Consider the following 46,568-nt stretch of genomic DNA (forward strand, 5'->3'; position numbering starts at 1 on the left):
AGAATCATATTTTGTTCCAGATGAAATTGTTGAAGCAACTTTAAAACTGGATGAATTAGCCAAAATTTTAAGAAAGAAAAGAATGCAGAATGGCGCTATTTCTTTTGATAAAGTAGAAGTGAAATTTAATCTGGATGCAGAAGGAGAACCGGAAGGTGTTTACTTCAAAATTTCAAAAGATGCCAATCATCTTATTGAAGAATTTATGCTTTTAGCCAACAGAAAAGTCGCAGAATATATCGGAAAACAAAAGAAAACCTTTGTGTATCGTATTCACGACGAACCAAATGAAGATAAACTGATCGCCATGCAGCAGGTTATTTCTAAATTTGGCTACAAAATTGACTTTAGAAACAAAGGTGATATTTCGAAATCATTAAATGCTTTGATGGAAGAAGTAAACGGTAAAAAAGAGCAAAACTTAATTGATACTCTTGCCATTAGAAGCATGAGTAAAGCCAAATATTCGACAGATAATATTGGCCATTACGGTTTAGCTTTTGATTATTACAGCCATTTTACATCGCCAATTCGTCGTTACCCTGATGTTATGGTACACCGTTTATTGCAGTATTACCTGGATGGAGGCACTTCTGTAGACGAAGAAACCTATGAAACAAAATCACTGCATTGTTCTAACATGGAAAATTTAGCTACTAATGCTGAACGCGATAGTATCAAATACATGCAGGTTAAATACATGCAGGATCATCAGGATGAAGAATTCCTTGGTGTAATTTCAGGTGTTACCGAATGGGGAATTTATGTTGAAATTGTTTCGAACAAATGCGAAGGAATGGTAAGAATCAGAGAAATAAAAGATGATTATTATACTTTCGATGAAAAACAATATGCATTGGTTGGAGCTACTTCGGATAGTATATTGCAATTAGGTGATGAAATTTACGTTAAGGTAAAAAATGCCGATTTAGTTAAAAAACAACTGGATTTCCATTTTTTGCGAAGAGCTGAATAAGTTGTTAAATTTAAAAATTAAAGAAATGAAAAAATTAATTATAGGAGCTGTCATTTTACTTGTACAAATGTCTTTTGGTCAGGTTACTAAAGAATTGGGAGATTTTGATACTGTTAAAGTTTACGATAAATTAAATGTAAAATTAGTTCAGTCATCTGAAAATAAGATTGTTATAAAAGGAGCAAGGGAAGCAGAATTAGAAGCTGTTAATAAGAATGGTATTTTAAAAATTAGAATGCCATTTCCAAAACTTTTGTCAGGTAATGATTTAGAAGTTACCTTGTATTACAAACATATTGAACTAATTGATGTTAATGAAGGTGCAAATGTTACAAGCTCAGAGGCAATAAAAGCAACAAGTTTTAAGGTAAGTGCTCAGGAAGGTGGAAAAATTAATGTAGATTTGGATGTTGAAAAACTAAATGTAAGTTCTGTTTCCGGTGGAGAAATTACCTTAACCGGAAAAGCTACTAATCAGGATGCGAAACTAGGAGCTGGTGGTTATTTATTAGCGAGTAAATTAAGTACTGCTCAGACCAAAGTAAGCGTTTCTGCCGGAGGAAAAGCAGATGTTAATGCTTCTACGCTTGTTGATGCAAAAGTGAGCGCAGGTGGCTCTATTTACATTTATGGAAAACCAAAACAAATTAATCAAAAAACAGTTTTTGGAGGAAAAATAGAAGAAGTAAAATAATATTGAATGATAAATGATATTCTGGCTGGACTGCCATGGGGACTTGTTTTGAGCTTTATGGTAGGTCCGGTATTTTTTGTTTTATTAGAAACTAGTATTACCAAAGGTTTTAGATCAGCAATTGTCTTTGATTTAGGAGTGGTATTAGGTGATATTTTTTTTATAGCTATTGCCTATTTAGGAAGTTACAGACTCATTTCAAGTTTAAAAGATAAACCTGCTCTTTTTATTTTTGGCGGTATAATCATGCTGTCTTACGGTATTATTTCTTTTGTAAAACTGAAAAAAGGAGAAAAAATAAATGATGAAGAAATAGATCGTGATATTATTAAAAGAAACTATGGCAGCTTGTTTGTAAAAGGTTTTTTACTGAACGTTATTAACATTGGAGTCCTTGGCTTTTGGCTTGCTGTTATTATTTCTGTCGGACCAAAACTAGAAATGCAAAACTCAAGAATGATTACTTTTTTTACTTCTGTAATTATAACTTATTTATTAGTTGACTGTCTTAAAATTGTATTAGCCAAACAATTAAAATCTAAAATGACTCCAACTAATATCTTAAAAATTAAAAAAGGTATCAGTGTTGTTTTAATGATTTTCGGAGTAGCTTTAATGATTCAGGGATGGTTTCCAAAAGAAAAAGAAATGGTTAAAAATGCTTTTGAAAGAATAGAAAAGTAGTTTTAATAACTCAATTATATATTTAAAACCTCTGATTTTCAGAGGTTTTTTATGTTTATAACTATAAATGACTTCAAGTCATAAAAAAAGATACAAAATTATCTCTTTTTGAAACAACGTTCGGATTCGAACTAATATTTTAATTAATTTTTACTAAAAATTAAACATAAAAAAACCTCTAAATTGCTTTAGAGGTTTTAGAGGCATCGTCCGGATTCGAACCGGAGTAGGAGCTTTTGCAGAGCCCAGCCTAGCCGCTCGGCCACGACGCCATTGCTTGAACGGATGGCAAAAGTAACTAAAATCTTTAAAATTCAAAAGTTTCGAATAAACTATTTTGAAAAAATGCAGTTTTTGCTGAAAGAATTACTTTCTGATTTCCGTCATTTTTATGGTAACTGATTCAACATCACCACCAATAGGAGGATTAATTTTAGAAACTGAAACTGTCGTTTTTTCTACTGTTTCAATCTCATTTAATATGCGAATGTTGATTCTTTTGGCTACATGTTCTAATAAATGCGAACGAATTGCCATTTCTTCAGTGACAATTTTGTTTAAATGTATGTAATCAACGGTATCTGCTAAATGATCTGTTTGTGCGGACTGCTGTAAATTGGTTTTAATTTTTAAATCAACAGTGTAATCTGAACCAATTTTTCCTTCTTCAATCATACATCCATGATAGGAAAAAGTACGGATGTTTTTTAGTTTTATAATGCCCATTTTTATGTTGTTTCACGTTTAAAGTTTCAGGTTTTACGCCACTTAAATAACTTTAGACCTGAAACCTGAAACCTTTTTTTTATCTTTGCTAAAATTACTATAAATAATGGCATCAGAAGATAAATCACTCAATTTTATTGAACAAATCATAGAAGAAGATCTTAAATCAGGTCTTTCAAATTCTAAATTACGTTTTCGTTTTCCACCGGAGCCAAACGGTTATTTGCATATTGGACATGCAAGTTCAATTGCATTAAATTTTGGTTTAGGTATTGATTATCAGTCACCTGTAAATTTACGTTTTGACGATACAAACCCAGAAAAAGAAGAGCAGGAATTTGTCGATGCTATTAAAAAAGATGTTGAATGGTTAGGTTATACCTGGGCAGAAGAATGTTATGCTTCTGATTATTTTCAGCAACTATACGATTGGGCTGTTTTATTAATTAAAAAGGATAAAGCTTATGTTGACAGTCAGACTTCTGAAGAAATGGCTGCTCAAAAAGGAACTCCTACAACTGTAGGAACTGACAGCCCGTACAGAAATCGTTCGGTTGAAGAGAATTTAGATCTTTTTGAAAGAATGAAAAATGGGGAATTTGAAGCCGGTACACATATTCTTCGTGCTAAAATTGACATGAAATCTACTAATATGCTGATGCGTGATCCTATCATTTACAGGATTTTACATAAACATCATCATAGAACAGGAAATACCTGGAAAATTTATCCAATGTACGATTGGGCACACGGACAAAGTGATTATTTGGAATCTATTTCACATTCATTCTGTACACTTGAATTTTTACCACATCGTGAATTGTACGATTGGTTTTTAGACCAGATTATAGATGAAAACAGAATACGTCCTAAACAAAGAGAATTTGCAAGACGTAACTTATCTCATACTGTTGTTAGTAAAAGAAAATTGCAGCAACTGGTTAAAGAAAAGCATGTTAACGGCTGGGATGATCCAAGAATGTCAACTATTTCAGGATTAAGAAGAAGAGGTTATACAGCAGCTTCTTTGCGTAATTTTGCTAACACAATTGGTATTGCAAAACGTGATAATTTAATCAATGTTTCAGTTTTAGAATTCTGTATTCGTGAAGATCTGAACAAAATTGCACCTCGTGTAATGGCTGTTTTAGATCCTGTAAAACTGGTAATTACAAATTATCCTGAAGGAAAAGAGGAGTGGCTGGAAGCCGAAAATAATCAGGAAGATGAAAATGCAGGTTTCAGAAAAGTACCTTTTTCGCGTGAATTATACATCGAGAGAGAAGACTTCTTAGAAGAAGCTCCTGCTAAATATTTCCGTTTGACTTTAGGTAAAGAAGTACGTCTTAAAAATGCATATATTATTAAAGGAGAGTCAGTTGTAAAAGATTCTGAAGGAAATATTACCGAAATTCATGTGACTTATGATACTGATTCTTTAAGCGGAAGTGGAACAGAAGCAAGCCAGAGGAAAGTGTCGGGAACCTTACATTGGGTTTCTATTAAACATGCTTTGGAAGCAGAAGTTCGTTTGTACGATCGTTTGTTTACAGATGAAGCTCCGGACAGTTACAAAGACAAAAATTTCTTAGATTTTGTGAATCCAAATTCATTAGAAATTGTAAAAGGTTTTGTTGAACCAAGTTTGTCTACAGCTCAAAATGAAGATAAATTTCAGTTTCAGCGTTTAGGTTATTTTACTGTTGATAAAGATTCAACTGCTTCAAAATTAGTATTTAATAAAACGGTTGGATTAAAAGATGCCTGGGAAGAAAAAGGTAAAAAAGAAGAAAACAGCATCAATAATTCTTTAAAAGAAATCAATAAATATTTTAAAGTTGAAACAAAACAAGAAAGAATTGCAATTCGAAATGCAATAGGGGAGAGCATTGCAAGTATTTCCAGTTTTTCTTTATTACAGAATTCATTAAAGAAAAATATAAACAATAATAAGGCTTCACTATTGTTTTCTCAGCTTATTTTAATGTATTCAAACTGGAAATCTGTTGATTTTGATGAAGAAGATATTAAGAAATTATATTCGATGTCTTTAAAAAGTGAATCTTCTTTTGTTCGATCAAGAGCACTTTTAAATTTAAGGGATTTTGAAAATGAAAATTTTAAAAATCAATTTTCTGAAGAAATTTCAAAATTAAATTCAAATCCTCCAAAAAATGCAACGGAAAGAGAAATTGAAATTCTTTCTGAATTAGTAAAGTAATAAAATCAATATTATTTATTAAAAGCGCTTATATAAGCGCTTTTTTTTATTATTTGTTTTTTCTATTTAATCTATTAAAATTATAATTTTAATAGATTAAAAATAACCTTCATAAACTGATTTTAAGACGTTTTTTAATTACTTCCGATTCATTTATCATCTTTTAATAAATCTTTTAATAGTAAGCTTTATTTTAATTTTAGATTCTATTTTGAGTTCATTTAAGGCTTATCAACACTGTATTGTTGATAAAGTTGAAAATGAAAACCAATTTTCATTTTTTATTCAGAAAAACAAATTCAAAATCTATTTTTATATTTTATTTATTTATAATTAAAAATTAAACGTTTTTATTTATTATTTATAAAAACTATTGATTAATTAAAATATATAGTTTATTTGGATTAAAAATGACCTTCATAAATTAATTTTAAGAGATCTTTTGATTTCTTTTATCACATTAATCATCTTTTGAATTATTGTTGATTTAACGGTCTAATTTTAATTTTTACTATTAATTTTGTCAGTTTAACGGGTTGTTAACATTCAATTGTTTATAAAGGTGGTATTTTTATTCAAAGTTTAAAATATTCAATTTTTCAATTTAGAAAATACTATATTTATTTAATCATTTTAAATTTTAATATTATGTCAAACAATTCAAATACGATTGCAGCAATTTTAGCTGGAGCAGCAGTAGGAGCAGCGATAGGAATTTTGTTAGCTCCCGATAAAGGCTCAAATACAAGAGCAAAAATTAAAGAAAATCTGGGAGATACTGCAAACAATTTAAAAGATTCTTTTGAAGCTAGTTCAGAAGTTTTGCGTGAAAAATTTGCAAGTGCAACAGAAAATTTTGATACAACATTTGATGAAATTCTCTCAAATGTAAGTCATAAAGCTGATGATGTGATTACATTCTTAGAAAAAAAATTAGCCGATTTAAAATCACAAAATGCTAAATATCAAACTAAAAAAGAGGCTTAATGCCTCTTTTTTAGTTTGATATTTATTGTTGCGGATCGTTTTGAATATCATCCTGATAACCAGATTGAGGCTGAATTGGTTTTGTTTTTTCTACTTTTTTATGTGTCTTTTTCATCATTTCACCAACCTGATTAGATGCTGTAAATGAGGCCACCATATTATTTAGCATATCACTTCCGGCTTGTGGGGAATTTGGAAGTAGGATTAAATTAGAATTTGCATCTGCACCAATCGCTTGTAATGTATCATAATGTTGTGTCACAACAATTAGGGCAGAAGCTTCCTGAGAATTGATACCTACATTATTCAAAACTTCAACACTTTCTACTAAACCTCTTGCAATTTCACGACGCTGATCTGCAATACCCTGACCTTGTAAACGCTTACTTTCGGCTTCGGCTTTTGCTTTTGCAACAATTCTGATTCTTGAACTTTCTGCTTCAAATTCTGCTGCAGTCTTTTCTCTATCAGCAGCGTTGATTCTGTTCATGGCATTTTTTACTTGGATATCCGGATCAATATCAGTAACTAAGGTATTAATGATATCATATCCGTAAGTTGACATTGCTTCGTTTAATTCGCGTTTTACAGCAACGGCAATATCATCTTTTCTTTCAAAAACATCATCTAATTTTAGTTTAGGAACTTCGGCACGAACAACATCAAATACATAAGAAGTAATCTGATCGTGTGGATATTCCAGTTTATAAAATGCTTCATACACTTTTTCCTGGATAACTTTAAACTGAACTGAAACTTTCATTTTAATAAAAACGTTGTCTCTGGTTTTGGTTTCAATGATAACATCTAACTGCTGAATTTTAAGATTTACACGTCCTGCAATTCTGTCAACAACAGGAATTTTAAGTTGTAAACCGGAATTTCTAACACTCAAAAATTTACCAAATCTTTCTATAATTACAGACGATTGTTGTTTGACAGTAAAAAAAGAAGACATGAATACGAAGAATGCCAGTACTAAAAAGATAATTAATGGTGTAGTCATAATGATATTGATTTAAGTTTTATGGATGTGTAAATTACAAAAAAATTAATATTTAAATTTTATATACTTAGCTGATTTTTTTTGTTAAAATTTATTTTACTTTTGGCTCATTAATAAAAACAAAATAAATATTTATGAAAAAAATACTACTTAGTATTGCCTTGTTTTCTTATGTTCTTTTATCAGCTCAAACTGTTATTGTAGATGAAAAATTTGAAGATAAAAATGAACCTGTAGATTTTCAATATCTTCCTAATTCTAAAAAAATTGTTGTTTATAAAGGTTTTGGAATTGGTATGACACTTTCTTATATAACAACCAGAGCTTTAAGCTTTGATACAAGTGGAAATAAAACGGTTTTGTTTGAAAATGAAAAACTTATAAGTCCGACATTTTCTGTAACAAATAATACTTTTAAAGCTTATGATGCTACTAATATATTCAAGCCTAGTTATAAATTCTTTCAAGATAATAATATTCTGATTGTAAAAAACGATGCTCTTAAAGATTTAAATACTTCTTACTTTGGCCGGTATGATTATAATAATGTGCTTTGTTCAGTAATTGATAGATTGCCAAACATGTCTTTTGATGCATCTTTTAATGATATTTATGATTTTGGATTTACAAATCAAAAGGAAAAAGATAAAATTAATTTTGAAAAAGATGAAATTTATTTAGAGAGAGTAGAAATCAAAACCAATTCAAGAAAAAGAATGAAATTAGAAAAGCCAGACTTAACTTTATTAAAAGGAGAGTTATTTGCAAAACAAGATAGTAAAACCTCTTTTAATTGCAAATTGAATGGAAATGAAAATTTTGATCTCATTACTAAATCTGTTTCTGCAGATTTCAAAACAACAATATTATATAAAACTACTTATGATTTTGAAGGAAAAAAGATAAAAGAATTATCTTTTCCTTTAAGTTTTAATGATAAATTTTTTATGACATCTAACAATAATGGTGGTGCTGCGATATATCATTCTACTCCTAGTTTTCAGTCTAATTATAATCCTTCAAGTGTTATAAAAGATGTATCTATCTCTTTAGACGTTTTATCCATTAATCATTATTTTGAAGATAAAAAAACAGGTGATATTTACGTTTATGGAATTTTTAGTGAAAAACCAACAAAGAAAGTTGATGGTAGTGCATCTCCAAAAGGTTTTTATGTATTTAAATTTGATAAAAATGGGACTAAATTATGGGAATCTCTTAATGAAATTGATGGAAAAGATTTTTTTGAACGAATTCATACAAGCTCTAGATTACAAATTAATTTACTAGAATATAAAGATGATTTTATCTTTTCAGTTTCTGTAAATGATTTTACTGAATTTTCATATTCAACGACCGTTACTAAATCAACGGGATCTATTTCGAAATTTAATTTTATAGAATACAATAACAATACAAGTAATCTAAAAATGAAAGCTTTTGTAAATAACAGTTATGTTAGTGATGATTTTAAAAATAAGGTTTTTTCTCAAATGACATTTGTTGCGATGACTATAAATCCAAACGTTGTGAGTTATTTAAAAAATGTATCCAAAGAAGGAAAAAAATTATATTACGAAAGTATAATTTGTAATGAGGGAATTTGGTTGATACAAACTGATAATAAAGAAAGTTATAAGATTTTACTATTTAAAGACTAAAAAAAAAGCTCCCAAGTCGGGAGCTTTTTTGTTTTTTATAGAGAAGTAATAGCTTTCTGAATTCTGGAAATAGTTTCTTCTTTTCCAATAATCTCAACTATGTCAAATAGGTGGGGGCCTTTCAAAGCTCCAACCAAACTTAAACGGAAAGGTTGCATTACTTTACCCATTCCGATTTCGTTTTTGGTTAACCAGTCTTTTACGATTGCTTCGATATTGGCAGAATCAAAACCATCAATATATTCCAAAGTTGAGATCAATTCCTGCATTAAAGCCGGCGTATCTTCCTTCCAGTTTTTGCTTGCTTTTTCATCATAAAACGTTGGTGCCTGGAAAAAGAAATCAGTCAGATCCCAAAATTCAGAAACAAAATGAGCACGTTCTTTTATAAGAGAAACAATTCTTGTAACATCAAATTTAGAAACATTAACACCTTTTTCTACTAAAATAGGAGTGAAGTCTTTTGCTAAATCAGCATCACTTTGTTTGATTAAATATTGATGATTGAACCATTTGTTTTTCTCAGGATCAAATTTAGCTCCCGCTTTATGAACTCTGTTTAAGTCAAAAGCTTCTACTAATTCTTCTAAAGAAAATAATTCTTTATCCGTTCCGTCATTCCAACCTAACAAAGCAAGGAAGTTGATAACCGCTTCAGGAAAAAATCCTTTCTCTCTGTAACCAGATGAAACGCCTTCTTCCGTTTTCCATTCTAAAGGAAACACTGGAAATCCTAATTTGTCGCCATCTCTTTTTGATAATTTTCCATTACCAACTGGTTTTAAAATCAAAGGCAAATGTGCAAATTCCGGAGCATCCCAACCAAAAGCTCTGTACAATAAAACGTGAAGTGGCATAGACGGCAACCATTCTTCACCACGAATCACATGTGAAGTTTCCATCAAATGGTCATCAACAATATTGGCCAAATGGTACGTTGGCATTCCGTCACTTTTAAACAAAACTTTATCATCAAGGAGGTTCGTTTCGAACTTAACATCGCCTCGAATGATATCTTTTAAATGTAGGGTTTCATTAACAGGTGTTTTAAAACGAATCACATAATGCTCTCCGTTTGAAATTCTTTTAGCAGTTTCTTCGGCAGAAATTACTAACGAAGTATCTAATTTTTCACGATTATGATGATTGTAAATAAATGTTTTTCCTTCTGCTTCGTGCTGCTTTCTATGAGCATCCAAAGCTTCCGGAGTATCAAAAGCATAATATGCCCAACCGGAATTGATTAGTTGATCTGCATATTTTTGGTATATTTCTTTGCGATCGCTTTGTCTGTACGGACCAAATTTTTCATTCTTCCCAACAGTTTCTTCAGGAGCAATTCCTAACCATTCCAATGCTTCCATTATATATTCTTCAGCACCTGGAACAAAACGTGTCTGATCTGTATCTTCAATTCTAAGATAAAAAACACCATTATGTTTTTTTGCAAATAAATAATTAAATAGGGCAGTACGAACTCCGCCAATATGTAATGGTCCTGTTGGACTTGGTGCAAAACGCACACGAACTTGCTTTGACATTTTGTATAAATTTTGATGCAAAGATACAACATTAGTTAAATTCCAAATTTTTAAAAATTCCAAATTCCAAGGATGATTTGCAGTTGGAATTTGGAATTTATTTTTTGGAATTTGAATTGCTATAATTACTACTTTTATGGGTTATAAATCAAACAAATTCATTTTGAAAACAACCTCTGCCATATACGCGAAGCTGGAAGCTTTTATTAAAAAATATTACACGAATGAACTTATAAAAGGAATACTTCTTTTTACCGGTTTTGGACTTTTGTATTTTTTGTTTACGCTTTTTATTGAGTATTTCCTTTGGTTAAAACCTCTCGGAAGAACACTTTTATTCTGGCTTTTCATAGGAGTAGAAGTTTTCCTTTTGTTCCGTTTTATTTTGTTTCCGATTTTTAAGTTATTCAAACTTCAAAAAGGAATCGATTATAATCAGGCTTCGGCAATTATCGGAAATCATTTTACAGAAGTAAGCGATAAACTAACGAACTTTTTGCAGCTTTCAGCTTCTGAGAATTCAGCAGAAAGTTCAGAATTAATGTTGGCTTCGATAGAACAAAAAGCAAATTCACTGCAGCCAATTCCGTTTGGGAATGCGATTAATTTTAATTCAAATAGAAAGTATTTGCCACTGGCATTAATTCCGATTTTGTTTTTTGCTGTGTTTTATATTTCCGGAAACAGCAATATTATTTCTCAAAGTTTTAATAGAGTATTACATTTCAATGCTACATTTTTGCCTCCGGCACCTTTCAAATTTGTAGTTCTGAATTCAAATTTGCAGACAGAACAGAATAAAGATTTTGTTGTAAAAATGGAATCAATAGGAAACGTTGTTCCCGAAAATGTCATGATCCATATTGGTAATGAAAGTTATTTTATGGAATCTTCTCAGCCAGGAAAGTTCGAATTTAAGATTGAAAAACCAGTAGAAAATGTTTCTTTTTCTTTTGAAGGAAATTCAGTTTCATCTGAAGAATACGAATTAAAAGTAATCACCGTTCCATCAATTGCTAACTTCGAAATGGTTTTGAATTTTCCATCTTACCTAAAAAAGAAATCAGAAACGATACAAGGAACAGGAAATGCAATCGTTCCAGAAGGTACTTTAGTAACCTGGAAAATGAATACACAATCGACTCAAGAGATCGTTTGGAAGGATGAAAAATCAAATTTTAAGTTTATTAAAGCAGAAAATGAGTTTAAATTAAGTAAAAACATTGCTCAAAATACAGAATATCAAATTCTTACTTCTAATGATAAAGTCAAAAATTACGAGAAACTGGATTATCAGCTGTCTGTTATCAAAGATCAGCATCCAACAATCACAGTTGCGCCAGCGCCAGATAGTTTAAAGTTAGATAAAAATTATGTATTAGGAAGATTGGGAGACGACTACGGATTATCAAAATTACAAGTTGTTTTCTACGAGCGTAACAAGCCTCAGACTGCAAAGCGTGGAACCATTCCGGTAAAACCAGCGGTGTTCGATCAGTTTGTCTTTTCGTTTCCAAGTAATTTGCCTGTCGAAGAAGGAGTATCTTACGAATACTATTTTGAGGTTTTTGATAATGATGCACCACATGGTTTTAAGAGTACAAAGTCTTCTGTTTTTTCAGACAGAGTTTCGACTACGGATGAAGTTCATGATCTGGAATTGCAACAACAAAATCAAAACATAAATGGTTTATCTAAATCATTAAAGAATCAAACCAAGCAAATTTCTGAAATGGATAAGATTCAGAATACAGGAAAAGAAAAAGATAATTTGGAGTTTAAAGATCAGCAAAAAATAAATGATTTTATCAAACGTCAAAAACAACAAGACGAAATGATGAAGCAGTTTGCTGAGAAAATGAATAAGAATTTGGACAAATTCAAAGAAGATAAAAAAGATAAAACGGCAGAAGATTTACAAAAGCGTTTAGAGAATGCCGATAAAGATTTAGAAAAAAATCAAAAATTATTAGACGAGTTAAAGAACCTAAATGATAAATTAAATAGCGAAGAGCTGTTTGATAAAATGGAAAAGTTTAAACAAGTCAGTAAAAATCAATCCAGAAATTTAGAACAATTAGTTGAACTAACCAAACGTTTTTATGTGGAAAAGAAAGCTGAACAAGTTGCAGAAAAGTTAGATAAGCTTGCGGAAAAACAAGAACAGCTTTCTAATAAAGATAAAGAAAACACTTCTGAGAAGCAGCAAGAAATCAATAAAGCATTTGATAAAATTCAGGAAGATTTAAAAGACCTGAAAGAAGAAAACAAGACATTAAAATCCCCACTTGATATTCCTTCTGATGCATCAAAAGAGAAAGATGTAAAAGATGATTTGCAGAAAGCATCTGATGAATTGAATAAAAAGAATACTTCATCTGCAAAGCAAAAACAGAAAAGTGCAGCAAAGAAAATGAAAAACATGGCACAACAAATGGATTCGAGCATGGAAGGTGGAGAACAGGAACAACTTGAAGAAGATGTAGCAATGCTTCGTCAGATTCTGGATAACCTTCTTGCATATTCCTTATCTCAGGAAAATGTAATGAAACAATTTAAATCTATGAAATTAGGTTCTTCAATATACACGAAGAATATAAAAGTGCAGCAAAATTTAAAACAACAGTTCAAACATGTCGACGATAGTTTGTTTGCTTTGTCTCTACGTAACCCAAAAGTAGCTGAAGATGTAACGAAGGAAATAGGAAACGTACAATATAATGTAGACAAAGCCATCGAATCTTTAACTGATGTTCAGGTTCCAAAAGGAGTATCGCACCAACAATATGCAGTTTCGTCTGCAAACAAATTAGCGGATTTTTTAAGCGACTTATTAAACAACATGCAGATGTCGATGTCTAAACCCGGCGCAGGTAAACCAAAACCAGGTAATGGACAAGGGATGCAATTACCGGATATCATTCAAAAACAAAAAGGACTTGCAGATAAAATGAAAGACGGAATGAAGCAAGGTGATAAACCGGGAGACAAACCTGGCGACAAACCAGGACAAGGACAAGGACAAAAGCAGGGGCAGGGACAAAGCGGTCAAGGAAAAGAAGGACAAGGTAAAAATGGAGATAAAGGAGATTCTGGAAAAGATGGCAAAAACGGAAAAGGAGGGAAGGATAATAAAGACGGAGACGATGGGGAAGGCAATGCAGAAAAGATAATGGAAATATACAAAGAGCAAGTTAAGCTTCGAGAAGAGTTGCAAAAAGAGTTAGCTAAAAAAGGATTAGATTCTCAAGGAAGATCTGTTATCGAACAAATGAAACAATCAGAAAAACAATTTTTGAATAAAGGATTTAAGAATGAGAACCTGCAGAGAATCTTAAATATTCAACAGGAATTATTAAAATTAAACAATGCAGTTCAACAACAAGGTCAGGATACGAAGCGTCAATCTGAAACAAATAATACTGAATTCACGAACAGAACAAATGCTTTACCAAGCTCATTATTAGATTATTTAAATAGTGTAGAAATTTTAAATAGACAATCGCTACCTTTGCGCTCTAATTTTAATCAAAAGGTTCAAGAATATTTTAATACAAAATGATCAATTTTAATTACGAAACAGATTTTAATTTAGAAAACGAAGAAGCTTTTACCAATTGGTTGAGTGCTGTAATTGTTTCTGAAAAGAAAAACGAAGGAGAGATAAACTACATATTTTGCGATGATGAATATCTTCATAAGATTAATGTAGAATATCTCGATCACGACACACTAACAGATATTATCAGTTTTGATTATACTGTTGGTAACGAATTAAACGGAGATATTTTTGTTTCTGTAGAAAGAGTAGAAGACAACGCAAAGGATTTTAATGTTTCTTTTGATGAAGAATTTAAACGGGTTTTAGCCCACGGTATATTACATTACTGTGGATACAAAGATAAAACTGATAAAGATGTAGAGTTAATGCGCTCAAAAGAAGATGAGAAAATTGCGATGTTCCACGTGGAACTTTAGCTTAAACATATCTTATAAAAGTTTAGAACCTATGTTCCACGTGAAACATAATTCTAAAATTCAGATCAAAATAATTAAACGTTCCACGTGGAACGTTTTTAAGTTTTAAATAAAATTCGTTCCACGTGGAACATAAAATTTTGTTTCAGGTTTCAAGTTTCAAGTTTAATTTAGTTTGTGTTTCACGTGAAACATTTGAAAAGAAAAACATAAACAGAATAACTAATGATAATACAGATGTTCCACGTGAAACATTTGTCAGATAACTTGAAACCTGAAACCAGAAAAGCCTGAAACAAAAAAAAACAAATAATTCTGAGAATTGATTTAACCGGTTTTCAGAGAATAATAAAAGAAAATGTTTTTAGAAGAATACGATGTTATTGTGGTGGGTGCCGGTCATGCCGGATCTGAAGCCGCGGCAGCGGCCGCAAATTTAGGATCAAAAACTTTATTGGTTACAATGAGTTTGCAGAACATCGCACAGATGTCTTGTAATCCGGCAATGGGTGGAATCGCAAAAGGGCAAATTGTTCGTGAGATCGATGCACTTGGAGGTTACTCCGGAATTGTTTCAGATAGAACTGCAATTCAGTTTAAGATGTTGAATAAATCAAAAGGGCCTGCAATGTGGTCGCCAAGAGTTCAAAGTGACAGAATGCGTTTTGCTGAAGAATGGAGAATGATGTTGGAGGGAACTCCAAATTTGGATTTTTACCAAGAAATGGTAAAAGGGTTGATAATCGAAAACGGAAAGATAAAAGGAATTAGAACTTCGCTTGGAGTGGAGATCAGATCAAAATCTGTTGTGTTGACAAACGGAACTTTTTTGAATGGATTGATTCATATCGGAGACAAACAATTTGGTGGAGGTAGAGCAGGTGAAAGTGCTGCTTTCGGAATTACCGAGGATTTGGTTGCGGCAGGTTTTGAATCCGGAAGAATGAAAACAGGGACACCTCCTAGAGTGGATGGTCGTTCTTTGGATTATTCTAAAATGAACGAAGAAAAAGGAGATGCAAAACCGGATAAGTTTTCATATTCTGATTTGACGGTTCCGTTAACGCAACAAAGATCTTGTCATATGACCTATACATCATTGGATGTCCATGATATTTTAAGATCAGGATTTGATCGTTCGCCAATGTTCAATGGAAGAATAAAAAGTATAGGTCCAAGATATTGTCCGTCGATAGAAGATAAGATAAATCGTTTTGCAGACAAAGAACGCCACCAATTATTTGTGGAACCTGAAGGATGGAAAACATGTGAAGTTTATGTGAACGGATTTTCAACTTCACTTCCTGAGGATATTCAATTTAAAGCATTGCGTTCAGTTGCTGGTTTTGAGCATGTGAAATTCCTTCGCCCGGGTTACGCAATCGAATATGATTATTTTCCTCCGACACAATTGAAACATACTTTGGAAACAAAGTTAGTTGAAGGATTATATTTTGCCGGACAGATAAACGGAACAACAGGATATGAAGAAGCAGCTTCGCAAGGATTGATGGCAGGAATAAACGCGCACTTAAAAGTACATGAAAAAGCGCCCTTAATTTTAAAACGTGATGAAGCTTATATCGGAGTTTTGATCGACGACTTAATTACGAAAGGAACAGAAGAACCTTACCGTATGTTTACATCAAGAGCAGAATACAGAACATTGTTGCGACAAGATAATGCTGATTTTAGATTGACACCTATGTCATATGAAATTGGTTTAGCTTCTGAAGACAGAATGCGAAGAATGGAACACAAATTGAATGAGTCTGAAAAGATGGTTACTTTCTTTAAAGAAACAAGTGTTACGGTTGCCGAAGCGAATCCAATTTTGGTTGAAAAAGAATCAGCGCCAATTTCGCAAGGAGATAAAATGTTCAAAGTTTTTTCACGTCCACAAATTGAATTGGAGGATATGTTAAAATTTGAAAAGGTAGATGCTTATGTAAAAGAAAATAATCTGGATGAAGAGATCGTTGAACAAGCGGTAATTCAGGTTAAATATTCCGGATATATCGAAAAGGAAAGAAATAATGCGGACAAACTAAATCGTTTAGAGGAAGTCAAAATACCTGAGAATTTCGATTATCATAAAATAAAATCTATGTCGATCGAGGCGAAACAAAAATTAAGTAAAATTCGTCCAATTACAATTTCTCAGGCATCAAGAATCAGCGGTGTTTCTCCAAGTGATATTTCTGTGCTATTAATTTATATGGGAAGATAATCTTTATTTTATTTTCAATTTTATGTTTCGTTTTGAAAACAAGATAAATAATTTGTTCCACGTGAAACTTTTTTAAATCCTAATTAATGTGGGAATGAATGAAAAAGTAAATATTGATTAATATAAATTTATTGTTTTGTAGAGACGGACAGCTGTCCGTCTTTTTCATGTATAAAAAAACAATTGATAAATTTGAATAAAAATTCACAATCAAAAAATATAAAAAGAGAGCAGTAATGTTTGTCTTTTTATTTATGTTTGAAAAATAATCAGCAAAGAAGTTTTAAAAACGAATTGCTTCAAATGAAATAAATAATTTAAAATATAAAATGGACGTTTTAAACAAAAAACATTTTCTTACTGTAAAGGATCATTCTGTATCAAAAGAAATTTTTGAGTTGTATTATGATGAAAATCTGGATATGCTGATTACATCTCCTCAGCCGGATTTAGAAAATCTTGGAAGATATTACGAAAGCGAAGATTATATTTCGCATACAGATAACAAACGTTCGTTGTTTGAAAAAGCATATCATTTTGTAAAAAATATTGCTTTAAAAAATAAACTGAATCTGATCAATTCAGAACAATCTCAAAAAGGAAAAATTTTAGATATTGGTGCCGGAACAGGAGATTTTTTATTAACCGCAAAAAATGACGGTTGGGAAACTGTTGGAGTAGAACCAAGCGAAAGAGCAAAAGAAATTGCAAAAGGTAAAGGAATTTCATTTGTTGAACAAATCAGCGAATTGGAAAATAATTCTTTTGACGTAATTACAATGTGGCACGTTTTGGAACACGTTCCAAATTTAGAATTGCAAATCCAGGAATTGAAGCGTTTATTAAAACCAACTGGAACATTAATTGTTGCGGTTCCAAATTTTAAATCGTACGACGCTAAACATTATAGAGAATTTTGGGCCGCTTTCGATGTGCCGATTCATTTTTGGCATTTCTCTAAAAAATCCATAAAATCCCTTTTTGAAAAAGTTGACATAAAGTTAGAAAAAGTGCTTCCTATGAAATTCGATTCTTTTTACGTGAGTCTTTTGTCTGAAAAATATAAAACAGGAAAAATGAATTTCATTAAGGCTTTTTTTATCGGTTTACGATCGAATTTGAAAGCATCGTCTTCAAAAGAGTATTCATCGCACATTTATGTCTTAAAAAACAGCTAAAACTTATTTTAAGCGCATTTAAGCCAATATTTCGACTAAAGTGAGGAGAAATATTGGCTTTTTTTAAAAAATGCTTTTAAAACGAGCTATTGAAGCCAGTTTTAATAGCGATATTTTATACTATCAATTTGTGCCATAAAGAAAACTAATATCATAAAAAAACAGCATTTTTTAAACTTTATGTCGATGCTATTTATTTTTTTATATTTTTGTCTTTCATACATAAAAATAGAAAATTCAGAAAATGAAAAAAGCATTAGTAATTATCGCGCTTTCGGTTTTAGTTGTTTCATGTGAGAAAAAGGCTGAAGTAAAGGAAGTAAAAACAGCTTACGTAGATACTTCGGTTTTGATGAAAGAGTACACTGAAGCAAAAGACCTTGAAGCAAAATACAAAGCACAATCAGAAGAAAAAGGAAGACAACTGCAAGCTGAGATAAATCGTTTCAAACAAGATGCTGCTAATTTTCAAAGTCAGGCACAGGCAAACGGGCAGGCCTGGGCGCAACAAAGAGGTGCTGAATTACAAAAAAGAGAACAGCAATTGGGTTATGCTCAACAACAATTAGCACAGCAATTGCAACAAGAAAGCGGTGTTGAAATGGATTCTCTTGTAAGCGGTGTGAAAAAATTTATTAAAGATTACGGTAAGAAAAACGGCTATTCATATATCTACGGGACAGGTGATGCCGCTACTGTTTTATATGCTGAAGATAAATACGATATTACAAAAGAGATTGTCAAAGCTTTAAACGATAAATACAAAGCTCAGCCAAAAACAGATGATAAAGCTGAAACTAAAGAAGAAACAAAGAAATAACAACCAAAATAACTAACTATTTTAAAAACCTAAATCTATATACAGATTTAGGTTTTTTTATTTATAAAAATGCGATACTTTTAGTTTTCAATATACGCCCAATGCAAAACGTTTCAGAAGCAGCTGCTTACACTTTACAATTCATCAATCAGACGCAAAAATCGATATTCCTGACTGGCAAAGCAGGCACAGGAAAAACTACGCTTTTACGTGAAATTATTGCTACTACACATAAAAATACGGTTGTTGTCGCCCCTACTGGAATTGCTGCCTTAAATGCGGGTGGAGTCACCATTCACTCTATGTTTCAATTGCCATTTTCGGCTTTTATTCCTTCGTATGAAAATAATTCTCAGTTTACAGAAACTGTAAAATTTGAAAATAAGGAAACTTTACGCAGACATTTTAAAATGAATAATGTGAAGCGTAATGTCATCAGAAACATGGAACTACTCATTATCGATGAAGTAAGTATGCTACGTGCTGATCTGCTGGATGCAATTGATTTTATGATGCAGACAGTACGTAAAAATTCGTTGGCCTTTGGAGGTGTTCAGGTACTTTTCATTGGTGATTTATTGCAGTTGCCACCTGTGATTAGGGATGAAGAATGGCGAACTTTACGGAACTATTACAAGGGAAAATTCTTTTTTCATTCACACGTCATTCAGCAAAATCCACCGCTTTATATTGAATTATCCAAAATTTATCGCCAAACAGATGATTCTTTTATATCCGTTTTAAATAATCTTCGAAACAATCAGATCACACCGCAGGATATTCAGATTTTAAACGAATATGTCCAACCTGATTTTGATTTGAAAAATAATCCCGGCTACATTACGCTCACGACACACAATGCTAAAGCTGATTCTATTAACGAACAGGCAATAGGTGATTTAGCAGGAAATGAGTTTGTGTATCAGCCCTTTATTGTTGGCGATTTTCCAGAAAAAATATTTCCGGTTGAAGAAAATCTGAAACTGAAGGTCGGTGCACAGGTTATGTTTGTCAAGAACGATTTATCTTTTGATAAAAGGTATTTTAACGGAAAAATGGGTATTATAAAATCACTTTCACCTGAGGAAATCTTTGTGAATTTCCCTGAAGAAAATAAAACTATTGAAGTTGAAAAATACGAATGGAAAAATATCAGGTATAAAATTAACGAACTCACTAAAGAGATTGAAGAAGACGTTTTAGGGACTTTTGCTCATTATCCTTTAAAATTAGCCTGGGCAATTACGGTTCATAAAAGCCAGGGTTTAACTTTTGAGAAAGCTGCGCTTGATGTATCGCAAGTTTTTTTACCTGGGCAGGCATATGTAGCATTATCTCGTTTAACGTCCTTAAAAGGTCTTATTTTGCTTTCTCAGATTCAAATGAATGGTATTTCGAACGATCAGGATGTAATGGATTATGCATTGAATAAGGCAACTGAAGATATTTTAGAAAAACATTTACATTTCGAAACTAAGAATTTTATTCATAACTATTTGATTAATAGTTTTAACTGGTCAGATTTAGCTCAGGAATGGCGTAATCACAGATTTAGTTATAATGAAAATGCTGCTAATTCCGAAAAATCTAAGCATTCTGTTTGGGCACATAAGCGTCTTGAAACAATTGAATTGCTTTTAGATCCTTCGCAAAAATTTGTGCATCAGCTCAATAAAATTTTTAATAAGGAAACCGTTGATTTGTTGTTTGTGCAGGAAAGAGTAGTGGCGGCCTATGACTATTTTTTTAAACCAATGGATAAATTGGTAACAGATCTTTTGCAGAAAATGGCCGAAATTCAAAAATATAAAAAAGTAAAAGAATTTTATGAAGAATTAGCACTTCTGGATGATTTGCAAACTAAGGCTGTTCTACGTGTAATGAAGGCTAAATTACTGATTGAAATTGTAGTTTCGGGTCAAACCATCTGTAAGGAAAAATTAACGTCCTCAGCGATTAAAAATTACAAATCAGATAAGATTGCGAAAATTCGCGAAGAGTTTAAAATGAGCAATACTGATATTTTCAAACTTGATGAGCCAGCTGCGCGCTATACGGCGAAAAAATTAGATAAAAACGAGCCAAAAGCTATTAAGAAAACTACCGTAGAAGAAACATACGATTTGTGGATTGAGAAAAATTCGGTTCAGGATATTGCCCGTCTTCGTAAGCTTACTGTACAAACTATTGAAATGCATCTGGTTAAATTAATTCAGACAAAAAAAATCGAAATCTCCGATGTTTTAACTTATGATAAAATATTGGCTTTGCGTGATGCTTTCGAATTTTATCAGGAGGAATCTCTTAACGGGTTAAAAGAAAAACATGGTGATGAATTCACCTGGCATGAGTTAAAAATGTTCAAAGCAAGTATAAATTAAGTATCTTTAAGTTAAATGTTTCACGTAAAAACACAGATTAATTTAATTTATAAAAAATGAAATTTAAAATCATAATTCTATTTTTCCTTGGAGGATTCTCAAATTTAGCTTTAGGCCAGGATTTAAAACCTGAATATCAGAAGTTCATAAAGACCTTCATCAGCAATGTAAAAAATGAAAAAAAAGAGGCTGTCGCGGATATAATTTCGTATCCTTTCAAAAGGGAATATCCCATACCAACAATCAACAACAAAACTGAATTCATAAAGCGGTATTAATGAGATTTTTGATGTTGCCTTGAAGAATGAAATCATTAAATCTAATCCAGCAAAAGACTGGTCACAAATGGGCTGGAGAGGAATTATGCTGAATCAGGGTACTGTCTGGATAGATGAGGAAGGCCGTTTAATCGCCATTAATTACCAATCAAAGTTTGAATTGGATTTGAAAAATAAAATTATATCCGGTGAAAAAAGAAAATTGCATCCATCCATTGCAAAATTTAAAACTCCGGAATGTGTTTTGCAAACCAGCAAATTCAAGGTTAGAATAGACGATTTAGGAAATGGAAATTACCGATATGCTTCATGGTCAACAAAAAAAAGCATGAGTGAAAAACCAGATTTAGTGATTACTAACGGAAAATGGTTCCAGGAAGGAACTGGCGGAAATCATAGATTTGAATTTAAAAAGGGTCAGTATGTTTATGAATGTTATATTGCTCCAATGCGGGAAAAGGATGCTGCACCGGCAAACTTAACAATTTATCAAAATAAAAAAGTAATTCTTTCTCAGGAAGCTAAAATTATTCCACGTTAAACAAAAAAATCCTATTTGCTAAAATAGGATTTTTTTGTATTAAAAAGATGCTCTAATTTGGTCTAATTCCTTTTTCTGTTGTAATAATTTGAGCTCCAGTTTATCTATTTCAAGTTTTTGTTTGGTGGATTTTATTTTTAGTTTCTGAATTTCTTCTTCAGAATTTTTTCTGGTTCCAATTTGACTTTCAGTTTTTTGATTCGCAGTTTTTTGTTTTTCTATTTTCTTTTTGGTTTTATTAATAGCTTTTTCTGCGTTTTTAACCTGCCGCTGATGTTTCTCAATTTTTTTCTGCTCCTTATCTATTTTGTTTTGATATTCTTTAGCTTTTTTTGCCTCCTGAACCGCTTTCTCTGATTGAACAGTTTCTGTTTCCTGTGCATAAAAGCCTGGTGACGTTAAAAAAAGGCATACAATTATAAATACTTGAATGGTAAACTTCATAATCTTTTTTATTTCTAAAGTAAATAACAAAACAAATATACTTTCTGTCTAGTTTTATAAATTTTCGATTAAAATCCATGCATCCGGATTTTCAGCCTTTTGAATTTCTTTTTGTGCTTCTTCAGCTTCTCTCATTGTAGAGTAACTACCGTATAAAACAGGAAATAATCCATGTTTATTTTCACCTAACATTCTGGCTTCATAACCATTTTTTATTAATTGGTTATAAGCTTTTTTTGCATTTCGTTCACTTCTGAAAGCTCCTGCAATAATATGATAAGGCATTGTTTTTTCTATCACCTCAGTTTTTGAGGTATCAACAGAAAGTGTTACAGCAGGCATAGGATTTTGAATCAAAAAGGTAGCTTCCTGAATTTTGTTCTGAACCTTTTTTTGAACAGTACTTTCAACAACAAGCGTTTGTGTTGCAATTTCTTTTTGATATAACGGATATCCGATGCTTCCTGTGATTCCAAGACCCAGGACAAATATTGCAGCATATTTTAAATATGAATTTGAAGATTTTCTTTCTTCATCTGCATATAATGGAACAGTTTCTTTCTCCTCGATTCTTTGAATTTCTTTTTCGAAATTTTCTCTTTTTACCAAAGGAGACACAAAAGGACCCAATCCAAAGGAAGTTGTCAAATAATTATTTTGCTGGTTTGGACTGAAAACTAAATTGTTATCACTATTCAAACGAATTTCACCAATATTTTTCAAATATAAAATTCCATCTTCTTCCAATGCTTTTTTCCAATTTAAAATTTCAAAAGCAATGGCACTAACAGCAAAACCATATGATGTCTTTTCGCTATTAGCTATATGATTTGCCAGCAAACCATCATTGTTTTTGATTTGACTGTTGAAAGAAACCATTTTCTTAGGTGGAAAAAACGAATTTGTGCTTTCATTAAGCTGTGCCGACTGAATTTCAGTTAAGAATGCACCAAACCCGGGAACCGTTACGCACTGATAACGATATAATAATTGCGAGATGTAAGTTTCGATTTTCATACTAACAAAGTTATGCATCCAATATAGTTATCAAAAATTTATTCACAATTTTTATTAACAATCTGAATATTTTTGCAGGTATTTATTTTTCAGATAGTTAAATTATTTTTGTTTCAGAGATTAATTGTTTTTGGCTTTAAAAAAGTTATTTTTTGAAAGAAATTACTTCTAATTATTATCTTTGCCAAAATGAAAACAAATCTTGTTTTTAAAAATTCCGTCCTTTTTAAAAGTTATATAAGCCATGTCAGAACAAGATTTATTTTATGTATTAGCCTTACTTCGGGTAGAGGGCGTTGGAGATATTATGGCTAAGAAATTATTGGCAAATTTTGGAAGTGCCGAAGAAATTTTCAAGGCAAAAATGAATCAAATTGCTGCTATAGAAGGAGTTGGTTCAGTGTTATTGAAGAATCTAAAGGATAAGACTGTTTTTCAAAAAGCAAATCAGGAACTTGATTTCATCAAGAATAACAATATTCAAGTTTCTTTTTTTAAAGATGAAAATTATCCTGAACGTTTAAAACATTGTGTTGATTGTCCGGTTTTAATTTTTTCTGCCGGTAATATTAATTTACAAAATAAAAGAATAATCAGTATTGTCGGTACAAGGCAAATTACTTCGTACGGAATTGAATTTTGCAGAACATTGATTGAAGATCTGGCTCCTTTAAATCCCATAATTGTTAGTGGTTTTGCATATGGAGTTGATATTGTGGCGCATCAGCTGGCAATAGAAAATAAACTGCAGACTATTGGTGTTTTGGCTCATGGGTTAAACCAAATCTATCCTAAAGCACATAAAAAATACATGTCAAAAATGGAGGAGAACGGCGGTTTTATAACTGAGTTCTGGAGTTCAACCAATCCTGATAAAGAGAACTTCGTTAGACGAAATCGTATCGTTGCCGGCATGACTGAAGCTACAATCGTAATAGAATCTGCCGATAGGGGAGGTTCGCTTATTACTGCCAATATTGCGAACGATTATAACCGTGATGTTTTTGCCGTTCCCGGCCGTGTGACTGATAAATATAGTCAGGGATGCAATCAACTCATTAAAACTCAAAAAGCGAATGTACTGACTAGTGCTGCTGATTTGGTTTACATGCTCAATTGGGATATCAAAGACGATATAAAACCCGTTCAGAAGCAACTATTTATTGAACTGGAGTATGAAGAACAAATAATCTATGATTTCCTGGTTAAAAACGGAAAAGAACTGCTTGATATAATTGCACTCCAATGCGAATTTCCTATTTATAAAATATCAGGGATTCTTTTAAATATGGAACTAAAAGGAGTAATCAGACCTTTGCCTGGAAAACTGTTTGAAGCTATTTAAGTTTTTTTTAACATTGAAACTTGGATTAAATGATATAAAGAATATATTTGTTCAAAAAATCATACTTTAATGAATATAATTGAACTATTTGAAAATACTGGGATTTACAAGGAGAACCTTAGAGAATTCAGTTCTGAAGACATTGAAAAAGCAAGAAAGCAGTTTGAAATTGAACGCTCAGGTAATGCAAACGTGAAGCCTGATCTTGGAGATAATTTAATTTTAGCGATGAATAACTTTGCTGGACAGCTTTTATTTATTTGTAATAATCGGATTTTATATAATTTTTTCTCTAAAAAGAATTATTCACGAAACAGATTTAATTCTGATTATACAGTTTCTTCAAGTAAATCTGATGTTCAGGCGTTTATTGATAAATTTTTATCCAAAGATCTAGATTTGATTTTAGATGAATTAATAGCACAGAACCGATTCGATACTATTGATGATTTTTTGGCAGTAAAAGAATATCTTCCTGAAAATTCTATGGAAAATCTAAGCAAAAAAATATCTGAAAAGCTTGATTTTGCGATAGATTCAATTAATGGAAATTTGCAATTGAGTGATATAAACAGTACGGTTGAGTTTCTTAAATATCGCAGTTTTTATGTTTTAGTTTCTCATTTTAGATCAACTGAAAAAGATGAGAAAATTAAAGCGGTTTACAACAAGGTTTATAATTTGCATAGTAATTCTGCAATTAGATATGAGCTAATGAGTCCAATGATTTCATCTATGGTAAACTATAATGCCATTGATTATGATCTGAATGCTTTGTTCCGAAAAAATAAAGACGCTCTTGATGCAACAGTAGAAAGAGTAAACCATTCAGGAGGTTCTTCTGGTGTTTCGGGCTGGACAATCTTTGCGGTCATAGTTATTGTAATTCGCTTAATTATCGCGTTGTCAAGATCTTAAACTATTAAAATAGAATTTAAACAACATAAAAAAAGCCTGAGAGAGTAATTCTTTCAGGCTTATCTATTTACTTTTCTATTTTCCAAATCCAAGAACTTCCCGAACTCTTGCTAGTACGCCATCAGCAACAACAGATGCTTTTGTGGCACCTTTTTTTAACAGTTTATCTACTTCTTCAAGGTTGTTTATGTAGTAATTGTATTTTTCTCTTTCTGTTTTGAATTTCTCAGTAATCAATTCAAATAACGCTTGTTTAGCATGACCATAACCATAATTTCCTCCTAAGTAATTTGCTCTCATTTGCGTGATCTGAATTTCATCTGCTAAAAGAGAGTAAATAGCAAACGCATTGCAGGTATCCGGATTTTTAGGATCTTCAAGCGGAGTACTGTCAGTTTCAATGCTCATTACTTGTTTGCGTAAAGCTTTATCATCTAAGAAAATATTGATAATATTGTTTGCAGATTTACTCATTTTACCACCGTTTGTTCCTGGAATCAACATAATGTTTTCCTCAATTTTAGCTTCAGGAAGCACAAAGGTTTCACCCATTTGGTGATTGAAACGGGAAGCTACATCACGTGTAATTTCAAGATGTTGCAATTGGTCTTTTCCAACCGGAACAAATTCGGCATCATAAAGTAAAATATCAGCTGCCATTAGCATCGGATAAGTAAACAATCCAGCATTAACATCATCTAAACGATCCGATTTATCTTTGAAAGAATGCGCTAAAGTCAAACGTTGATAAGGAAAAAAACAGCTTAAATACCATGTAAGTTCGGCCGTTTGTACAACATCAGACTGTCTGTAAAATGTAACTTTATCAGGGTTTAAGCCACATGCAAGCCATGCTGCTGCAGTACTATATGTATTTTCTCTTAATGTTTTTCCATCTTTTATTTGAGTTATCGAATGCAAGTCAGCTATAAACAAATACGATTCGTTTGCAGGATTATTTGATAATTCGATTGCGGGAATAATTGCTCCTAATAAATTGCCTAAGTGTGGTGTTCCGGTACTCTGAACTCCGGTTAGTATCTTTGCCATTCTAATTTTTTTCTTAACCGCAAATATTGCAAAGTTTTTACAATATCCGAAAAGTTATTTTTTCTTAACCGCAAAGTTCGCAAAGTTTTTCGCAATGTTCTTCGTGTTTTTAAGTTTTGTTTTCTTAAAATGTCAAAAATATGCTGATCGAAAATCTAAATTCATTTCTGTTTTCTTACATTTGAAACCATGAAAGCAATTAAAATTATTTTTTGGATTTTTTGGCGCATTTGGTTTTACATTTTAATGGCCATTCCAATATTGATTATGCTGCCATTTTTAGTGGCTTCAATTATAACAGAAAGCGGATATCCATATTTTTTTAAAATGGCCAGAATTTGGGCAAAATTCATTCTTTTCGGAATGGGTTTTTATTTCAAAGTAGAGCGTCTGCAAAAGCTGGAAAGAGGAAAGAGTTACATGATTGTTGCTAACCATACTTCAATGACGGATATCATGCTAATGCTGGCAATTATAAGGAATCCTTTTGTTTTTGTTGGAAAGAAAGAATTGGTAAAGATTCCCTTATTTGGATTTTTCTATAAAAGAACCTGTATTTTGGTAGACAGAAATTCTTCCAAAAGCAAAAACGAAGTTTTTAAACGAGCTCAAAACAGATTAAATCAAGGACTTAGTATTTGTATTTTTCCTGAAGGTGGTGTGCCTGATGATGAATCGATTTTGTTGGATGAATTTAAAGATGGTGCTTTTAGATTGGCTATAGATCATCAGATTCCAATTGTTCCAATCGTTTTTGCTGATAATAAGAAGCGTTTCTCTTATACATTTTTGAGCGGCAGCCCAGGTAAGATGAGAGCAAAAATTTTCCCTTTTATTGAAACAAAAGGATTAACAGGAGAGAACAGAAAAGACCTTCGTGATGAGACAAGATATTTGATTTACAAAGGCTTACTTGAATTTAAGAAGAATGAATTAGAAAGCTAATGATAGAAAATAAAAGCCCGGCAATGAAAGTTTGCCGGGCTTTAATTTTGAATTAAAACCCCTTTTATATTCAAAATTTATCTGTGAATTATTTTGTCAGAAATAAATCGTAATATTTTTCTAATTTTTGATTTGTTCTTTTTACGGTTTTTATTTAACGGGACTTCTTTTTTTTCTTTCATGATTTGAAAACATTAAAGTTGATAAAAAAAGAGTTTGATCAAAACTCAATTAACTGTAATAGTATAGATAATTACAAATCAAAAAGGTTGCGTAAAAAGAATGAAAATCTTAAAAAGAATAAAAACCCGTTAGTAACCAAAACAAAAAACTAACGGATTTTTATTGAAAATCAACCAAACTTATTCTAAAAAGGATTGAAAGTATTATGACCACCTTTCAACGTTTTTAAGTCATTTATATAGATGATATTATTTAGAAAAGGTTGCGTCATTGTTTTATTTTTTAGAATAAAAAAACCCGACACTTTCAAATGCCGGGCTTAGAAGAATCTGTAACTTACAGATTTATAAAGTTTAAGCGTTAGCTAATTCTTTGATGTACTCTTTAATTTTTACTTCTAATTCATCAGCTAATTCCGGATTATCTTTAATTAAAGTCTTAACTGCATCACGTCCTTGTCCTAGTTTGGTGTCTCCGTAGCTAAACCATGATCCTGCTTTTTTAATTATATCAAATTCAACAGCTAAATCCAATATTTCACCTGTTTTAGAAACTCCTTCTCCGTACATAATATCAAATTCAGCAGTTTTAAATGGCGGCGCAACTTTGTTTTTTACAATTTTTACTTTAGTTCTGTTTCCGATAACATTTTCTCCATCTTTAATTTGTGCTGAACGACGAATATCCAAACGTACAGAAGCATAAAATTTTAATGCGTTACCACCGGTTGTAGTTTCCGGGTTTCCAAACATTACACCTATTTTTTCTCTTAATTGATTGATAAAGAAAACGGTACAATTTGTTTTGCTGATAGTCCCGGTAAGTTTTCTCAAAGCCTGTGACATTAAACGTGCATGCAGACCCATTTTAGAATCTCCCATTTCACCTTCGATTTCGCTTTTTGGCGTCAATGCAGCAACAGAGTCAATAACCACAATATCAATTGCTCCTGAACGAATAAGATTTTCGGCAATTTCTAAAGCCTGCTCACCATTATCTGGCTGAGAAATAATCAGGTTTTCGATATCTACGCCTAATTTTTCAGCATAGTTTCTATCGAAAGCGTGCTCAGCATCTATAAAAGCAGCAATTCCTCCTGCTTTTTGAGCTTCTGCAATTGCGTGCAATGTTAAAGTAGTTTTACCAGATGATTCCGGACCGTATATTTCGATAATTCTCCCTTTTGGGTATCCGTTTACTCCAAGTGCTAAATCAACACCCAGCGAACCAGAAGAGATTGTCTCAACTTCTACAATGGCTTTGTCGCCCATTTTCATTACGGTTCCTTTTCCGTAAGTTTTATCTAATTTGTCAAGCGTAAGTTGTAGCGCTTTTAATTTGGCATCTTTCTCTGAACTCATCTTTTCTTTTTCTTTTTCTTTCATCTAAATTTTATAAATCTTTTTCAAAATAAATCAGAATTAATAACTTCCTGATTTAGATTTGTATGGGCTTGTAATTTTGTAAAAATACTTCTTTTTTTTTGAAGTTCATTATCTCGAATTGTTACAAATTGAGACAATTTAGACTATAAAAACAAAGCCTTTAATTCTGTTGCATCATCGGGCTTTATTTTCCCTGCAAGCAATAAACTCAATTGTTTACGACGCAAAGCTGCATCAAATCTTTGTATTTCCAGCTCAGTTTCAGGAACTATTGAAGGAACTTCTACAGGTCTTCCTGTATCGTCAACGGCAACAAAAGTGTATATAGCTTCGTTGGCTTTCGTTCTGTTACCGGACTCCCGGTCTTCTACCCAGACATCAATAAAAACTTCCATTGAGCTTTTGAAAGATCTTGAAACTTTTGCTTCTACAGTAACTACACTTCCCAGCGAAATGGCCCTGTTAAAAGCTACGTGATTTACCGAAGCAGTAACTACAATCCTCCGCGAATGTCTGCGTGCTGCTATGCTGGCAGCGCGATCCATACGGGCTAATAATTCACCACCAAAGAGATTATTTAGGGGATTGGTTTCGCTAGGTAAAACTAAATCAGTTAGTATAGTCAGAGATTCTGAAGGGTGTTTTGCATTCATTTTCTTATGGTAAGATTAAAAAAAAGTTAATTAATTCAGCCAGTAAACCGCCATTACGGCAGGAATAAAATAAATTACGATAGTTCTTGCTCCATCATAATCCTTAGCCAAACGCTGGCCGAAAAGCATCATTAATAAACAAATACAGGAAAAAACAGCACCATAGAAACCAAATTCACGGCCGCTTTTTGTTAATAATTGTATGGCACCTACGACGCATAAAATTCCCGAAATTAATTCTAAAACTAAAAGGTGAAGAAGTGCTAGTGGAACCTGATTTTTTAAAATAGTTTTAGCAAAATGTTCTTTAAGCCATGTAACATTTTCTTTCCAGTAAAAAATTTTCTCATAGCCGGATTGTAAAAAAGTCAGAGCCAAAAAAATCAACAGTAGAACAGAAGCAGCATTAGTCATTACGAATTATTTTTTATGAATTAAACGAGTAAGTTTTATGGATAAATCAGTCAGGATTATTTTAGCATTTCCGTTTCTTTCAATGTGATACATAGCATCTGAAAGCTCTTTGAAAATGAGATGAATATTGTTTCCGTTTACAAAAGGAGCAAAATTTTCCATCTTAAATTTATCAACTTTTGGTTCTACATAAACCAAACTTGGCACTTCATAATTAAGTAAAAGAGCCTGTCGGAACATTTCAATACAAAACTGAATGAATTTTTTCTGGCTTTCACGGCCCAAACCGGCAATTTCTTCACTCCATGAAATTAAATCCTGTATGGCGGCAGCGTTTCCCTTAGCTCTAAATGCCGCACGAACCCAATTAACAAACCATTGTTCAAAAGGATATTCTGAGTCATCTTGTTTTAATAAAGCAATAGCTTTATTGAAGTTCCCCTGAGCTTGATGAGCAATCTTTTTAGCTAAGTTAAGATCGATGTTTTCCTGAGAAACTAATGCTTCTGCAATTGTTTTTTCGGGTAGGCCATTAAAGTGAATTACCTGGCAACGTGAGCGTATGGTTTGAATGATGTCTTCTTCATTTTCTGAAATCAGAATAAAAATGGTCTTATCGGATGGCTCTTCTAATAATTTCAATAATTTATTAGATGCAGCAATATTCATTTTATCAGCCATCCAGATAATCATAATTTTATAACCGCCTTCATATGATTTTAGTGAAAGGGATTTTAGAACTTCCTGAGCATCTTCTACACGAATTTCGCCCTGTTTGTTCTGTACACCCAAAATCTTATACCAGTCAAATAAGCCACCGTAAGGCATTTCCTGAATAAATGTTCGCCAGTCCTGAATGAAATCCAGGCTTTTGGGTTTTGTTCTAACATCCTCAGTTGTTACAGTTGGATAAATAAAATGCAGATCAGGATGCGAAATATTCTGAAATTTTAGATTGCAAGATTCATTTCCGTTTGAATTTTCATTACCTGTATTATTACATAAAATATATTGTGCATAGGCAATAGCAGTTGATAATGTACCACTGCCTTCCGGCCCAATAAACAATTGTGCATGTGGAATTCTTCCGGAAGAAGCACTTTTAATTAAGTGACTTTTAATGTAATCCTGACCTAAAATTTGTGAAAATTGCATGGGGCAAAGATATAAGAAATTGATAGAGTCAAAAATAGTATAAACTAAACTTTAATTATTCATTTTATTTTTTATTGGATAAGTCGTTTTTAACTTAATTGTTAATTTTTACTCTGTTAAGTTTTGTTAACATTGATGTTATTTTGAAGAGATATTAAGATTTTTTTGTTAATAGTTTTTCGAAGTTAAGAAGAAAATCAACTTTTTTTTAGCTAATATACTAATCGTAAAAAAACTTTTTTTTATGTGTATTAAGATAAAAATCTTACATAATCAGTACTTTTGAGAAATTAATTTTAACATATGCGAACCCCTTGTTTTACAGACATTAAGATGTTATTTTAAGTTTTTTTTAAGTCTTTTTTTTAAAAAAAAAAATATTAAAGTTGCAAATTAAGTTAATTTACATATTTTTGTTTTCATCAACAACAAACTTTTAATAAGAATCTATGAAAGGGAAAATTATTTTTTTAAGTGTATTTTTTTTATTGACTACAGGGGCTGTATCTGCCCAGGCTAAAAATGCTCCAAAAAGTATTATTAGTACAACAGCTCTTATCCGTAAATATCACGATCAAAAAGAATTAAGTGGTATGCAAAAAGGAGAATTATTGGAGTTATACATTGAGCGTATCAAAGTATTGGTAAAAACACTTCCTTACATTGCTTTGGTTACGAAACCTGGAGTTACAATGGCGGATTTAGGTATTCCGGACGACAATGAGCATAAAAAATCTTTAGAGAATCAGGCTATAGGAACTACTACATTCTTAGATACTACTGTGGATTTTCAAAGAAAAATGATGCCTTACTCTGACAAGGCAAATTTAATAGCAGCAATTTTATTTTACGAAGGAACATTGAAATCTTTACATGAATTCAATGAATTGAATGAAATGTAATTTTTCAAATATTTTTAATGCCTTTTTTAAAATGTCTAATACATGATTGAATTTCATTAAGATATTTTAAAAAAGGTCTTAAAACAACTCGTTTTCGATGTATTCTGATTTTTTGGAAAACGCGGGATGAGTTTTTATAATTTACACATCCCAAATTTATTATTAACCCTAATACCCCCTTATCATGAAAAAATTTACTCAAATTATCTGCGTTCTTTTCACAGTTGCAAGTATGAGTGCTCAGCAAGAAAAAGGAATTATGGGCTACAACAATTGGTTGAACAACTGGACCGAATTTAAGCCTAACAAAGTTGAATATGGTGAAGCCAACCAAATTTTAGCTGGAAACATTTCAACAAATACAAAATTGCTTAAGAGAAATGTTTATGTTTTACAGGGTAATGTTTATGTAACTAATAACGCTGTTTTAACGATTGAACCAGGAACATTAATTATAGGTGATTTCGAAACAAAAGGAACGTTGGTAGTCACAAAAGGTGCATCAATTGTAGCAGACGGTTTAGAAACTGACCCTATCGTATTTACTTCTAACAGAAGTCAGAAAAAAGCTGGTGACTGGGGAGGAATAGTAATCCTAGGTGATGCTCCAATTAATAAATTTGGAAATGTTGGTTCTTATAACTTAGATCTTGACCCTACCCGTACTACATATGGTGGTGATAATGCAGCTGCAAGTTCAGGAGTATTAAGATTTGTGAGAATCGAATTTGCTGGTAAAAAAGTAAAAGGTGCCGGTAGTTTCAACGGTTTAACTCTGGCAGGTGTTGGAAACAAAACAATTTTAGAAAACATTATGGTTAGTTATTCTGCAGGAGATTCATTCGGATTTTTTGGAGGTGACCTAAATGCAACAAAATTAGTTTCTTATAAATCTATCAATGATGATTATAAATTTACTCAGGGTGTACAATGTCGTTTGCACAATTCTCTTGCAGTAAGATCTTCTTATTTATCAAGTAACAAAGACGGATCCCGTTGTTTAGAAGTAGCTTCATATGAGAAAAAAAGTGAAACAGATTTTACTAAAAAACAAACTTTAGTTGTAGCATCAAATATAACTATGCTTAACGATAGCGAAAATATCAATGCTGATATTCAGTCTGGTTTAGTGAAAGAAGCTGTTTATATTGCAGAAAATGCTTCACTTGAAATTAAACGTAGTGTGATTTCTGGTTTTAATCCTGCTGTTTTATTAGACAGTAAAATAGAAATTAACGATGCCAATCTTAAAAAAATTAAATTTGAAGAAATGTATTTTAACCTTTGTAAAGGAAATATCTTTACAGAGTTCAATTCTAATAATGAAGATTTAGAGAGCTGGTACGGTAGTCCATTGTTTTTCAATGTATATTCTCAAAGTGATAACAAAGAAACTTTTATAGATATTTTTAATCCTAAAAAACCAGATTTCAGACTTCAATTAGGAAAAATTACTGCTTCTAGCGGTAACAGATAAATAGATTTAGATTTTTATTTCAAAGCGTAAATTTATTAATAAAGTCCCCAGACAATTTATGTATACGTCTTAAAGCAGGACCCAAATAAAGATCAAAACAGAATATGGCCCCAAGTATTAAAAAGTATTTTATATATACAATATTTTTGGTTTCCCCTTTAACATTAAGCTTATATTCCCAAAGTAAAATTGAAAAAACTATAAATTCAAATTTTGCTATTGGAGAGGCTAATACGTTAAAAAATTTAGACCAAACAACCGCAATAATTACACCTGTAATTAATTTAGAGTATTCTAAACAGCTTATAGTGGAGCTATCCATCCCCAAGGATAGCTTTGCTGTAGAAGCTGTAAGAATTGACGAAGGAAATACAGATGTCAATGTTAAAAATCAATCAAAAGATATCGCAGCATACTCTGTACTTGCAAAAGATATTATTGAAAATTATAAATATGATTTTTCTGAAACCTTTATAGATATTTTGTTTTTTGAAGATATAGACTTAGCAAGAATTCGTACTATATGATGAAAAAAACTACTCTTTCTCTGATAAAATCATTACTTTTTTTAGGAGTATTTTTCTTTACCGTTTACCAGTCTAATGCACAAGCAACAATCTCAGCAAGTAAGTTTGATTTTGTGAATATTTGTGCAGGAGATGCTGTAAACGGCAAACCCTTTAATGAGTATAATGTAACTTTTACATATAGCGATTTCCCTTCAGATGTCGTTTTTGATGTAGAACTAACAGATGATAAAGGAGTATTTGTAACTTCAGCTCCAGTCCTTGCAACAAAATTAGATGTAAGTAATCCATCTATAAACCAGCAGACAATAAAGTTTGCTATTCCAACTGGAATTAAAGGGTCTAATAATTACAGCTTAAGAGTTAGAAGTAACAAAGGGGTAAACAGTCAAAGGATTAGGAATTTTGCTAACGTAACTTCTTTTGCTGTATACTACAAAGATTATGTAAAAGCGTTTACAATTAATAATCAGGGAACTTCTGCAACATTTTGTTCAGGAGGAAGCCTTACTCTTTCAGTTGATAATCCTACGCCAAACACAATTAGTTCATCTCCGGCAAATTATCCAAATATTAAATACAAATGGTATAAAGACGATGTAGTTATTCCTGGACAAAGTGACAAACTTTTGACTGTTAATGCTACGGGAAGCTATTATGCAGAATTAGATTATGGAGTATGTTCAGATGTCAATTTTAGTTCTAACCGCGTTACTGTAACGAGTGCATCGGGATCAGGGTCTAATACGACAATTAGTTCCAGCTTAGGAAACCCTTTTTGTGCAAACGGAAGTAACACTATCCTGACTGCTACTGGTGGTGGAAATAGCTATATATGGAAAAAAGATGGTGCCGTAATTTCAGGAGCAACAACCAGAACATACAGCACCAATGAATCCGGAGTTTATACAGTAGATATTAATTTTGGAGGTTGTTCAGGTTCAGGAGAAATAGATCTGAAAAAAAATAGTTTTGATGCAAGTATTGATGTTGCTGAAGAAACAACTATTAATGAAGGTGAAACTTTAAGCGTAACTGTAACTGATGATGCTTCAAATCCAACATATGAATGGTATAGAAATAATAATGTTATTGTAGGTGCAACAACAGACACTTACGTAGTTTCTTTCGGAGGTACGTACAAGGTTAAGATTTCTCAGGCCGGAGGGTGTATTTCTACGAAAGAATTTATTTTTAAAGTTAAAGGGGATTTTGGATCTTCTTCCGTTATTCCGAATATCATTAAACTTAGCGGTGATTCAAATCCTTATTGGAATATTCCTGAAGAATATAAAAATGAAAGCACAAAGGTTATAATTATAAGCTCTAATGGAGAAAAGGTTCTGGATGTTGTCAATTATCAGGGTGACTGGCCTCAGACAGGATTAGATATTAAAAATGTAAATCCGGTATATTACTATGTTATTAAAGGCGATGCAGGTGAAAAAAAAGGATCAATAACAGTGCTGAAATAATATGAAGAAATTTTTACTATTCTTAACGTTATTTTACGGCTCAATACAATTACTCTATTCTCAGGATACAAATGAGAATGGAGTTGTTTCGTTTTCATTACCTGTTCGAAATTCATTAAAGTTTAATAGATATTTAATCAACCCAACATTTAGTTTTGTCCGTGAGCAAAACCCAATGATAAGTTTTTATAACAAAAGGCAATACATACAATTTGATGATGCTCCTAACACCTATTTTTTTAACTATTCAGGTCGTTTAAAAGAAAATGATGGGTACGCGATTGGCTTATTTCAGCAAAATTATGGATTGATGACTGTTTTTGGTGGAGTTGTTAATTTTGCACACAATATTGTTTTACAGGAAGACAGCAATTTAACTTTTGGATTAAATGTTGGTGCTTATCAAAGTGGTTTAGACAAGGGAAAAATAATTTCAGATGATGCCATCGAGGGAGATTTCCCTTCAAATACATTACTTGCAGTAAATCCCGGAATTAATTACGGAACAGCTTTTCTTGATTTTGGATTATCCATGAATAATTTATTTCTGTATAATTTCGGCTCCGGAATTGTAAAAGATGATCCTAAAAAAGCTATTGAGTTACATGCAATGTACACTGGATATATTGATAGCTACGGCTTTTTTGATCAAAGTAAATTTTCAGGAATTGTTAAGACAGAATTAGAAAAAGACAATACTATAATTTCAGGACTCGCAATGCTTACTATTCCACAAGGAATTTGGGCGCAAGCGGGTTATAATACTTTACATGGAGTTTCAGCAGGTTTAGGACTTAACATAACCCCTAATGTTGCAATAGAATATAATTATGAAAGAGGTTTAGGAAATTTCACGAATTTAGGAGCTTCTCATGAATTTGTAATTGCATATAAATTTAGAAATACAAATTACTATTATGGTGATGACGAAGAAGGCTCTCTAATAGATACTTCTAAACCAAAAGCAGTTATAGCTAAAAAATCACCAGCTCCTATTAAAAGAGTTGATGGAGCAACAAAAGCAAAATTAGCTGCAGATGCTAAAGCAAAAGCCGATGCAGAAGCAGCACAGGCAAGATTAGCAGCGGCAGAAAAAGTTAAGGCTGATGCCGAAGCTGCTGCAAAAGCAAAATTGGAAGCTGATATTAAAGCCAAAGCAGATGCTGAGGCATTAAAAATAAAATTAGCAGCAGAAGCAAAAATTAAAGCAGATGCTGAGGCGACAAAAACAAAATTATTAGCTGAAGCTAAAGCGAAAGCTGATGCAGCAGAAGCAAAACGTAAAGCAGAAGCAAAAGCAAAAACTGAAGCAGCAGATCTACAATCTATTATTGCTGCTGACGCTAAAGCAAAAGCAGATTCTGATGCCCTTCAGGCAAGATTAGCAGCAGAAGCCAAAGCTAAAGCTGCTGCTGAAGCGAAAACTAAAGCTGCCAAAGAAGCCGCAATTAAAGCAAAAGCTGCTGCAGATGCAAAAGCAAAAGCGGCAGCAATTGCTGCTGAAAAAGAAAGGTTAGCAGCCGAAGCGAAAGTAAAAGCCGATGCAGAAGAAAGACAAGCAAGAATTGCAGCTGAAGCGAAAGCCAAAGCGGATGCCGAAGCATTACAGGCAAAACTTGTAGCTGATGCCAAAGCAAAAGCCGACGCAGAAGCACTTAAAATAAAACTAGCAGCAGAAGCCAAAGCAAAAGCTGATGCGGAAGCCCTTCAGGCAAAACTTGCAGCAGAGGCAAAAGCGAAAGCCGATGCTGAAGCTTTACAAGCAAAACTTGTAGCAGATGCCAAAGCGAAAGCTGATATGGAAGCTTTACAAGCAAAATTACTTGCTGATGCTAAAGTTAAGGCTGATGCAGAGGCGACTAATAAAGCTAAAGCTGAAGCAGAAGCAAAAGAATTGAAATTGGCTGAAGAAGCTAAAGCCAAACTTGCAGCGGAAGCCAAAGCGAAAGCTGATGCAGAAGCGCTACAGGCAAAACTTGCGGCTGAGGCTAAAGCGAAAGCCGATGCAGAAGCCCTTCAGGCAAAACTAGCAGCGGAAGCCAAAGCGAAAGCTGATGCAGAAGCGCTACAGGCAAAACTTGCAGCGGAAGCCAAAGCGAAAGCCGATGCTGAAGCCCTTCAGGCAAAACTTGCAGCAGAGGCTAAAGCGAAAGCCGATGCAGAAGCCCTTCAGGCAAAACTTGCAGCGGAAGCCAAAGCGAAAGCCGATGCAGAAGCGCTACAGGCAAAACTTGCAGCGGAAGCCAAAGCGAAAGCCGATGCAGAAGCGCTACAGGCAAAACTTGCATCGGAAGCCAAAGCGAAAGCCGATGCAGAAGCGCTACAGGCAAAACTTGCAGCGGAAGCCAAAGCGAAAGCCGATGCAGAAGCCCTTCAGGCAAAACTAGCAGCGGAAGCCAAAGCGAAAGCCGATGCAGAAGCGCTACAGGCAAAACTTGCAGCGGAAGCCAAAGCGAAAGCTGATGCAGAAGCGCTACAGGCAAAACTTGCAGCAGAGGCTAAAGCGAAAGCCGATGCAGAAGCCCTTCAGGCAAAACTTGCAGCAGAGGCTAAAGCGAAAGCCGATGCAGAAGCCCTTCAGGCAAAACTTGCAGCAGAGGCCAAAGCGAAAGCCGATGCAGAAGCGCTACAGGCAAAACTTGCAGCGGAAGCCAAAGCGAAAGCTGATGCAGAAGCGCTACAGGCAAAACTTGCAGCAGAGGCTAAAGCGAAAGCCGATGCAGAAGCCCTTCAGGCAAAACTTGCAGCAGAGGCTAAAGCGAAAGCCGATGCAGAAGCCCTGCTAAAGCGAAAGCCGATGCAGAAGCCCTTCAGGCAAAACTTGCAGCGGAAGCCAAAGCGAAAGCCGATGCAGAAGCCCTTCAGGCAAAACTTGCAGCGGAAGCCAAAGCGAAAGCTGATGCTGAAGCATTAGCAGCAGCAGCTCAAAAAGATGAAACTGCAAAAGAACTTGATAATTTTACTCAACTAGTTGAAAGTTCAGGTAAAGCTCAGTCAGACTTAATTGCTCAGTTTAATGCTACTGTTGCTAATAAGCAAAAAGACCTGAATGATATGAAGGAAGAAAACGATTTGAGTGAAAAGGGAATTTATAGAGAGCCAAAACCATTTAAAAGCGTTAGTGCCGAGAATGCTCAGATAGAATCTTTAAGAAGTCAAATAGCTGATGCAAACAGGGCTCAGAAGGATGCGATAGCTAATTTGACAAATTTATATAACGAAAGACTAAAAAAAGTCCCTAATAAAAATGATGCTTTAAACATAGCTTATTTAGAAAAAATAAACGAATTAAAAGCAGCTCAATTAAAGGCGGAACAAGATAATATCGCATTAATTGCAAATTTAGAGCGTATTAAGACTGAAACAGAAATTGAGAAAAAACGTAGAATTAAACGTGCAGCTTATGAAAATGATGAAGGAAGGTATGCACAGGACCTTGCTGCTCTTAAACGTATAAAAGAAACAACAAAAGTAAGCAGTACACCATTGACAGAAAGCGATTTTGATTTTGGTGAAGATCAGTCAAACATGCAGATTATTAAGAATATTAAAAATTCTGAAAGTGGATATTATCTAATTATTGCAGTACACAACAGTGTTGAAAAGCGAGATGAATTTTTAACCAAAGCTGTTGCTGCTGGACGCTCAGATGTTAATTTCTTTTACAATGTAACGACAAGTAAATATTATATTTATTATGAAAAACATGAAGATTTAACCGGAGCAACTAAAGCATTAGAAGCAAAAGGAAGCAAACCATACAATAGCAGAATGGTTATTGTAAAAGTTGAAAATTAATAGAATAGCATATATTTCCGGTATTTTTTAAAAATTAAGAAATACTAACAAAATAAATATTTTTAAAGTGCCCAAAATTTATTTTTTAATGCCCCTTAAAGAATAAAATGAAGCCCCAAAAAAAGTAAACACCATGAAAAAACCTACGATTCTGAAAATTGCATTATTGTTTTTGTTCTTTTTGCTAAGCAATGTTGGGTCTTCCCAGAATTTAAAACCTTTTGTTAGGCAGTATAATCAACAGCTGAAAGGAGATATTCTTGTAATTGGGAATAACATACTTAACAGACGTTCTGTAAGTAATAATGGTACTGTTACAGGTCCTAATACTCCTTATAATAGTAATGGTTTCAATGGTGATTTTGATATGCGCTATGTTAATATTGATAATGGTGCTACTCCTGGAATTTTTAGTTCTAGTAGTGCTAATCTTACTGTACCAAATAATCAGGCTCCTGCAGATCCATGTTATAGAATTGCTTATGCAGCATTATATTGGTCAGCAACTCTAAAATCCCCTGCAGACAGATCAAATATTAATAGAGTAAAAATCAAGGTACCTAATACCTCCAATAATTCTTATCAGGATGTAACAGGTACAATTATACACGATATCACAACTAGTGCTGGTGGTATTAACCCGGATAATACTCAGGCATACGCATGCTTTGCTGATATAACTAGTTTGTTGAGTCCTACAAATCCTAATGGAACATATACTGTTGCTAATGTTATCGCAACTCAGGGATACAATGGAGGGACTGGTAATTCTGCTGGCTGGTCTCTTTTTATTGTTTATGAAGATTCCAGTTTACCATCGAAAGCGATTTCTACATTTAATGGATTTACAGCAAGGCAACAAGGAGGAGGGCCAAATAATACTGTAATTAGTGGTTTTACTACGATACCTACCGGACCAGTTCAGGCCAGATTTGCATTTGCTGCTCTTGAAGGTGATAGAGGTTATAGGGGAGATTATCTTAGAATAAACGGGACTACAATAACTCCAAGTACCAGGCCATTAGATAATGGTCAAAATAACTTTTTTAATAGTACAATAAATAGCTTAAATGCAAGTTTTACGGATCGTGTCCCTAATAGCACTAATACTTTAGGTTTTGATACAGGGGTTATTGATATTAATCCTTCTTCTAATATTATTAAAAATAATGACACATCAGCTACAATAACTTTAGGAACAGAAAGCGATGTTTTTATTTACTATTTTACCGCATTTTCTGTTGATATTATTGCGCCTAAAGTTATTTTGACAAAAGGAGTTAAGGATGCCAGTAACAATGACGCCAGTAATGCAGATGTTCATTTAGGGGATGTTTTAACATATGAATTAGGTTTTGAGAATGAAGGAAATGACAATGCAAGATCCTATGTAATAACAGACGAATTACCAATTAATACAGAATTTAATTTTCCAGCTGATATTCTTACACTGCCTTCAGGCATGACAATGCCGACTACTGCTGCCGGTAATCAGTTTGTGCAATATAATCCCACTACAAGAGTATTAACTTTTAATGTTCCTAATAATTTATTAGAAATAAACGATCCAAAATCACAAATTCGTTTTAAAGTTAAAGTAGTTGATGATTGCTCTAAGTTAACAAATGCTTGTTCCAATTTGATAAAAAATACTGCTTATTCAAATTATTTAGGGACTAATAATACCGGCACATTTAACGATCAAAGTTATACATCTGTTGCAGGTTGTACTATTGTGCCTCAATCTACAAATTTCCTAGTAGGTGTTGATGCCTGTAAAAACAGAAGACAGGAAATGTGCGGTGCAAGTCTGACAATCTCTGCTTCAGGCGGTTATAAATCTTATTCATGGTCAACCAGTTCTACCGGTTCACCTGTTATTGGTACCTCACAAACATTGACAGTAACTAATCCTGGTACATATTATGTTTATAATACAGCGAATCCTCCATGTGTCGATTTACAGGAAATTATTACGGTTGAACCTTTTAATGAGTTTAAAACAAATCCGATAATTGAATACGCTGATAATAAGGAATCAAACGGAACGATTATTGTTTGTCCGGATAATGGTAAACCACTTCCTAAAATTTTTCTTTGTGGAGCAAACGATTCAAGACTATTAGATACAAAAATTACAGGTGCAACCAGTATCGTTTGGGAAACTACAACTTGTCTTCCTCCGGCTGCCTTATCAGATTTATGTGCAAACGAAGGTGATGGCTGTAAAAACAATTGGGTTTCAGCCGGACCTAATGGCCCTACTTTTCTGGCTAATACCGCAGGACAGTACCGAGTTACAATTAACTCGGGCTCCGGAACTTGTTTTAACCGTTATTATTTCAATGTTTATAAAAATGAATTAACGATAAATGAAACTCATAGAGATATTATTTGTAATAACAGAGGTAATATAACTGTAGATAAGTTAACCGGATATGAATATGTTTTAGCAAATGCAAGTGGAACAAATATTACGGGTTATCAGGATAGTAATATATTTGATATATGGAATGCAGGTACTTATATTGTTAAGTATCGACTTAAAGGTGTTGCGAGAACCTGTGAATATAAAACACATACTATTGAAATACGTCGAATTGATTTAAATGCCACAGTTGACAATCCTAATGTGCAGCCACTTTGTTTTGGTGAAAAAGGAAGTATTCAGGTAAGTGCCAGTGATGGTCTTTCAGGATACTACTTTGCGTTATATGATGGAGGAACACTTATACAACAGGTAGGACCTTTAACAAGCCGTGTTCATGAGTTTTCTAATTTAACTCCTGGCAGATATTATGAAGTTGAAGTAACTACCAGAGATGCTAATAATAATGTTCAATGTAGACAACGTGTAGGTAAATACATTAACGGTACAGCTTCTGACATAAGAGTTACAGGACGTATTATAGAGCCTCTAACCAGCTGTGGTCCAGGAAAAATTAAAGTTTCTGCTCAGGATGGTAATTGGGGATTTTCTTTTTTTGTAAACGGATCAACTGAGCCTCAGGCATCTTCATTAAATGATAATAACGATCCTAATGCAATTATAATTTTAGCTCCAACACCTGGTGATTATACCGTTTTAGTACGTGATTCAAAACTTTGTACAAAAACAATTACTGTAAATGTTCCTGACAATACAAAACCGACTTTTAGTATTTCGTCTACAAATAGTAACTGTTATGATGATCCTGCACAGATAGCAGTAAATGTAACAAATGCTAATGGATACATCATGGAATATAGTATCAATAATGGTGGTTCATATCAGTCGAGTCCAACATTTTTAAATCTGACACCTGGAACTTATGATGTAGTAGTAAGATACGGTATTAGTTATACTTCTGAATGGAATGGTCAACAAACTAAATATTGTGAAGAACGATTTCAACGAGTTATAACAGGTCCGGCTACGGCAATAACTGCATCTGCAGGTGTTGCTGAATTAGCAGGTTGTGGACCTTTGCAGGGAGGACAGCCAACAGGATTAATTAGATTTACAAATGTATCAGGAGGAACGGCTCCTTACCAATACAGTTTTGATGGGGGTGCTACATGGCAGGCTTCTAATCAAAAATATGTTGTTGCATCAACAGCTTCTTATGATTTGCGTGTAAGAGATGTAACAGGATGTTTTTATAGAATCCCATATAATGTTATTTTAGATCCTAAACCAGAAGATCCGGTAATTGATAGTAATGTTAATCCGGTATTTAATTGTGACGGTACTGCTACTGCTACAGTTGTTGTCAATACTCCAACAACTTCAACAGGAACAACTTATACTTATGAGTACTATATGAAAACAGGTTCAGCGGATCCTGTTCCAAATACACCAATAACAAATCATATCTTTACTAATGTTCCTTCAGGAAATCATACAGTAATTGTAAAATATAATATTAATACAGTTTCTACTTATAGTAATTTATTAACAGAAGATTTTGGAAGAGGAGCAGATGCTCAATCTCCGGGTATTAATCCTGTTTATTGTTGGGAAAAACAAGATGCTGTAGCTGATTGTCATGCAAATTTATCATTTGGACCAGAATTGTTAAATGATGGAGAATATATTGTTACAAATGCATTACTTCCCTACCATGATGAAGGTTTTGGATGGGTACTACCAAAAGATCATACTTCTGTTTTAAATAACACGCCAGGCATAACTAACGGACGCTTTTTTGCCATCAACATTGGAGGTAATGATCAAAATATTCCTGTAGGAACAATTATTTATAGTAAGCCTATACATGATGTAATTCCTAATCAAATGGTAAAAGTTCAATTTTATGCGATGAATTTGTTAAAGACATCAAATAATACTAAAGCGAAACCAGATTTAACAATTGAATTGCATAAAAATGGTGTTGCAGTTCCAGGAGCTAGTATAACAATACCGGGGATTAATCAAAATGAACAGTGGAATAAGTTTGAACTGGAAGTTAATCCTGGGAATAATACAGATTTAGATTTTGTTGTAAGAACTAATATTGCCGAAGTTGAGGGTAGTGATTTGGCTTTAGACGATATTTATGTTTATCAGATTCCAAAAGAATGTGGAAATGAAAGAAGTGTTCCAATTGTTATTAACTCTAATGGTGCCTTTAATGTACCAACTCCGATAGTTCAGGATACCAAGTGTAGCAATTCAAGTGATGGAAGTATTACTATTAATGCAACTAATTTTAAAACTACAGGATTTCATTATTCTACAGATAATGGTGCGAATTGGTATGTTTCAACGACTTCACCAGTAACAGTTTCGGGATTAGGTGCAGGTGTTTACAAGGTAATTGTAAAGTATGATCGTACAGATCCTGCAGGAAAATGTGAGTTCAGATTTGATTCAGAAATTAAATCTCCTCAGGCTATACTTATTGTTCAGGTAGATAAAACAGATCCAACTTGTACAACAGCAGCAAATATTACGGTTACAACTGTTACAGGGGGAACCGGAAGTTATCAGTATCAGTTGAGTAATTCTTCAGGAATTGTTGTTCCATTTCAAACGAATAAAACTTTTTCTAATTTAGCTCAGGGAACTTATACGGTTCAGGTAAAAGATGCAAATGATTGTTTGTCTCAGCCATCTGCACCAATAACAATTACGAATCCAGTTGCTCCGGAAGCAGAGTTAGCTTCTGCCACTGACTGGTGTTACACACCTTCTAATCCTGCTACTTTGGTTGTTACAGTAAGTGGAGGTGTTGGTCCTTATACTTATAAATTAGATAATAACACTCCAATTACAACTAATGCATTCAATAATGTTGCACCTGGAACGCATACTATTGTAGTTACAGACAGCAACAATTGTACAGATACAATTTCAGGTATTATTATTGAACCTCAATTGCAATTGAATGCAACTTTGGCTCAGGATTTAACGTGTTTGGTTGATGGTTCTATTACTACAGCTGTATCCGGAGGTTATGGTGCACCTTATACTTATACTGTATCCCGTAATGGAGGGGCTTCTACAGCAGTTACTTCTTTCCCATATACTGCTGCTCAGGCAGGAAATTATGTATTTACAGTTACAGACAGCAAAGGTTGTACAGCGACAAGTAATACTATAGTAGTTTCTCCAAAAACAACTCCGACTTTAACATCGAATAAAACGGATATTACCTGTAATAATGCAAATGATGGTACTATTACGGTAACAGCTTCGAATGGCGCAACGACTGTTTATACTTATGCAATTAAATTAAGTTCAGCGGCTAGTTATACGACTCAGTCAACAAATCAGTTTACCGGTTTACCAGCAGGTACTTATAATATTAAAGTGATTGACAGTAAAGGTTGTGAATCTGCAGTGAGCGATGTTACTATCATAAATCCAACACCTGTTGGAGCAACAATTAGTGCAACAGATTTGGGCTGTAGCAGTACAGGTACGGTACCAGCTATTGTTACGGTTGTGGGTTCAGGAGGTTCAGGATCATATCAATATAGTTTTAATGGAAGTTCTAACTTTACTTCTGGCAATACTTATACTACTAGTTCAGCAGGAACTGTAACAGCATATATTAAAGACAGTAACGGTTGTCAATATGGGCCAATACAAGTAGTAATTAATCCTAAGTCATCTATTACTGGCATTGATGTAATGTTTGATACAGGATTAGAGTGTCCGGCCTATGAAGCTCACGTTAAATTTCAGGCAATAGGAGGAATATCACCTATTAGATATCAAATTATTTCTGGACCTGCAGGATATAGTTCTGCAATTGTATCAGATGGTGAATTCAAAAATCTTAAACCAGGTGATTATATTTTCAGGGCTACAGATAAAAATGGATGTAGTTTTGATTTAAATTATCATATAAAAAGTGTTCCGGATATCGTAGCGGGAGGTTCGGTATTAACACCAATTAAATGTTTTGGTGAAACAGGTACTATTCAATTCACAGTAAGTGGAGTTAAAGACAGAGGATATGATTATGTAATTAGAAATGCTGCTAATTCAGTTATTCAAAGTGCAAATAACATAAGTGAAACTATTACAACTATTAATGTAACCTCTCCACAACCAGCAGGTGTTTATACTATTACAATAAACGATAGAAAAACGAATTGTCCGACTACTTATAGCGTTACCCTTACACAGCCATCAGCGGCTGTATCGATTACAAGTGCTGTAGGTACCAATATAAATTGCAACAATGACAATTCCCAAATAACTGTAACTGCTACAGGCGGTACGCCGGCATATACTTATGCTTATGCAACAAATCCATCTACAGTTCCTGCAACAGCCTATGCTTCAGGTTCAGTTTTCACAATTGATACAAATTCAGGAGCGAATTTGGCTTGGGATATTTATGTAAAAGATGCTAATGGATGTATTGCAAAAAGAAGAGTTGACATAGCAACAGATAATGCGCCAACAGTAACAGCCACAGTAAGCAACCAATGTACAGGTTCAGGCAGTACTTTTCAGATTGTAGCCTCAGGTACAGGTTTGGC

General features: G+C 33.1%; 34 protein-coding genes and 1 tRNA gene (1 of these 35 only partly in view). 24 read left to right on the plus strand and 11 right to left on the minus strand.

What is annotated here, in order from left to right; genetic code table 11:
* The 3 genes in view from rnr to GXM16_RS19645 are tightly spaced (at most 25 nt apart) and all read left to right on the plus strand, a layout consistent with a single transcriptional unit that may run on beyond the window.
* Positions 1-976: the final stretch of a ribonuclease R gene (rnr, locus tag GXM16_RS19635; protein ID WP_163396197.1), read on the plus strand. It extends 1,205 nt beyond the left edge of the window; 976 of the gene's 2,181 nt are visible here — the last part of the coding sequence; its start codon lies beyond the left edge, outside the window; the stop codon is at positions 974-976.
* A gap of 25 nt (positions 977-1,001) precedes the next feature.
* Positions 1,002-1,670, plus strand: a complete 669-nt coding sequence (locus GXM16_RS19640; protein WP_163396198.1) for a head GIN domain-containing protein — start codon at positions 1,002-1,004, stop codon at positions 1,668-1,670.
* A 6-nt stretch (positions 1,671-1,676) separates the two neighbouring features.
* Positions 1,677-2,354, plus strand: a complete 678-nt coding sequence (locus tag GXM16_RS19645; RefSeq protein WP_163396199.1) for a LysE family translocator — start codon at positions 1,677-1,679, stop codon at positions 2,352-2,354.
* Positions 2,355-2,555: 201 nt separating this feature from the next.
* Here the strand turns inward: GXM16_RS19645 and GXM16_RS19650 are convergent.
* Together GXM16_RS19650 and folB are read right to left on the minus strand one after the other, a co-directional pair.
* Positions 2,556-2,626 (minus strand) — tRNA-Cys (locus GXM16_RS19650).
* 94 nt (positions 2,627-2,720) lie between these two features.
* Positions 2,721-3,080 (minus strand): dihydroneopterin aldolase, encoded by a 360-nt coding sequence (folB, locus tag GXM16_RS19655; protein ID WP_163396200.1) that lies wholly within the window; start codon positions 3,078-3,080, stop codon positions 2,721-2,723.
* A gap of 106 nt (positions 3,081-3,186) precedes the next feature.
* Between folB and GXM16_RS19660 the strand changes: the two genes are divergently transcribed.
* Together GXM16_RS19660 and GXM16_RS19665 are read left to right on the plus strand one after the other, a co-directional pair.
* Complete coding sequence (locus GXM16_RS19660; RefSeq protein WP_163396201.1) at positions 3,187-5,301, plus strand: glutamine--tRNA ligase/YqeY domain fusion protein; 2,115 nt, start codon at positions 3,187-3,189, stop codon at positions 5,299-5,301.
* Between the two features lie 648 nt (positions 5,302-5,949).
* Positions 5,950-6,288: a YtxH domain-containing protein gene (locus GXM16_RS19665; RefSeq protein ID WP_163396202.1), complete on the plus strand. Its 339-nt coding sequence runs from the start codon at positions 5,950-5,952 to the stop codon at positions 6,286-6,288.
* 22 nt (positions 6,289-6,310) lie between these two features.
* Here GXM16_RS19665 and GXM16_RS19670 read toward each other — a convergent pair whose 3' ends face one another.
* A complete protein-coding gene (locus GXM16_RS19670; protein WP_163396203.1) occupies positions 6,311-7,294 on the minus strand; it encodes an SPFH domain-containing protein in 984 nt (327 codons plus the stop codon).
* Between the two features lie 134 nt (positions 7,295-7,428).
* On the opposite strand from GXM16_RS19670, the gene GXM16_RS19675 reads away from it, so the two are divergent.
* Positions 7,429-8,955: a hypothetical protein gene (locus tag GXM16_RS19675; protein ID WP_163396204.1), complete on the plus strand. Its 1,527-nt coding sequence runs from the start codon at positions 7,429-7,431 to the stop codon at positions 8,953-8,955.
* Positions 8,956-8,990: 35 nt separating this feature from the next.
* On the opposite strand, the gene gltX is transcribed toward GXM16_RS19675, so the two are convergent.
* Positions 8,991-10,496, minus strand: coding sequence for a glutamate--tRNA ligase (gene gltX, locus GXM16_RS19680; RefSeq protein ID WP_163396205.1), 1,506 nt, complete (start codon positions 10,494-10,496; stop codon positions 8,991-8,993).
* Positions 10,497-10,659: 163 nt separating this feature from the next.
* Between gltX and GXM16_RS19685 the strand changes: the two genes are divergently transcribed.
* The 8 genes from GXM16_RS19685 to GXM16_RS19715 all read left to right on the plus strand — a co-directional run bounded on the left by GXM16_RS19685 (position 10,660) and on the right by GXM16_RS19715 (position 21,902).
* Positions 10,660-14,058 (plus strand): DUF4175 family protein, encoded by a 3,399-nt coding sequence (locus GXM16_RS19685; protein ID WP_163396206.1) that lies wholly within the window; start codon positions 10,660-10,662, stop codon positions 14,056-14,058.
* Entirely contained in the window at positions 14,055-14,474 is a 420-nt protein-coding gene (ybeY, locus tag GXM16_RS19690) for an rRNA maturation RNase YbeY (protein WP_163396207.1), read from the plus strand. Before GXM16_RS19685 ends, ybeY begins: the two co-directional genes overlap by 4 nt.
* A gap of 358 nt (positions 14,475-14,832) precedes the next feature.
* The gene (mnmG, locus tag GXM16_RS19695) at positions 14,833-16,704 is read left to right on the plus strand and encodes a tRNA uridine-5-carboxymethylaminomethyl(34) synthesis enzyme MnmG (protein WP_163396208.1); all 1,872 of its coding nucleotides are present in this window, start codon (positions 14,833-14,835) and stop codon (positions 16,702-16,704) included.
* Positions 16,705-17,033: 329 nt separating this feature from the next.
* The gene (locus GXM16_RS19700; protein WP_163396209.1) at positions 17,034-17,882 is read left to right on the plus strand and encodes a class I SAM-dependent methyltransferase; all 849 of its coding nucleotides are present in this window, start codon (positions 17,034-17,036) and stop codon (positions 17,880-17,882) included.
* A gap of 244 nt (positions 17,883-18,126) precedes the next feature.
* Positions 18,127-18,702, plus strand: a complete 576-nt coding sequence (locus GXM16_RS19705; RefSeq protein ID WP_163396210.1) for an OmpH/Skp family outer membrane protein — start codon at positions 18,127-18,129, stop codon at positions 18,700-18,702.
* A gap of 101 nt (positions 18,703-18,803) precedes the next feature.
* Positions 18,804-21,083: a helix-turn-helix domain-containing protein gene (locus GXM16_RS19710; RefSeq protein ID WP_163396211.1), complete on the plus strand. Its 2,280-nt coding sequence runs from the start codon at positions 18,804-18,806 to the stop codon at positions 21,081-21,083.
* A 56-nt stretch (positions 21,084-21,139) separates the two neighbouring features.
* Complete coding sequence (locus GXM16_RS22915) at positions 21,140-21,361, plus strand: hypothetical protein (protein ID WP_229684396.1); 222 nt, start codon at positions 21,140-21,142, stop codon at positions 21,359-21,361.
* A gap of 19 nt (positions 21,362-21,380) precedes the next feature.
* Complete coding sequence (locus GXM16_RS19715) at positions 21,381-21,902, plus strand: hypothetical protein (RefSeq protein WP_229684397.1); 522 nt, start codon at positions 21,381-21,383, stop codon at positions 21,900-21,902.
* Positions 21,903-21,941: 39 nt separating this feature from the next.
* Here GXM16_RS19715 and GXM16_RS19720 read toward each other — a convergent pair whose 3' ends face one another.
* Positions 21,942-22,346 carry a hypothetical protein gene (locus GXM16_RS19720; protein WP_163396212.1) on the minus strand — a complete coding sequence of 135 codons (405 nt, stop codon included), beginning with the start codon at positions 22,344-22,346 and terminating at the stop codon, positions 21,942-21,944.
* 54 nt (positions 22,347-22,400) lie between these two features.
* Positions 22,401-23,363, minus strand: coding sequence for an HU domain-containing protein (locus tag GXM16_RS19725; RefSeq protein ID WP_163396213.1), 963 nt, complete (start codon positions 23,361-23,363; stop codon positions 22,401-22,403).
* Between the two features lie 244 nt (positions 23,364-23,607).
* Between GXM16_RS19725 and dprA the strand changes: the two genes are divergently transcribed.
* Complete coding sequence (gene dprA / locus GXM16_RS19730) at positions 23,608-24,708, plus strand: DNA-processing protein DprA (protein ID WP_163396214.1); 1,101 nt, start codon at positions 23,608-23,610, stop codon at positions 24,706-24,708.
* A 69-nt stretch (positions 24,709-24,777) separates the two neighbouring features.
* Positions 24,778-25,626 (plus strand): hypothetical protein, encoded by an 849-nt coding sequence (locus tag GXM16_RS19735; protein WP_163396215.1) that lies wholly within the window; start codon positions 24,778-24,780, stop codon positions 25,624-25,626.
* Positions 25,627-25,701: 75 nt separating this feature from the next.
* On the opposite strand, the gene trpS is transcribed toward GXM16_RS19735, so the two are convergent.
* A complete protein-coding gene (gene trpS / locus GXM16_RS19740; RefSeq protein WP_163396216.1) occupies positions 25,702-26,676 on the minus strand; it encodes a tryptophan--tRNA ligase in 975 nt (324 codons plus the stop codon).
* A 189-nt stretch (positions 26,677-26,865) separates the two neighbouring features.
* Between trpS and GXM16_RS19745 the strand changes: the two genes are divergently transcribed.
* Complete coding sequence (locus tag GXM16_RS19745) at positions 26,866-27,621, plus strand: lysophospholipid acyltransferase family protein (protein WP_163396217.1); 756 nt, start codon at positions 26,866-26,868, stop codon at positions 27,619-27,621.
* 536 nt (positions 27,622-28,157) lie between these two features.
* Here GXM16_RS19745 and recA read toward each other — a convergent pair.
* The 4 genes from recA to GXM16_RS19765 all read right to left on the minus strand — a co-directional run bounded on the left by recA (position 28,158) and on the right by GXM16_RS19765 (position 31,411).
* Complete coding sequence (gene recA / locus GXM16_RS19750) at positions 28,158-29,165, minus strand: recombinase RecA (protein WP_163396229.1); 1,008 nt, start codon at positions 29,163-29,165, stop codon at positions 28,158-28,160.
* Positions 29,166-29,332: 167 nt separating this feature from the next.
* The gene (locus GXM16_RS19755; RefSeq protein ID WP_163396218.1) at positions 29,333-29,842 is read right to left on the minus strand and encodes an acyl-CoA thioesterase; all 510 of its coding nucleotides are present in this window, start codon (positions 29,840-29,842) and stop codon (positions 29,333-29,335) included.
* A 30-nt stretch (positions 29,843-29,872) separates the two neighbouring features.
* Positions 29,873-30,256 (minus strand): DoxX family protein, encoded by a 384-nt coding sequence (locus GXM16_RS19760; RefSeq protein ID WP_163396219.1) that lies wholly within the window; start codon positions 30,254-30,256, stop codon positions 29,873-29,875.
* A 6-nt stretch (positions 30,257-30,262) separates the two neighbouring features.
* Positions 30,263-31,411 (minus strand): DNA polymerase III subunit, encoded by a 1,149-nt coding sequence (locus GXM16_RS19765; RefSeq protein ID WP_163396220.1) that lies wholly within the window; start codon positions 31,409-31,411, stop codon positions 30,263-30,265.
* 449 nt (positions 31,412-31,860) lie between these two features.
* Here GXM16_RS19765 and GXM16_RS19770 point away from each other — a divergent pair, with 449 nt between their 5' ends.
* The 7 genes from GXM16_RS19770 to GXM16_RS19795 form a co-directional block, all read left to right on the plus strand.
* Complete coding sequence (locus GXM16_RS19770; protein WP_163396221.1) at positions 31,861-32,313, plus strand: hypothetical protein; 453 nt, start codon at positions 31,861-31,863, stop codon at positions 32,311-32,313.
* Positions 32,314-32,497: 184 nt separating this feature from the next.
* Positions 32,498-33,790, plus strand: coding sequence for a hypothetical protein (locus GXM16_RS19775; RefSeq protein ID WP_163396222.1), 1,293 nt, complete (start codon positions 32,498-32,500; stop codon positions 33,788-33,790).
* A gap of 104 nt (positions 33,791-33,894) precedes the next feature.
* Complete coding sequence (locus tag GXM16_RS19780; protein WP_163396223.1) at positions 33,895-34,317, plus strand: hypothetical protein; 423 nt, start codon at positions 33,895-33,897, stop codon at positions 34,315-34,317.
* Complete coding sequence (gene sprC / locus GXM16_RS19785; protein ID WP_163396224.1) at positions 34,314-35,792, plus strand: gliding motility protein SprC; 1,479 nt, start codon at positions 34,314-34,316, stop codon at positions 35,790-35,792. The genes GXM16_RS19780 and sprC overlap by 4 nt, the downstream gene beginning before the upstream one ends.
* Position 35,793: 1 nt before the next feature.
* A complete protein-coding gene (locus GXM16_RS19790) occupies positions 35,794-38,706 on the plus strand; it encodes a PorP/SprF family type IX secretion system membrane protein (RefSeq protein ID WP_244307525.1) in 2,913 nt (970 codons plus the stop codon).
* A 140-nt stretch (positions 38,707-38,846) separates the two neighbouring features.
* Complete coding sequence (locus GXM16_RS22920) at positions 38,847-39,590, plus strand: hypothetical protein (RefSeq protein ID WP_244307526.1); 744 nt, start codon at positions 38,847-38,849, stop codon at positions 39,588-39,590.
* A gap of 133 nt (positions 39,591-39,723) precedes the next feature.
* Positions 39,724-46,568: SprB repeat-containing protein (locus GXM16_RS19795; protein WP_163396225.1), on the plus strand; the 6,845-nt coding region annotated here is incomplete at its 3' end.

This window comes from Flavobacterium limi, from assembly GCF_010645075.1.
GTDB classification, from domain to species: domain Bacteria; phylum Bacteroidota; class Bacteroidia; order Flavobacteriales; family Flavobacteriaceae; genus Flavobacterium; species Flavobacterium limi.

Coding starts and splice junctions, on each gene's coding strand:
- GXM16_RS19640 (WP_163396198.1), top strand. CDS start 1,002: ATGAAAAAATTAATTATAGGAGCTGTCATTTTACTTGTACAAATGTCT.
- GXM16_RS19645 (WP_163396199.1), top strand. CDS start 1,677: ATGATAAATGATATTCTGGCTGGACTGCCATGGGGACTTGTTTTGAGC.
- folB (WP_163396200.1), bottom strand. CDS start 3,080: ATGGGCATTATAAAACTAAAAAACATCCGTACTTTTTCCTATCATGGA.
- GXM16_RS19660 (WP_163396201.1), top strand. CDS start 3,187: ATGGCATCAGAAGATAAATCACTCAATTTTATTGAACAAATCATAGAA.
- GXM16_RS19665 (WP_163396202.1), top strand. CDS start 5,950: ATGTCAAACAATTCAAATACGATTGCAGCAATTTTAGCTGGAGCAGCA.
- GXM16_RS19670 (WP_163396203.1), bottom strand. CDS start 7,294: ATGACTACACCATTAATTATCTTTTTAGTACTGGCATTCTTCGTATTC.
- GXM16_RS19675 (WP_163396204.1), top strand. CDS start 7,429: ATGAAAAAAATACTACTTAGTATTGCCTTGTTTTCTTATGTTCTTTTA.
- gltX (WP_163396205.1), bottom strand. CDS start 10,496: ATGTCAAAGCAAGTTCGTGTGCGTTTTGCACCAAGTCCAACAGGACCA.
- ybeY (WP_163396207.1), top strand. CDS start 14,055: ATGATCAATTTTAATTACGAAACAGATTTTAATTTAGAAAACGAAGAA.
- mnmG (WP_163396208.1), top strand. CDS start 14,833: ATGTTTTTAGAAGAATACGATGTTATTGTGGTGGGTGCCGGTCATGCC.
- GXM16_RS19700 (WP_163396209.1), top strand. CDS start 17,034: ATGGACGTTTTAAACAAAAAACATTTTCTTACTGTAAAGGATCATTCT.
- GXM16_RS19705 (WP_163396210.1), top strand. CDS start 18,127: ATGAAAAAAGCATTAGTAATTATCGCGCTTTCGGTTTTAGTTGTTTCA.
- GXM16_RS19710 (WP_163396211.1), top strand. CDS start 18,804: ATGCAAAACGTTTCAGAAGCAGCTGCTTACACTTTACAATTCATCAAT.
- GXM16_RS22915 (WP_229684396.1), top strand. CDS start 21,140: ATGAAATTTAAAATCATAATTCTATTTTTCCTTGGAGGATTCTCAAAT.
- GXM16_RS19720 (WP_163396212.1), bottom strand. CDS start 22,346: ATGAAGTTTACCATTCAAGTATTTATAATTGTATGCCTTTTTTTAACG.
- GXM16_RS19725 (WP_163396213.1), bottom strand. CDS start 23,363: ATGAAAATCGAAACTTACATCTCGCAATTATTATATCGTTATCAGTGC.
- dprA (WP_163396214.1), top strand. CDS start 23,608: ATGTCAGAACAAGATTTATTTTATGTATTAGCCTTACTTCGGGTAGAG.
- GXM16_RS19735 (WP_163396215.1), top strand. CDS start 24,778: ATGAATATAATTGAACTATTTGAAAATACTGGGATTTACAAGGAGAAC.
- trpS (WP_163396216.1), bottom strand. CDS start 26,676: ATGGCAAAGATACTAACCGGAGTTCAGAGTACCGGAACACCACACTTA.
- GXM16_RS19745 (WP_163396217.1), top strand. CDS start 26,866: ATGAAAGCAATTAAAATTATTTTTTGGATTTTTTGGCGCATTTGGTTT.
- recA (WP_163396229.1), bottom strand. CDS start 29,165: ATGAGTTCAGAGAAAGATGCCAAATTAAAAGCGCTACAACTTACGCTT.
- GXM16_RS19755 (WP_163396218.1), bottom strand. CDS start 29,842: ATGAATGCAAAACACCCTTCAGAATCTCTGACTATACTAACTGATTTA.
- GXM16_RS19760 (WP_163396219.1), bottom strand. CDS start 30,256: ATGACTAATGCTGCTTCTGTTCTACTGTTGATTTTTTTGGCTCTGACT.
- GXM16_RS19765 (WP_163396220.1), bottom strand. CDS start 31,411: ATGCAATTTTCACAAATTTTAGGTCAGGATTACATTAAAAGTCACTTA.
- GXM16_RS19770 (WP_163396221.1), top strand. CDS start 31,861: ATGAAAGGGAAAATTATTTTTTTAAGTGTATTTTTTTTATTGACTACA.
- GXM16_RS19775 (WP_163396222.1), top strand. CDS start 32,498: ATGAAAAAATTTACTCAAATTATCTGCGTTCTTTTCACAGTTGCAAGT.
- GXM16_RS19780 (WP_163396223.1), top strand. CDS start 33,895: ATGGCCCCAAGTATTAAAAAGTATTTTATATATACAATATTTTTGGTT.
- sprC (WP_163396224.1), top strand. CDS start 34,314: ATGATGAAAAAAACTACTCTTTCTCTGATAAAATCATTACTTTTTTTA.
- GXM16_RS19790 (WP_244307525.1), top strand. CDS start 35,794: ATGAAGAAATTTTTACTATTCTTAACGTTATTTTACGGCTCAATACAA.
- GXM16_RS22920 (WP_244307526.1), top strand. CDS start 38,847: ATGAAGGAAGAAAACGATTTGAGTGAAAAGGGAATTTATAGAGAGCCA.